The organism is Pseudomonas sp. GW822-FHT07A10, from assembly GCF_058798795.1.
This window is the reverse complement of the sequence record NZ_JBXAKV010000010.1, coordinates 226,324-275,834: the sequence shown is the minus strand read 5'-3', so window position 1 is coordinate 275,834 and position 49,511 is coordinate 226,324. Positions and strand designations below refer to the sequence as shown.

The 49,511-nt window shown below is 60.0% G+C and carries 43 protein-coding genes (1 of these 43 running past the window's edge); all 43 read right to left on the bottom strand.

All coding sequences use genetic code 11. The annotated features are described in order from the left end of the window. Positions 1-83: 83 nt before the first annotated feature. Complete coding sequence (locus AC1RL4_RS18765; RefSeq protein ID WP_028939993.1) at positions 84-1,451, bottom strand: flagellar hook-length control protein FliK; 1,368 nt, start codon at positions 1,449-1,451, stop codon at positions 84-86. A 138-nt stretch (positions 1,452-1,589) separates the two neighbouring features. After that, a complete protein-coding gene (locus tag AC1RL4_RS18760; RefSeq protein WP_019579577.1) occupies positions 1,590-1,937 on the bottom strand; it encodes an Hpt domain-containing protein in 348 nt (115 codons plus the stop codon). A gap of 32 nt (positions 1,938-1,969) precedes the next feature. Continuing rightward, the gene (locus AC1RL4_RS18755) at positions 1,970-3,673 is read right to left on the bottom strand and encodes an ATP-binding SpoIIE family protein phosphatase (protein ID WP_019579576.1); all 1,704 of its coding nucleotides are present in this window, start codon (positions 3,671-3,673) and stop codon (positions 1,970-1,972) included. A 5-nt stretch (positions 3,674-3,678) separates the two neighbouring features. Further along, positions 3,679-3,984 (bottom strand): STAS domain-containing protein, encoded by a 306-nt coding sequence (locus AC1RL4_RS18750; protein ID WP_019579575.1) that lies wholly within the window; start codon positions 3,982-3,984, stop codon positions 3,679-3,681. A gap of 118 nt (positions 3,985-4,102) precedes the next feature. Then, a complete protein-coding gene (gene fliJ, locus AC1RL4_RS18745; RefSeq protein ID WP_018925046.1) occupies positions 4,103-4,552 on the bottom strand; it encodes a flagellar export protein FliJ in 450 nt (149 codons plus the stop codon). 6 nt (positions 4,553-4,558) lie between these two features. Continuing rightward, positions 4,559-5,917 carry a flagellar protein export ATPase FliI gene (fliI, locus tag AC1RL4_RS18740; RefSeq protein ID WP_019579574.1) on the bottom strand — a complete coding sequence of 453 codons (1,359 nt, stop codon included), beginning with the start codon at positions 5,915-5,917 and terminating at the stop codon, positions 4,559-4,561. Beyond that, the gene (fliH, locus tag AC1RL4_RS18735) at positions 5,907-6,716 is read right to left on the bottom strand and encodes a flagellar assembly protein FliH (protein ID WP_019579573.1); all 810 of its coding nucleotides are present in this window, start codon (positions 6,714-6,716) and stop codon (positions 5,907-5,909) included. Before fliH ends, fliI begins: the two co-directional genes overlap by 11 nt. Before the next feature lie 7 nt (positions 6,717-6,723). Next, the gene (gene fliG / locus AC1RL4_RS18730) at positions 6,724-7,743 is read right to left on the bottom strand and encodes a flagellar motor switch protein FliG (RefSeq protein ID WP_003184041.1); all 1,020 of its coding nucleotides are present in this window, start codon (positions 7,741-7,743) and stop codon (positions 6,724-6,726) included. Then, positions 7,736-9,523, bottom strand: a complete 1,788-nt coding sequence (gene fliF, locus AC1RL4_RS18725) for a flagellar basal-body MS-ring/collar protein FliF (RefSeq protein ID WP_018925043.1) — start codon at positions 9,521-9,523, stop codon at positions 7,736-7,738. Before fliF ends, fliG begins: the two co-directional genes overlap by 8 nt. Before the next feature lie 15 nt (positions 9,524-9,538). Then, positions 9,539-9,868, bottom strand: coding sequence for a flagellar hook-basal body complex protein FliE (gene fliE / locus AC1RL4_RS18720; RefSeq protein WP_018925042.1), 330 nt, complete (start codon positions 9,866-9,868; stop codon positions 9,539-9,541). A 128-nt stretch (positions 9,869-9,996) separates the two neighbouring features. After that, the gene (locus tag AC1RL4_RS18715; protein WP_019579572.1) at positions 9,997-11,382 is read right to left on the bottom strand and encodes a sigma-54-dependent transcriptional regulator; all 1,386 of its coding nucleotides are present in this window, start codon (positions 11,380-11,382) and stop codon (positions 9,997-9,999) included. Positions 11,383-11,387: 5 nt separating this feature from the next. After that, on the bottom strand, positions 11,388-12,593 hold the full coding sequence (locus AC1RL4_RS18710; RefSeq protein WP_493119896.1) for a sensor histidine kinase: 1,206 nt from the start codon (positions 12,591-12,593) through the stop codon (positions 11,388-11,390). Between the two features lie 127 nt (positions 12,594-12,720). Then, complete coding sequence (locus tag AC1RL4_RS18705) at positions 12,721-14,196, bottom strand: sigma-54 dependent transcriptional regulator (RefSeq protein ID WP_007938611.1); 1,476 nt, start codon at positions 14,194-14,196, stop codon at positions 12,721-12,723. Positions 14,197-14,368: 172 nt separating this feature from the next. Continuing rightward, the gene (fliT, locus tag AC1RL4_RS18700) at positions 14,369-14,665 is read right to left on the bottom strand and encodes a flagellar protein FliT (protein WP_096479714.1); all 297 of its coding nucleotides are present in this window, start codon (positions 14,663-14,665) and stop codon (positions 14,369-14,371) included. Between the two features lie 10 nt (positions 14,666-14,675). Further along, positions 14,676-15,071 (bottom strand): flagellar export chaperone FliS, encoded by a 396-nt coding sequence (gene fliS, locus AC1RL4_RS18695; protein WP_028939990.1) that lies wholly within the window; start codon positions 15,069-15,071, stop codon positions 14,676-14,678. A gap of 126 nt (positions 15,072-15,197) precedes the next feature. Then, positions 15,198-16,628 (bottom strand): flagellar filament capping protein FliD, encoded by a 1,431-nt coding sequence (fliD, locus tag AC1RL4_RS18690; RefSeq protein ID WP_028939989.1) that lies wholly within the window; start codon positions 16,626-16,628, stop codon positions 15,198-15,200. A gap of 82 nt (positions 16,629-16,710) precedes the next feature. After that, positions 16,711-17,076, bottom strand: coding sequence for a flagellar protein FlaG (locus AC1RL4_RS18685; protein WP_028939988.1), 366 nt, complete (start codon positions 17,074-17,076; stop codon positions 16,711-16,713). A gap of 72 nt (positions 17,077-17,148) precedes the next feature. After that, positions 17,149-18,000 carry a flagellin domain-containing protein gene (locus tag AC1RL4_RS18680; RefSeq protein WP_028939987.1) on the bottom strand — a complete coding sequence of 284 codons (852 nt, stop codon included), beginning with the start codon at positions 17,998-18,000 and terminating at the stop codon, positions 17,149-17,151. Positions 18,001-18,253: 253 nt separating this feature from the next. Continuing rightward, a complete protein-coding gene (locus AC1RL4_RS18675) occupies positions 18,254-18,523 on the bottom strand; it encodes a hypothetical protein (protein ID WP_028939986.1) in 270 nt (89 codons plus the stop codon). Next, positions 18,520-19,812 (bottom strand): motility associated factor glycosyltransferase family protein, encoded by a 1,293-nt coding sequence (locus AC1RL4_RS18670; RefSeq protein ID WP_028939985.1) that lies wholly within the window; start codon positions 19,810-19,812, stop codon positions 18,520-18,522. Before AC1RL4_RS18670 ends, AC1RL4_RS18675 begins: the two co-directional genes overlap by 4 nt. An 83-nt stretch (positions 19,813-19,895) precedes the next feature. Further along, positions 19,896-20,822 carry a ketoacyl-ACP synthase III gene (locus AC1RL4_RS18665; protein WP_230174831.1) on the bottom strand — a complete coding sequence of 309 codons (927 nt, stop codon included), beginning with the start codon at positions 20,820-20,822 and terminating at the stop codon, positions 19,896-19,898. A gap of 229 nt (positions 20,823-21,051) precedes the next feature. Further along, a complete protein-coding gene (gene pseI / locus AC1RL4_RS18660; RefSeq protein WP_019579562.1) occupies positions 21,052-22,104 on the bottom strand; it encodes a pseudaminic acid synthase in 1,053 nt (350 codons plus the stop codon). Then, positions 22,101-23,603: a UDP-2,4-diacetamido-2,4,6-trideoxy-beta-L-altropyranose hydrolase gene (gene pseG / locus AC1RL4_RS18655; RefSeq protein ID WP_096479709.1), complete on the bottom strand. Its 1,503-nt coding sequence runs from the start codon at positions 23,601-23,603 to the stop codon at positions 22,101-22,103. Before pseG ends, pseI begins: the two co-directional genes overlap by 4 nt. Further along, positions 23,600-24,295, bottom strand: a complete 696-nt coding sequence (pseF, locus tag AC1RL4_RS18650) for a pseudaminic acid cytidylyltransferase (protein WP_028939982.1) — start codon at positions 24,293-24,295, stop codon at positions 23,600-23,602. The genes pseG and pseF overlap by 4 nt, the downstream gene beginning before the upstream one ends. A 6-nt stretch (positions 24,296-24,301) precedes the next feature. Continuing rightward, complete coding sequence (pseC, locus tag AC1RL4_RS18645; protein ID WP_493119884.1) at positions 24,302-25,465, bottom strand: UDP-4-amino-4,6-dideoxy-N-acetyl-beta-L-altrosamine transaminase; 1,164 nt, start codon at positions 25,463-25,465, stop codon at positions 24,302-24,304. Beyond that, complete coding sequence (gene pseB, locus AC1RL4_RS18640; protein WP_019579558.1) at positions 25,462-26,463, bottom strand: UDP-N-acetylglucosamine 4,6-dehydratase (inverting); 1,002 nt, start codon at positions 26,461-26,463, stop codon at positions 25,462-25,464. Before pseB ends, pseC begins: the two co-directional genes overlap by 4 nt. 30 nt (positions 26,464-26,493) lie before the next feature. Then, positions 26,494-29,427 carry a TIGR00180 family glycosyltransferase gene (locus AC1RL4_RS18635; protein ID WP_230174844.1) on the bottom strand — a complete coding sequence of 978 codons (2,934 nt, stop codon included), beginning with the start codon at positions 29,425-29,427 and terminating at the stop codon, positions 26,494-26,496. Between the two features lie 55 nt (positions 29,428-29,482). Beyond that, positions 29,483-30,220, bottom strand: coding sequence for a cephalosporin hydroxylase family protein (locus tag AC1RL4_RS18630; RefSeq protein WP_028939979.1), 738 nt, complete (start codon positions 30,218-30,220; stop codon positions 29,483-29,485). A gap of 16 nt (positions 30,221-30,236) precedes the next feature. Then, positions 30,237-31,307, bottom strand: coding sequence for a class I SAM-dependent methyltransferase (locus AC1RL4_RS18625; RefSeq protein ID WP_019579555.1), 1,071 nt, complete (start codon positions 31,305-31,307; stop codon positions 30,237-30,239). Further along, positions 31,297-32,154, bottom strand: coding sequence for an NAD-dependent epimerase/dehydratase family protein (locus tag AC1RL4_RS18620; RefSeq protein WP_230174846.1), 858 nt, complete (start codon positions 32,152-32,154; stop codon positions 31,297-31,299). The genes AC1RL4_RS18625 and AC1RL4_RS18620 overlap by 11 nt, the downstream gene beginning before the upstream one ends. Further along, on the bottom strand, positions 32,151-33,377 hold the full coding sequence (locus tag AC1RL4_RS18615; protein ID WP_230174848.1) for a class I SAM-dependent methyltransferase: 1,227 nt from the start codon (positions 33,375-33,377) through the stop codon (positions 32,151-32,153). The genes AC1RL4_RS18620 and AC1RL4_RS18615 overlap by 4 nt, the downstream gene beginning before the upstream one ends. Continuing rightward, positions 33,374-33,934, bottom strand: coding sequence for a dTDP-4-dehydrorhamnose 3,5-epimerase family protein (locus tag AC1RL4_RS18610; protein WP_019579552.1), 561 nt, complete (start codon positions 33,932-33,934; stop codon positions 33,374-33,376). Before AC1RL4_RS18610 ends, AC1RL4_RS18615 begins: the two co-directional genes overlap by 4 nt. Then, positions 33,931-35,013, bottom strand: a complete 1,083-nt coding sequence (gene rfbG / locus AC1RL4_RS18605; RefSeq protein WP_026331724.1) for a CDP-glucose 4,6-dehydratase — start codon at positions 35,011-35,013, stop codon at positions 33,931-33,933. The genes AC1RL4_RS18610 and rfbG overlap by 4 nt, the downstream gene beginning before the upstream one ends. Next, positions 34,995-35,768: a glucose-1-phosphate cytidylyltransferase gene (rfbF, locus tag AC1RL4_RS18600; RefSeq protein ID WP_019579550.1), complete on the bottom strand. Its 774-nt coding sequence runs from the start codon at positions 35,766-35,768 to the stop codon at positions 34,995-34,997. Before rfbF ends, rfbG begins: the two co-directional genes overlap by 19 nt. 261 nt (positions 35,769-36,029) lie before the next feature. Beyond that, positions 36,030-39,602: a glycosyltransferase gene (locus tag AC1RL4_RS18595; protein ID WP_230174850.1), complete on the bottom strand. Its 3,573-nt coding sequence runs from the start codon at positions 39,600-39,602 to the stop codon at positions 36,030-36,032. 95 nt (positions 39,603-39,697) lie between these two features. After that, positions 39,698-41,263 carry a flagellar hook-associated protein 3 gene (locus tag AC1RL4_RS18590; protein WP_028939974.1) on the bottom strand — a complete coding sequence of 522 codons (1,566 nt, stop codon included), beginning with the start codon at positions 41,261-41,263 and terminating at the stop codon, positions 39,698-39,700. A gap of 13 nt (positions 41,264-41,276) precedes the next feature. After that, a complete protein-coding gene (flgK, locus tag AC1RL4_RS18585; protein WP_028939973.1) occupies positions 41,277-43,337 on the bottom strand; it encodes a flagellar hook-associated protein FlgK in 2,061 nt (686 codons plus the stop codon). Between the two features lie 23 nt (positions 43,338-43,360). Further along, a complete protein-coding gene (gene flgJ, locus AC1RL4_RS18580) occupies positions 43,361-44,659 on the bottom strand; it encodes a flagellar assembly peptidoglycan hydrolase FlgJ (RefSeq protein ID WP_230174851.1) in 1,299 nt (432 codons plus the stop codon). A gap of 11 nt (positions 44,660-44,670) precedes the next feature. Further along, positions 44,671-45,759 (bottom strand): flagellar basal body P-ring protein FlgI, encoded by a 1,089-nt coding sequence (locus tag AC1RL4_RS18575; RefSeq protein WP_032831038.1) that lies wholly within the window; start codon positions 45,757-45,759, stop codon positions 44,671-44,673. A gap of 27 nt (positions 45,760-45,786) precedes the next feature. After that, positions 45,787-46,482: a flagellar basal body L-ring protein FlgH gene (gene flgH, locus AC1RL4_RS18570; protein WP_019579544.1), complete on the bottom strand. Its 696-nt coding sequence runs from the start codon at positions 46,480-46,482 to the stop codon at positions 45,787-45,789. 52 nt (positions 46,483-46,534) lie between these two features. Continuing rightward, on the bottom strand, positions 46,535-47,320 hold the full coding sequence (flgG, locus tag AC1RL4_RS18565; RefSeq protein ID WP_018929947.1) for a flagellar basal-body rod protein FlgG: 786 nt from the start codon (positions 47,318-47,320) through the stop codon (positions 46,535-46,537). Positions 47,321-47,365: 45 nt separating this feature from the next. Next, complete coding sequence (locus AC1RL4_RS18560; protein ID WP_019579543.1) at positions 47,366-48,106, bottom strand: flagellar basal body rod protein FlgF; 741 nt, start codon at positions 48,104-48,106, stop codon at positions 47,366-47,368. A 350-nt stretch (positions 48,107-48,456) separates the two neighbouring features. After that, a protein-coding gene (locus AC1RL4_RS18555) for a sigma-54-dependent phenylalanine hydroxylase transcriptional regulator PhhR (protein ID WP_019579542.1) crosses the window boundary here: on the bottom strand, positions 48,457-49,511 show its 3' portion. The gene runs 508 nt beyond the window's last position; 1,055 of the gene's 1,563 nt are visible here — the last part of the coding sequence; its start codon lies off the right edge, out of view; it ends in the stop codon at positions 48,457-48,459.

The window sequence follows — 49,511 nt, the reverse complement described above, 5'->3', positions numbered from 1 at the left end:
AAGAACGATAATGCGGTTTAACTGATAAACCGGGTTATCGTTCTTCGCGGGCAAGCCTCGCTCCTACTGGGTTTTGCGTTTGATCAGGCGTAATAATCGACGGCGCTGGTGCCGATCACGCTGGTGGTATTGGCGGCTACTTCAGCAACCGTCGCAGGAAGCTCTTCATCCATCGAATCGAGGCGGCCGCCACTGGCATTGGTGCGCCCGCCCTGCCCCTGTTGAGCCTGTTCCTGCCCCTGGCCCTGCCAGCCACGGGACTGATCGGAAACGTTGACGTCGACCTGGCCCATGCCCTGCTGCGCGAACATGTCCCGCAGGCGATGCATTTGCCCGTCGAGCGCTTCGCGAACGCTTGGGTGAGCGCTCATGAAGGTCACTTGGGTCTGCTGATCCGGAACCATGTTCACCCGAATATCGAGGCGTCCCAGTTCGGCCGGTTGCAACTGGATATCCGCCGCCTTGAGATTGGCGCTAGACAGGTACATGACCCGGTTGACCACCTCTTCAGTCCAACCGCTCTGATGCATGGCGATCGGTTGGTTCACCGGCAATGCATTGGCAGTCTTGGGTGTTGCCGCCTGGGTCAGAGCCGCCAGACGATTGGCGAAGTCATCGACACGGGTGTCGCTGCTGGCGGACTTGAGATCCTTGAGGCCGTCATCGATCAGGCCACTGAAAGCCTTCTCGCCACCCTGGCTGGTGCTGTCCTGATCGGCCTGCACATCGAGCATGCTTGCCATGCCCGCGGCAAAAGTCTGTGCCGAGGTCAGCTCGCCGTCGACGTGAGCCTGGGTCGGCGCCGCTTTTGGCTGAGCTTGGCTGGCGGCCGAAACGTGCCCGCTCTGCTCCATGGCCATGCGCACGGCCGGCAGCGCATCGAGAGGATCGGCTTCGGGATCGAAATCAGGATCGGTGGTCGCTACGGCCTGCGTCGCTGCCGTGGTAACGGCGGCCGCGACGGGTGTTTGAACGGTTGACTGCACAGCGGCGACAACCGGTGGGGTTTCCGACACAGGGGCTGGCAGCACCGGCTGCACCACTTGCATCAACGCCGGATCGAGGGCTGGATCGACAGGCGCTGTATCGACTACCGGCGTCGTCGACTCGGCGTTATCGGGCGCGTCATCGCTGGCCGTCTTGTCATCGCTCTGCGCCGGTTTATCGGCGGGCAAGGATTTGCCGCTATCGGCAACCGTCGGTTCCTGGGCGGCAGACGAGTCGTTGCCCACGTCCTTTTTGCCAGTGTTGTCCGAGGCTTTGTCACGTACGGGTTTAGCCGATCCGTCCGCCGTAGCCGAAGGCTTGTTCTGGGCTTGATTGGCGTAGACCTGAGCGAAGCTGGACGCCTTGTCACCGGGCTCAGCCATCGACGCCGGGGTATTGGCGGACGCGGCTTGAGTCTTGGCCGCAGCCGCGGCCTGAAGAAGAATATTTGGGGTAACGGGCATGGAACGGTCTCCGCTGCACTGGGATCGTAGGTACAGTTGAGTAAGTTGACTGCAAGGGTCGAGCCAGCTTTGTTCGCTGGCCGCCAAAAGCGCCGGATGGTTAAACTGTAATGCGATCCGTAGCGGCTGGTGGTTGTCTTATTCAGCCAGGGAACGTTGGCGCTCTGCCTCAAAAAGCGGTCGAACAATCGCGAATTCGCCGTCGATTTCTCCAACCAGCGCTTCAATGCCTTCGAGTTTTTTCTCTTTGGCTCGCTGCTCCAGTTCATGGCACAGCTCAGCCAGCCGAGTCGCGCCCATGTTGCTGCTGCTGCCCTTGAAACTGTGCGCCGTGGCGCCTAACCGATCGGCATCGTCAGCCTTGCGCAGCAAGCTCAATCGCTCTTCGGAATCACTGAGAAAGGTATCGAGCAATTCTGGATACCCGTCCTCCATAACTTCTTGCAACGCGCTCAGCACGTCGCGATCCAGATGTGTGTCGTCCACTTGTTCACTCCTTTGATCAAGAATGCCTGGGATCATGCCTGAGCTTCCCAGAAAAACTCCACGCGAGCACTGCGCCCATTATCGGACCAGCTCGCATGATGACTCAACTGTCGGATCAAACTGACGCCACGTCCCGACAAACGGATATCGTCGACGGGACGCTCCATCACCCGTACCACATCGAAGCCCTTGCCACTGTCTTCGACTCGAACAGTCAGGCAACCACCTTCGCCTTTTGGCGTCACCTGCAAATGTACCCGCACATAGCCGTCCTGCAATTCGTCCAGGCGCGCACTGCGCTGCTGATAATAACGCGCAAAACCCGAAGCATCGCGTTTGAGACTCGAATCCAGACCTAGCACGCCATGCTCCAGGGCATTGGAGTAAAGCTCTGCCAGCACGCTGTAGAGCGCACCACTCTGAGCGCGCAGACCATGCACCTCAAACAGCAATTGCAACAGATACGGCAGCGGGTTGAAGCGTTTGAGGGTGGCGGCGCGAAATTCGAAACTCACCGACCAGTCCAGCGGGCAGGACTGACCGCTGTCGGAATATACCGGTGCTGGCGGGCTCAGTTGCGCCGCATCCAACAGGCTGACCTCAACCATGCTCACGTCATCGCGAGCCTCGCCGCGAAAGTCCCGCAGGGCCTGCTCGATTTCTTCGAACAGCGCATCGGGCTGACGATTGGCTGCAAACACCTGCTCCAATCGCTCTACGCCAAATAACTGCTCATTGGCATCGCAGGTATCAATCACTCCGTCAGACAACAGGAACACCCGATCCCCGACGGCCATCGGGAACACCTCGGTGCGGTCATCGAAGGTTTGCGGGCTCAGCACACCCAACGGCAAGTGCCGTGCCGTGAGCGCTGTACGCTCGCCACTGGTGGCGTTGTGCAAATAGCCGTCCGGCATCCCGCCGTTCCAGACCTCCACCGACCCTCGCTGAAAGCTCAGGCGCAACAGGGTCGCGCAGCAGAACATGTCGACCGGCAGAATACGTTTGAGCTTGGCGTTCATCTCGCGCAGGGTTTCGGACAAACCATAACCCTTGGCGGTCATGCCATAGAAAACTTCGGCCAACGGCATGGCACCGACAGCGGCCGGCAAACCATGGCCGGTAAAATCACCGAGCAACACATGCATGTCGCCGGCCGGGGTAAACGCGGCCAGCAACAGATCACCATTGAACAGCGCATAGGGCGATTGCAGATAACGGATGTTCGGCGCATTCAGGCAACCGGAGTGGGCTACCTTGTCGAACACGGCTTTGGCCACGCGCTGTTCGTTGAGCAGGTAATCATGGTGCCTGGCGATCAGATCGCGCTGTTCCAGCACCGTGGCCTGCAAACGCCGCAAGCGGTCCATTGCCTTGATCTTGGCCGCGAGGATCACCTGGTTGTAAGGCTTCGCCAGAAAGTCGTCGCCCCCGGCCTCCAGACAACGCGCCAGGGCTTCGCTTTCGGTCAGCGACGTCAGAAAGATGATCGGCACCAGGGTTTCGCCGGCCAGCGCCTTGATCTGCTGCGCGGCCTCGAAGCCATCCATCACCGGCATCATGGCATCCATCAGCACCAGGTGCGGCCGCTGCGAGCGAAACGCCTCGACCGCCTCGGCGCCATTACTGGCGGTCAGTACTTCATGCCCCTGACGACGGACAATAGTCGACAGCAGCATACGATCGGCCGCACTGTCTTCGGCGATCAGAATCGTCAGCGGCTCGAGCGGCTGCATGACAGTCAACTGATGTCGAACAACTTGTCGAAGTTGGAGATGGCGAGGATTTTCTTCACATCGCTACTGCTGTTGACGACACGAATATCGGAGTTGTCGCCACCGGCGTGATCGCGCAGCAAAAGCAACATGCCAAGCGCCGAACTGTCGAGATACGTGGCTTCCTTCAGATCTACGACAATGGACTCGGGTTTCTTGTTGAGTCGCTCGTAGGACTCGCGAAACTCCTGATGCCGACCGAAATCGAATCGCCCCTTAACCGAAATCGTCAACTTTTGCCCATCCGGGGATACTTCTGTAACGACTGACATTTCACGGCTTCCTTGTCATTGGCGAACGTACGTGTAGAAGGTTTAGCACCTGATGGGGGCTGGAGCAAGGCTGAAAAAACTGTACGGTTTGTGAAATCGCCTTCGCGGCCTACTTGATTCAATACGAATCCTGACGCGGCAACCGCTGGGACAACTCATCCAGCAGCTTCTGCTCGCGCTTGTCTTCCAGTTGCCGTGCTTCATCCATGTAGCGCTGAACCAGTTTGCGCAAGCCTTCGACCCGGGCAAATGCCTGTTGCCAGGCTTCTCGGGCCTTGTTCAGGTTGTTTTGATGCCAGTTCAAGCTCTGGCGCTGCTGGTCGATGGCCGTGCCCAATTGCGCGAGAAAACCCTGATAGCCCAGCAACCACTGGCCCGAAACGCCGCCGCTGCCGCGCACGATCCATTGCTCCTGGTAGTCGAGACGGAAGGCTTCGAGGTCGGCGAGTTTGCTTTCCGCCAAACGAACCTGGCCCTGGAAGTGCCCCAGGCGCTGGACGGCGGTTTTCTCGGCCTTTTCAGCCATGTCCACCACAGGCGCCAGGCGTGCCGCGCGACTCGAGGCCATGACCGGTTAACCGCCTGGCGCTGGCGCGAAGACCGAAGCAAGATGGTTTTCGCTGGCGCCCATGCTGATGTTGTCGTTCAAGCCCTGGCGCAGGTACAGGGACATGGCCGGTTGCAGATTGATCGCGGTGTCGGTTTCCCGGTCACCGCCGGGCACGTAGGCGCCGACACTGATCAGGTCGCGGCTCTGCTGATAGCGCGACCAGTATTGCTTGAACATCTGCGCGTGGTTCAGGTGTTTGATACCGACCACCGACGGCATGACCCGACTGATGGACGCTTCGATGTCGATGGCCGGGTAATGCCCTTCCTCGGCCAGACGCCGGGACAGCACGATGTGCCCGTCAAGCACGCCCCGCGCCGAGTCGGCGATCGGGTCCTGCTGGTCATCGCCTTCAGACAATACCGTGTAGAACGCAGTGATCGAACCGCCGCCCTTTTCGGCGTTACCGGCCCGCTCCACCAGTTTCGGCAACTTGGCAAACACCGACGGCGGATAGCCCTTGGTCGCCGGCGGTTCGCCGATGGCCAGGGCGATTTCCCGCTGGGCCTGGGCGAAACGGGTCAGGGAATCCATCAGTAACAGGACGTTCTTGCCCTTGTCGCGAAAATACTCGGCGATCCGCGTGCAGTACATGGCCGCACGCAAACGCATCAGCGGCGCATCGTCCGCCGGCGACGCCACCACGACCGAACGCTTGAGCCCTTCTTCACCGAGGATGTGCTCGATGAACTCTTTAACTTCGCGACCCCGCTCACCGATCAGCCCGACCACGATAATGTCGGCCTCGGTGAAACGGGTCATCATGCCCAACAGCACACTCTTGCCGACGCCGGTACCGGCGAACAGCCCGAGGCGCTGACCGCGACCGACCGTCAACAAACCGTTGATGCAGCGAATGCCCACGTCCAGCGGTTGGCTGATCGGGTCACGCTTGAGCGGGTTGATGGTCGGACCGTCCATCGGCACCCAGTCTTCAGCCTTCATCCCGCCCTTGCCATCCAGCGCACGACCGGCGCCATCAAGCACCCGCCCGAGCATGCTCATGCCCATCGGCAAACGACCGGCGTCAGCCAAAGGAACCACGCGCGCGCCAGGGGCGATGCCCGCGACACTGCCCACCGGCATCAGAAAAACTTTGCTGCCAGAGAAGCCCATGACCTCGGCTTCGACTTGCACCGGGTGATAGCTGTCATCGTTGATGACCATGCAGCGGCTGCCCATGGCGGCGCGCAAGCCTTCGGCTTCGAGGGTCAGGCCGACCATACGCAGCAATCGACCTTCGAGGATCGGCGCGCCAGCCAGCTCCGTGGCCTCGGCGTAGCTGCCGAGGCGCTTGGCGAAGCTGGTGCGTTCAAGGCGCATCGGGTTCTTCCAGTTCTGGCTCGACCGGGGCGACCGCAGGCTTTTCGTCGATCGGCAATTCCAGGCTCAGGTCCGGCGCAGCCGGGTGCAGCGCCTGATCGTGAAGTTGGTCGAACAGCTTGGCCATGACCTGGGTTACACGGGTTTCGACGGTCGCATCGATACGACTGTGCTCGGTCTCGACCCGGCAACCGCCTGGCAACAAGGATTCGTCCTCGACGATGCGCCAGGTTTCTTCATGGCGCTCGCGCAGGGCTTTGACCTGTTCGAAATCCTGCGGGTTGACGTACAACCGCACATTGCCCACACCCAGTGGCAAGAGCTTGAGCGCTTCACGCATGACGTGTTCGATCTGCGTCGAGTCGATGGCCAGCTCGCGCTGAATCACCTGCTTGGTGATGTGCTGCACAAGGTCGACCAGCGACTTTTCGATCTGGGTGTCCTGCTCGGCAATGGGCTCGAACAGGTTGGCCATCAACTGTTCCAGACCAGCGATCTTGGCCGTCAGGGCCACTTCGGCTTCCTGACGGACCTTGAGCGTGGTGCTATGGAAACCTTCTTTCTCGCCAACCGCGAAGCCTTCGTTGTAGGCCTCCTGGCGAATGCTCTCGAGCTCTTCAAGAGTCAGTGGCTGGACTTCTTCCAGCGGCACTTCTTCCATTTCCGGCGGTTCGGGTTCCGGTTCCGGCTCGGGTTCCGGCACAAACGGGTCGAAGCTGGGCAGCGCCCAGACATCGAAACCTGCGACGTCCTTGCCACGGATCAGGTCAGTCTGGGACTCATCATGTTTGGACGACATAGTGACCTTAGATCATCTCTTCGCCGCCCTTCCCGCCGAGAACGATTTCTCCGGCTTCGGCCATACGGCGGGCAATGGTGAGGATTTCTTTCTGCGCCGTTTCCACGTCGCTGACACGCACCGGGCCTTTGGCCTCGAGGTCGTCGCGCAACAGTTCGGCCGCTCGTTTGGACATGTTCTTGAAGATCTTTTCCTTGACGCCTTCGTCCGAGCCCTTGAGGGCCAGCACCAGGACGTCCGAGGACACCTCGCGCAACAGCGCCTGAATACCGCGGTCGTCGACATCGGACAGGTTGTTGAACACGAACATGAGGTCTTCGATCTGACCGGACAGGTCTTCGTCGACTTCGCGGATCGAGTCCATCAGCTGACCTTCGATCGAGCTGTCGAGGAAGTTCATGATGTCTGCCGCGCGCTTGATGCCACCCAGGGTGGTGCGCGAGGCATTCGAGTTGCCGGAGAACTGCTTCTCGAGAATCTGGTTGAGCTCTTTCAGGGCCGCCGGCTGCACGGTGTTCAGCGAAGACACCCGCAGGATGATGTCCAGCCGCACCTTATGGTCGAAGTTGCCCAGCACTTCACCGGCCTGGTCCGGATCGAGGTACGCCACCACGATCGCCTGGATCTGCGGGTGCTCGTAACGGATCACGTCGGCGACAGCGCGCGGTTCCATCCACTTCAGGCTGTCGAGGCCACTGGTGTTGCCGCCCAGCAGGATCCGGTCGATCAGGCCGTTGGCCTTGTCTTCGCCCAGGGCCTGGGTGAGCATTTTGCGCACGTAGTCGTCGGAGCCGACGCCCAGGCTGGTCTGGTCGCCGACGATGTCGACGAACTCACTCATGACCTGTTCGACCTGCTCGCGGTGCACGTTACCCATCTGGGCCATGGCCACGCCCACACGCTGAACCTCTTTGGGCCCCATGTGGCGCAGCACTTGCGCGGCATCCGTAGAACCCAGGGACAGCAGCAGGATCGCGGCTTTATCAACCCGGGACAGTTTGGCGACAGCGGCTCGGTTATCACTCATCTGCGTTAATCCACTCTTTCACGACCTGGGCCACGCGACCCGGATCTTCTGCCACCAGACTCTTGATTGCGTTCAACTGTGCGTCATAGCCTTCGCTCGGGCTCGGCAGCAGGATGCTGGTCGGGCCACCGAGGCTGACGCGGTCGTTGGCCAGTTCGCCGTCCAGGCCGCCCATGCCACCGAGCTCCACGTCGCTGCCAAAGGCCGCGAGTTGCTTGCCTTTGCCGCCACCGGTGATGTTGTTGAGCACTGGACGCAATACACCGAACACCAACACCAGGATGAACAACACACCCAGCACTTGCTTGACGATGTCCCAGAACCACGGCTGGGAGTAGAACGGAATATCGGCGATCACTTCACCGCGCTCGGCGGAAAACGGCATGTTGATCACGCTGACGCTGTCGCCACGGCTGGCGTCGAAACCGACCGCGTCCTGCACCAGACGAGTGAAGCGCGCCAATTCATCGGCGCTCCACGGCGCACGGGTGGTTTCGCCATTGGCTGCGTTGACCTTGACCTGATCGTCCACCACCACCGACACCGACAGGCGATTCAAACGGCCCTGCTGTTGCTTGGTGTGGCTGATGGAACGGTCGAGTTCGAAGTTCTTGGTGGATTGTTGACGCTTGTCCGCCGGGTACGGCGCCAGCATTGGCTGGCCGGTGGCCGGGTCCATGATTTGCTGACCGTTGGCATCAAGCAGTGGCTGGCCTGGCTGCACCATGCCGGCCGACGCGGTGGCGCCACCAGTAGTTTGCGGCGCCGAGGCAGGCGACGGCGGCTGGTTGCTCAAGGCACCCGGCACACCTTGCGGGCCATTGCTGGCGGTACGTTGTTCGTTGACCGACTGCTCGCTGCGCAACGCCGGTTGATCCGGGTTGAACTGCTCGGAAGTCGATTCGACGGCACTGAAATCCACATCGGCCGAGACTTCGGCTTTATAGCGGTCGTTGCCCAGCACCGGTTGCAGAATGTTGTGCACGCGCTGAGTCAGCATGCTTTCCATGCGACGGCTGTAATCAAACTGCTTGCCGGCCATGGTCAGCTCGGAGTTTTCCGCCTGATCCGACAGCAGGTTGCCCTTCTGGTCGACTACGGTGATCTGCGATTTGCTCAGTTCAGGAACGCTGGTTGCCACCAGATTGATGATGGCGACGACCTGGCCTGGCTCCAGCGAGCGACCGGAATACAGTTCAACCAGAACAGAAGCGCTGGGCTTGCGCTCGTCACGCACGAACACCGAACTCTTCGGAATCGCCAGGTGCACGCGGGCACCCTTGACGTTGTTCAGGCTGGAAATGGTCCGCGCCAGTTCGCCTTCGAGGCCGCGACGATAACGGGTCGCCTCCATGAACTGACTGGTACCCAGCCCCTGTTCCTTGTCGAGGATCTCGAAACCGATGTTGCCGTCGCTGGGAGTGACACCAGCGGCCGCGAGCTTGAGCCGCGCACGGGACAGGTCATCGGCCTTGACCAGCAAGGCACCGGAATTCGGTTCGACGGTATAGGGAATGTCGGCGGCGGCCAGGGTTTCCATGACCTGTTTGGCGTCCATGCCGGCAAGGCTGCCGTATAGAGGCCGGTAGTCCGGCTGCTGGGACCACAACACCACGGCAAAACCAATCGCCACGCTCGCAGCCAGGCCGACCAACAGGCCCACCTGACGCAACATGGTCATCTCGGAGAGGTTTTCCAGGAAAGACAACCCGAACAGCGGCGGTTTGCCGTCTATTGGAGTGGCCTTGGCCGGAACATTATCGGCGATTGCTTCTGCCATGACTCAATCTCGTCCTTAAACCGGCATCTGCATGATGTCTTGGTAAGCCTGAACCAGCTTGTTACGCACTTGGGTCAGTGCCTGAAAAGACACACTGGCCTTCTGTGAGGAAATCATCACGTCCGTCAGGTCGACGCCGCTTTTACCGATCTCGAAGGCACTGGCCAACTGATTGGACGCCTGCTGGGTGTCGTTCACTTTATTGACGGCCTGACCGAGCATGTCGGCAAAGCTGCTGCCACCCACTTCAGGGACTGCGGCAGTCGATTTCGGCGCAGACATGGCATCCATTTGCATGGCGCGCATATCCAGCATCAACCGGTTGAATTCAATACCTTGGCTCATGGTCTGCTCTCTTTGGCTACTCGCAATTTTTTGACACTCACTCGGCGAGTAGTGAGGTGTTAGCAACAAGGGTGCCAGCTCCGTGGCCGCTCTAAACAAAAGCTCTCCTATGCTTTTTTTGCCGACCTTTACGTGGCGAACAAATACGCTTCCACGTCCATTCCGGCGTCGCGCATCTGTGCCAGTTTGTAGCGCAAGGTGCGCGGGCTGATGCCCAGTCGCTCGGCGGCTTCCTTGCGACGACCGCGCTCGGAGCGCAAGGTGTCGATGATCATCTGGAACTCACGGCGCCGCAGGTCATCGCCGAGGGCGCCCGCCGATTCGGCTTCGACTTCCACTGCTCGTGCAGGCGCCGGCGCCAATGCTGGTAATGGCGCACACGCCACAGGCCCAGCCAGGCAGAAATCCTGCGGCTGGATCAAACCGCCCTGTTGCAGGATCAACGCACGCTGGATTGCGTTATCCAGCTCACGCACATTGCCCGGCCACGGATAGCCGATCAGGCAGGCCTGCGCCTCAGGCGAAAGCTTTGCCGCGGCATGCTTCATTTTATTGACGTGTTTGGCCAGCAGGCGCTCGGCCAGCGGCAGGATGTCGGCGGTGCGCTCGCGCAGCGGACGCCAGGCCAACGGGAACACCGACAGGCGATAGTAAAGATCTTCGCGGAAACGCCCCGCCGCCACTTCACCGGCCAGGTCACGGTTAGTGGTAGCGACCACTCGAATATCCAGCGTGATCGGCTTGCGTGCGCCGACTCGCTCGACTTCGCGCTCCTGCAATACGCGCAGTAACTTGGCCTGCAGGCCGAGGGGCATTTCAGAAATTTCATCGAGCAGGATCGTCCCGCCATCAGCCTGCTCGAACTTGCCGGCCTGCGCCGCGATGGCGCCGGTGAACGAACCCTTCTCGTGACCGAACAAAGTGGCTTCAAGCATGTTGTCCGGGATCGCTGCGCAGTTGATCGCAATGAACGGCTGACTGGCGCGATGGGAGTGCTGATGGATGTAACGCGCCAGCACTTCCTTGCCGGTCCCGGACTCACCAGAGATCAACACCGTGGAATCACTGCGCGCCACCCGCGCGGCCAATTCCAGCAATTGCGCACTGGCCGGCTCGAACGCTACAGGCCCCTCGCTCTCGGTCGCGCCGAGATTGCCCAAGGCGTGACGCGCAACCAGATCAAGCAAGGCTTTGGGCTCGAACGGCTTGACCAGGTAATCCGCCGCGCCCTGACGCATGGCGTCGACCGCACGCTCGACCGCACCGTGAGCGGTCATCAACAACACCGGCAGTTGCGGCTGACGAGCCCGCAGCAATCCAAGCAGCTGATGACCGTCCATGCCCGGCATGTTGACGTCACTGACCACCAGGCCAAATGCCTCGGCGCCAACTGCAGCCAGCGCCTCTTCCGCCGAACCGACCGCCTTGTAATCATGCCCGGCAAGCAACAGCGTATCGGCCAGTGCTTCCCGTAGCGCGCGATCGTCCTCGACCAGTAAAACCTTGATGGTCATATCCTTCACTTCACTCCCTGAGCGCTGGGCTGCTCACCCGCAAAAAGCGGCAGGATCACCTGCGCGCAAGTGCCGCGACCCGGCCGCGAACGCAACTGCAATTCTCCCTGATGAGCACGGGCCACTGCCTTGACCACGGTCAGGCCCAGACCGGTACCGGTGGTTTTGGTGGTGAAAAACGGCTCACCCAAACGTGCCAACACCTTCGTGTCGATACCACTGCCGCTGTCGCTGACCGATACGCGCAAGTTGTTGTTGCGGGTATACAGGTGAACCTTCAAACGGACGTCGCCGGCGCTGGCCTGAATGGCGTTCTCGATCAGATTGAGGATTGCCCCGACCAGCGTGTCGCGATTGCACAGCAACTCACCGGCATGACTGTCGCATTGCCAGCGCACCGGCAGATCCTGAACATGAGTCAGCGCCGCCGCTTGCAGCGACTGCATCAGCATTTTTGGGGTGACGCGATCGGTCAACGGCAGCTCACCGCGAGCGAACACCAGCATGTCGCGCACCTGATGTTCCAGCTCATGCAGTCGCTCTTTCAGGCGGCCGGCAAAACGCTGCTGCGTGGCGACCGGCAGTTCCTGCTCAGTCAAATGACTGGCATAGAGCAACGCGGCGGACAACGGCGTACGAATCTGATGGGCCAACGATGCGACCATGCGACCGAGCGACGACAAGCGCTCATGGCGGGCGAGTTGATCTTGCAGATGACGGGTTTCAGTCAGGTCGTTGAGCAACACCAACTGACCGGGTTCGGCATCCAGCGAGCGGGTAGCGATCGACAGGCGCCGACCGTCCTTGAGGGAGATTTCGTGACCATCGTCTTCGCGCGGCGCAAAGCATCGCGCAATGACGTGGCGCCACAGCTCGCCTTCGAGGGGCAAGCCGAGCAACTCACACGCGGCGGGATTGGCTTCACGCACGATGCCTTGGGCGTCGATGACGATGACGCCGCCAGGCAATAGATCGAGGAGGTTTTGCAGCCGGTTGGCCAGACGCTCTTTTTCCGCCAGCTCCTGCATGCGCTGGGCGCTGACCACCGCCAGCTCACCCTTGAGCTCGGTAACCCGGGCTTCGAGCATGCTGTAGGAATCGGCCAATTGGCTCGACATCTGGTTGAACAGCGCAAACGCCTGCTCAAGGCCAAGCCGGCTTGCCTGCTCTACGGACGACGGTTGCCCCGAAACATCAGGGACAGGAGACATCTGGGCGGCTTGGGGCATTGTGCTCTCTCGCGTGGTGACCGTCAGTTAAACGGAACGTTGCGAGGGACGTAGCAATACCCGTGCCTAAAAAAAACTGCCTATAAATGAAGGGGTTGAAAAACAGGCGTCAATCATCCGCCTGTTCATCACCATCACGACGGCTCATGCCGTACTTGCGCATCTTCTCCACCAGGGTCGTGCGACGAATACGCAGCCGTTCGGCCGCCCGCGCCACAATGCCGTTGGCGTCATCCAGCGCCTGCTGAATCAACCCTTGCTCCAGACCGCCGAGGTAGTCTTTCAGGTCCAGGCCTTCCGGCGGCAGCAGCGCATTGGCGGTGAAGTCCGGGGTATGACCGTTAATGGCCACCCGCTCTTCGAGATCACTGCGCAGGCTGTCGACCATCTGCTCGTCTTCGTCATCGACGTAGCGGAATTTCTTCGGCAACTCGACCACGCCGATCACCCCGTACGGGTGCATGATCGCCATGCGCTCCACCAAGTTGGCCAGCTCGCGAACGTTGCCCGGCCAGCCGTGACGGCACAGCGACATGATCGCCGCCGAGTTGAACCGGATCGAGCCGCGCTTCTCGTGCTCCATGCGCGAGATCAACTCGTTCATCAGCAACGGGATGTCTTCGACGCGCTCGCGCAGTGGCGCCATCTCGATCGGGAACACGTTCAGGCGATAGTAGAGGTCTTCGCGGAACGTGCCGATCTCGATCATGCTTTCGAGATTCTTGTGGGTTGCCGCGATGATCCGCACATCGACGCTTTGGGTCTTGTTGCTGCCCACGCGCTCGAACGTGCGCTCCTGCAAGACGCGCAACAGCTTGACCTGCATCGGCAACGGCATGTCGCCGATTTCGTCGAGGAACAGCGTACCGCCGTTGGCCAGCTCGAAACGCCCGGCACGGCTGGTGATCGCCCCGGTGAAGGCACCCTTCTCGTGACCGAACAATTCGCTTTCCAGCAACTCGGCCGGAATCGCCCCGCAGTTGACCGGAACGAACGGCGCTTCACGACGCTTGGAGTGGTAGTGCAGATTGCGCGCGACCACTTCCTTGCCAGTGCCGGACTCACCGAGGATCAGCACGCTGGCGTCGGTATCGGCAACTTGCTGCATCATCTGACGGACGTGTTGAATCGCCCGGCTGGTGCCGACAAGGCTGCGGAAAAGATTCGGTTCACGGTGACGACCGCGCTCACGGGCCTGGTCATACATCTCGCGATAGACCTGGGCACGGTGCAGCGAATCGAGCAGCTTGCTGTAGCTGGGTGGCATTTCGAGCGTCGAAAGCACTCGGCGACGCTGGTCTTCCGGCAAGTCAATGGAAGAATTATCGCCCATTAACAAAACTGGAAGGAACTCATCCCAGGTTGAGAGTGTCTTTAACAGGCCCAAAAGTGCACCAGGAGCATTTACCGTCCCGATGAGGACACAGATTACTTCACGACTTGATGACAGAGAGCCGACCGCCTGCTGCCAGTCATGGCTGCCACAGGGTAAATTTTCTTCGCCGAGAAAATTTAAAATCACCGCCAAATCGCGGCGACGGACGCTATCGTCATCAATCAGCAGAATTTTGGTTTCACGCCACATGCAATAGCAACTTCCCTAGTCAACTCAATGCCCAAAATGAGGGGCAAGCTAGACGCTTGCAGACACGTTGTGCCTGTAGACGCCTGAAATCTGGAACCAGCCACTAGTTAAGTCAAAAAACCGTGCACAGTCAAATTTATGGCGCACTATGTTTGGATTAACTGAGGGTTAATTAACCAAACAGATGGTAAACCTTTGCCGCGTTCTGTGCTTGGTGGATCTGCGACATCTCGTCGACTATCGCTTGACGCTCCCCCGTCGCCGCTTCCAGGAGCTGTTTATACACCCCCAGCAACTCCTCCAGGTTTTCGCGCAACGCGGTCTCGTCCACCGAAGCTTCACTCAAGACGTCTTCCATGCAGGAACGGCAAGCCAGGTCCAATTCACCGATGGCTTCCCAGTTACGCTCGGCCAATGCCTCAACCAGGGCGTCCCGGGTTTGTTCGATTCGCTGCAATACAAGACTCATGGTGATCTCCTTAAAACTGGGGAGCAGGTGCGGCGATAGCATCCCAACCGTCTTTCACCGTGCGAAGCAAATCGGCGACTTCGTCGAGGATTTTTGGATCGGTCTTGATATTGGCTTCAGCCAGACGCTTCATCATGTAGGTGTAGAGGTTATCCAGCTCAGCCACCGACTCAGCCTGGTTTTCCAGGTCCAGACCCTCACGCAGACCACCGATGATGCCGATGGCCTTGCCGATTAGAACACCTTTGTTCGGAACGTCCTTACGCTCCATCGCCCCTTTGGCCTGGGCGATACGATCCAGACCGCCTTCCATCAGCATCTGCACCAGACGATGTGGGCTGGCTTCGGAAGTTTGCGCTTGAGCGCCAATCTTCTGGTATTGGCGAAGGGCTAACATTGGATTCATGTTGTACCTCATCAGAAATCTGTGGTTCGTATAACCAGTGTATCGACGACGCGTCAAAAAACTTTAGATTCAAAAGCAAAAAGCCCGGAGCGTGAAAACGCTGCCGGGCTTTTGGCACTTTAAGTGTTACGAGTTCTTCTGTTGCGCGGTTATGGCTTCGAACATCGACGTGATATTGCTGGCGGTGGCCTTCAACTTGCCGACCAGAGTATCCATGTCGTTGTACTTTTTAGTCAGTACCGCGGTCAGGGTTTCGATTCGACGATCCAGGGCTGCCTGATCATTGCTCAGACGCTTCTTGGTCACATCAAGTGCCTTGGAGCGTGCATCCAGAATCGAGTCGACGCTTTTACCATTGACCAGTTTCGACTCAGTGAATGGCTTGATCACATTATTCATGCGCTCAATCAGACCGTTGGTTCCGGTAAATAGCGTCTGAACCTCACCACCCAGCTTCTTGTCATTCATGGCCGCAGTGAATTTCGTAGAGTCGAAATCCAGCGCACCTGTCTTCTGGTTGGTGGTAATCCCCAACTGCGACAGCACAGTCAGCTTATCCCCGGCACCGGTCTGGGACAGCGGCCCGCGCAATGCATCGAGAATCGAACGTGGCAGCGGGTCACCGGTCAGTGCCGCGGGAACGGTCAGCTTGCCATCGTCATCCAGGGACGGTTTGGTCAAAGAGGTCACAGCGTTGGCGACGGCGTTGTACGCGTCGACGAACTTCTGGATCGAAGCTTTCAGACCGTCGTTGTTGGACGCGACGTTGACCGTCGATTTGCCGACCGTCAGCAGGTTCAGCGTCAACCCCGAAATCGACTTGTCGACCGTATTGGACGAACTGGTCAGCGACAGCCCGTCGACAGTGAATGCCGCATCCTGCGCCAGACTGCCGATAGCACCCGAAGAAGTGGCAGTTGGCGTGGCGGCCATCAGGGTCGTTCCATCGATTTCCAGACCGGCGATGCCGCTGGCCGAAATGTCGGAACCCGCACCCGTGGTCGTGGAACCCAGCACCAGTCGCGAGCCGAAGCTGTCGGTCACGATGTTGGCGCTCAAGCCACTGGACTGATATTGGGTGTTGATCGAGTCACGCACCGATTGCAGGGTCGCACCTGCCCCCACGGTGACCGGGTAGCTTTTGCCATTTTGAGTGATGGTCAGCGTACCCGACGGGATCGCACTGCTTGTGCCACCGGCAAACGCCGCACTGGCAACTTTCGACGAGGTCGCAAGCTTGGTGACCTCCACGACATAACTTCCTGAAACAGCCGCGTTGCTGGACGTGGCGGTCAGTACTTTGATATCGGAGGACGTTGCCGCGAAACCGGTGAACTGAGGACTTGTTGTGCTGCCCAGGTCTGAGAGGGTCTTCTGGAACGTCGCCAGCAGCGACTTCAAGGTACCAATCCCGGAGATACTCGCCGTATTGGTGGTGGTCCCACGGTCGATCTGACCTTGCTTGGCCGCTTTGTCGGCGTTCACCAAGGCCTTGACGATAGCACCGGTATCAAGGCCGGAGCCTAAACCCGTGCCCGGTAGAATTGGACTTGCCATGTGAAACTCCCTTCAGTGTGTCGCCGGCCTTTTGACCACTACAACGCCCAAAAGAACATAGCAACAAAATTCGTGCCAGTTGTCAGACTTTAGCGCTGAACAACAGGCTGCTTGCATCATTCAAACTGTTCGCCAGCTTAAGGACTTCTTCGTTGGGGATTTGACGAATCACCTCACCGGAGTCACTGGCAATCACTTTGACCACAACTTTGCCTGAAGGCTCATCAATCGAGAACTCCAGGTTACGCTTGACCGACTGAACGAACTTTTCGATTTCCTGAACAGCCATCTTCAGTTTTTCCTGCTCGGTCTGCCCGCTTTTACCTTCTTCCTTGACGGCAACCACTGGCGCAGTTTCCGCTCGAGGCTTTTCCGCAGGCTTATCGGCAACAGTCGTCGCCTGCTGGGCCGCAGGATAAGACAAGTTCAGCTTGACGCTCATATCCATGTCCATCACCTCTTAAAGTAAAAAAGCGAGAGAGCGCGACAAGCGCACTCCCCCGCCAAAACTCATCAGCGATTACTGAAGCAGTTTCAGTACAGCGGATGGCAGTTGGTTGGCCTGGGCCAGAATTGCGGTGGAAGCTTGTTGCAGAGTTTGTTGCTTGGTCAGCTGAGCAGTTTCGGCAGCGAAGTCGGTATCTTGTACGCGACCCAGTGCAGCACTGGCGTTTTCGTTGATGTTCTGCAGGTTGGAGATGGTGCTGGTCAGACGGTTTTGTGCAGCACCGAGGTCAGCACGGCTGGAGTTGATCGTGGCCAGAGCGGCGTCGATTTTGGTCAGCGCGTTGTTCATCGAAGCTTCAGCGGTAGCCGAGCTGTTACCAGTGATCTGAACGGTAGCGGAGTCAACGCTCAGGGTTACGGCGTCGAAACCGCTGGCCAGGGTCAGGGTGATCTGGTTGGTAGCGCCAGTATTGGAACCAACCTGGAAGGTCATGGTGCCAGCGGTGCCGTCGATCAGGTTCTTACCGTTCAGGTTGGTCGACTTGGCGATACGAGTCAGTTCGTCCGACATCGAAGCGAATTCTTTGTTCAGAGCAGTACGGTCAGCAGTGCCGTTCGAGTCGTTTCGCGATTGAACAGCCAGTTCACGCATACGCTGCAGAATGTTGGTCGATTCTTGCATCGCGCCTTCAGCGGTCTGAGCGATCGAGATACCGTCGTTGGCGTTTTTGATAGCCATGGTCTGACCACGGATCTGCGAAGTCATACGGGTAGCGATTTGCAGGCCGGCGGCGTCGTCTTTAGCGCTGTTGATTTTCAGGCCGGAAGACAGGCGAGTCATCGAAGTCGACAGAGAGTCGGAAGCGCGGTTCAGGTTTTTCTGAACGTTCAACGATGTAACGTTAGTGTTTACTGTTAAAGCCATGACGAATTCCTCGTTGGTTGGGTACTGCGGCTTCCGGCCCTGGCAACCGCCGGGTATGGCCTAGAGAACCTTCGTAATAGTTATCGTCGAGATTGCAACTTGCTTTAGGGGATTTTGAAAAAAATTTGCCATCACGTTGCCACCCCTCGTAAATCAAGGGGCTGGCAGTATTCAGGCAGCGAAAAAATGACGTCAGGGAAATGCCGGTGACGGACCGGCGAGAACTCGCCTGCACCGGCAGAAGAGAAATTGTTTAAATGGACAGACTGTCGCGCAGCAACCGGACCAGTTCATATTCCAGGTAGTCCGCCAGTGCCAGCCAGTTCTGCGCCTCCTGGCACTCGAACATCTGACCGAGCAACAACACCCACTGCTGCTGAGTAACCTGCGGCATTGGATCGAAGGACGCTTGCATCGCTGCGATCAATTCGATCATTACCAGCCCTGCCTCTACATCACGCCCCAGACGGAACAAGGCCGCACATTGCTGGGAGTCGACGACAAAGGATTCAACCCTGCTCATGACGCCAACTCCGGATGAAAAGCCGTTCCGGCAATCTTTGCCCCTGCCCGACTGCTGTTATAGAAGCGGACCTGAGGATGCCCGGCGATAAATCGCTCCAATTCACACAGATAGCTACGGAAATTGAGCTGGGTCTTGATGCGTTGACCATGACCATCGAGCACCCAGTGCTTGGCCGCTTTCAGTTGCGGCCCCAGGTCGCCATCGCTCCAGCCCGCGTGTGTCTTGTCGTTGGGGAAGGCAAAGTCGGCCCCGAACAGGGTGACCTGCGCCGCACCCATCTTCACCGCCAGGTCCACCGCCGGATGAATCACGCTGCCGCCGACATACAGTTCGCCCTTGGGGACTTGTCGACGCAGTTGCTGGTAGATCGGGCTAGCGGAATAACCGGCGTATCGTGGCCCTTGCCAGGCAGCCAGAACCTGAGGGTCGACCATGGGCATATACACCAGAGTAATGTCGACCGTATCTTCGGGCGGTAGATGCCGGGCCGAGATGCGTTGATCGATACTGACCACCACATCAGGGTGGATTCCGTGATTGAGCAACGGCCGATAGGCCGTATCGACACAGACAAACAACGGTCGCTCGGCCTGACCGAGAATTGTGCGCAAGGTTTCGAAATGCTGTTCAAGGCTTGGGCCCGTGGCAATGACGAATATCTCCTGTCCCTTGCACAAACCGAATAACTCGGCCACATCGTGATCGGCCTGCACCAGCCCCAGACTTGCCTGCAAACGCTCGACGATGTCCGGCGCCTGAGGGTCGAATTCACGGTTATTGAAAGTCAGGTGGGTTTCACTGATCAAACGATCACGGATCTTCGCATTGAAGTCATCGGCCAGTACCAGTTCAGCTGGCAAGGCAAAGAACGGCAGCTGGATTTCCGCTAAATCTCCGGCATACAACAGCTCGACTCGCGGATCGCTGAGCCACTGTTGCTGATCAAGCAGTTGCAGCACCAGTGCAAACACTGCGCCGTTGAGGATATGCACATACAAGCGCCCAAGCCCGGCTCTCTGCAACAACTCCATCTGCAGATCGCCAAGACCGGTGCCGTAGACATGCAGCACCGGGCTGTCGACGGGCAGGCTGTCGGCCTGAAGCCTGGCCTCGCGGGTACGGTCGTGGCGACTGGTCAGCTGAATGCCATTGATGCTCAACGTCGAACCCAGGCCCTCGACCAGATCGGCCTGCAACAGGCTTGCGTCTTCAACCAGCAAACGCTCAGACAGCGATGGCCAACGGCGCTGTATGACCTCGACGTTGCGCTCAAAGAACTCGCTCATGGAGCCTCGCTTTTCATTCGGGCAAAAAAATAGCGCTCAAGGTTACACCTTGAGCGCTTTTTTTGTGTCCGGCTTTTAGAAGATCAAGGGCGATAGATGATCGCCGAACCCCAAGACAAACCAACACCAAAACCGCTGAGTGCCACACGCCTCCACTTGGAATCGAGCACGTGCTTTTCCAGCAGCAATGGAATGCTCGACGACACGGTGTTCCCGGTCTCGACCATGTCCTTGAGGAACTTCTCGGGCTCGCCCTCGAAGCGTCGTGCCACGGCATCGACAATCGCCGCGCTGCCCTGGTGAATGCAGAAAGCATCGACATCGTCGGCCGTCAGGCCCGAGTCAGCGAGCAGTTCATGCAAATGCGCCGGTACTTTGAGCAGCGCAAAGTTGAAGACCTGACGGCCATTCATGAAGAACACGCCATCGGTGACCTTCAGGTGCGGCGCGCCGGAACCGTCGGTGCCGAACTTGGCTTTGCCCAACTGCCATGGAGCGTCTTCGCCCATCCAGGTGGCGGTGGCGGCATCGCCGAACAGCATGGTGGTGTTGCGGTCTTCCGGGTCGACGATCTTCGAATACGGATCGGCGGTCACCAGCAAGCCATTCTTCAGGCCTGCGGCTTCCATGAAGCCCTTGATGGCGTAGATGCCGTAGACGTAACCGGAGCAGCCCAGGGAAATATCGAACGCGGCCACGGTCGTTGGCAAGCCCAGCTTGTCCTGAACGATGGCGGCGGTGTGCGGCAGCCCTTCTTCGTCGCCGTTCTGGGTCACGACGATCAGCACGTCGATCGCTTCACGTTTCAATTCAGGATTGTTGGCGAACAGCGCGTTGACTGCTTCGACACACAGGTCCGAGGTTTCTTGCCCGGCGTCTTTGCGCGGCAGGAAGGCCGAACCGATTTTGCCCAGGATGAACTCTTCATCCTTCTCGAATTTTGCACCTTGTGCGTAATTGTCCACGCCGGCTACAGGAACGTAGCTCGCAATGCTCTTTATGCCAATCATTACGGCTTCCCAATAATAAACAGCCCAATACCACCGCTCGCAAGGAATCGAGGGGCGCCGACAAACAATGAATAACGTCGCCCTCAAGGAGGTGACAGCGGGAAGAGTAAAAGGCCATCACTGAGCCAAAAGCAGGCCAGGCGCCCTCTTCCCTATTTATACAATACAGTGAAGATGCGCGTAATGACTCGCAGGTCACGCTATTTTGCCGAATCAGCCCCACAAGCGGTTATTCGACCAACGACCAGTCCAGCGGCGTTCCGCGCTTGATGGCCTGGCGGGCACGGCGGCCCAGAAGGGTTTCAGCGTGTTTCGGGGCCAGCCCCAGGCCTGGACGGATGGCCCGCAGATTAGCGGCGGTGAAAGGCTCACCGGCGGTCATGTCCTGGGTGACATACAGCGACCGGCGGTACACCAGGGACTTGCGTTCGGCGTCAGTCACGCCGTAATGCACCTGGCCCATGGCCTGCCAGGCGCGCTCGGTTTCGACCACCAGGCTGGCGAGTTCGGCCGGTTCCAGGGAGAAACTGGCGTCCACGCCTCCGGCGGCACGGTCGAGGGTGAAGTGTTTTTCCACCACTGTCGCCCCCAGCGCTACGGCGGCGACAGACACCCCGACGCCCATCGAATGGTCGGACAAACCGACTTCACAGCCAAACAACTCACGCAGATGAGGAATCGTGCGCACGTTGCTGTTGGCAGGCGTCGCCGGGTAAGTGCTGGTGCACTTGAGCAACACCAGGTCCTTGCAACCGGCCTCTCGGGCGGCACGCACGGTTTCATCGAGCTCGGCGATGCTGGCCATGCCGGTGGAAATGATCAGCGGCTTGCCGGTGGCCGCAACCCGACGAATCAACGGCAGATCAGTGTTCTCGAAGCTGGCGATCTTGTAGGCCGGCACATCGAGGCTTTCGAGGAAGTCCACCGCGGTGTCATCGAACGGTGTGGAAAACGCCAGCATGCCCAGCTCTTTGGCCCGGGCGAAAATCGGCGCGTGCCATTCCCACGGCGTGTGGGCCTTTTCGTACAGCGCATACAGCGAAGAACCGGCCCACAAGCTGTTGGGGTCCTTGATGAAGAACTCGCCTTCGGACAAGTCCAGGGTCATGGTCTCGGCGGTGTAGGTTTGCAGCTTCAAGGCATGGGCGCCGGCCTTGGCCGCGGCTTCGACGATTTTTATCGCCATGTCCAGCGACTGGTTATGGTTGCCGCTCATCTCGGCAATGATGAACGGTGGCGCATCGGCACCGATCGAGCGATTACCGATCTTGAAACTGGTCATTGTTCTGGATCCTTCAATACGCGCGTGAACGCGCAAGCACTCTGAGTAAAACCACCCTCGCGGAAAACCTTCAGCGATGGCTGATTGGCCGGCAGCACCTGAGCGGTGATGGCCTCAAGTTGTGGCCAATGAGCCATGACGAACACTTCGCCCCGCGCCAGCAGCGCCCTGCCCCAGCCCAGGCCGAATCGGCCTTCGAACAAATAGATCGAGACTTCGGCCCGAGTACCGTCAAGGTCATAGCGCAGCATACCGACCGGGCCGTCATCCGCCTCGGCAATCAACAGCAGTCGCTGAGGGTTGTTCAGGCTCGCAGCCAGCCAGACTTGATGCCGTTGCCAATCGATGGCATGGGTATCCAGCGACCAGCGCCGAACCGCCTCGGCATTACGTCCCTCGAACAACAATTGCGCATCGTCCGCAGTGGCCCGACGCACCTGCAGTACCGCTCCCGCCAGCGCTGCCGCCACCCGTTGCGCGCCACGGCCATCGACCAACTGCCGTGAGCGGTCGGCCATACTTTGACGAAAACCTTGATTGCCTACGACAAAACCAATGGCTTGGCGCAATTGCTCGACGCTGACATGCTCGCGGTTGCCCAGGAACACATGAGCCCCCGAAGTCGCCATCACCTCACCGTTGGCCTGCTGATTATTCGAGACCGCAATGCAAATCGTCGGCAGCCCCATGGCCGCCCGCTCCCAACTGGTGCCGCCACCGGCACCGATAAACAGGTCGGCCTCGGTCATCAGCCGATAGAAGTCGCTGACAAAACTGTGCAGGCGCCAGTTCGGACGATAGGCCGCCAGCGCCTGCATCTGCTCCCAGGCCGGGTTATCGGCACCCGCCACGAAATCGACTTCCAGCTCATGGAGGTCCGCCAGCGCCAACATCGCGTGGTGGGTCTGCATGGCCGCGTCGAAGCCGCCGAAGTTCACCAGCACTCGCCTGGCCCGAGGCTTGATCTCGATCGCCGGACAGCAGAACTCATCGCGCAGCATCGCAAAACGTGGGCCGAGCAAGGTCTGGCAATCGGGTGTCAGCAGCGAGGCATACGCCTCTGGAGTGCCCGACAGATTTTGATTGAGCAGCAGATCGACGCGGTACTGCCGAGTGGCCAGGTCATCCACCGCGGCGATCCGTGGTGCCCAGCGACGGGCCGCAGTCTGCCAGAGATGATCGAGGCCATAGTGGTCGACGATGATCCAGTCGAACACAGGATGACTTTCCAAGGCTTGCGCCAGCGCGGCGATGTCCGCCTGCCACGGCAGCATCGACTCGATGGCCTGCTGAGGATCTTCATCGGGGTAGCGCGCCGACAGCGCGAAGGTCTCGAAGCCCTCGCTGGCCAGACTGTCCAGTCGATGTCCCGGCAGCAGACGACAGGCGAAGGCAACGTGCGTGCCCTGCTTGCGCAACACCCTGGCCAGGGTCAGACAACGGGCGATATGGCCGCTGCCAATGGTTGGCGACGCGTCAGCGCGGATCAGTATCCTCATTGCAACTCACCACCGGCTTTCAATGCGGCGTAAAGGTATTCGGCGCGTTTCCAGTCTTCAAGGGTGTCGATGTCCTGTACCAGGTAGCGCGGCAGAATCACCGGCAGGCTCGCTGGCGAGAACAGTGCATCACCACGCAACCAGGCCTCGCTACGCCCCCAGTAGAACTGGCCGGCGTCTTGAAAGGCTTCGGGCAAGTCCTGGGAGCGGGTGTCACGAAATTCCGGGTAAAGCGAGATCAAGGCGCCCTGCTCGTCGAGGGTCAAGGCACGCTGCACCGGAAAACCAAAACCGGCGACTGAAAACGCAAAAGATTTGTCCGGGTGCTGCACCAGCAATTCATGCCCCTGACGCAGATAGCGCGCTTGCAACAAAGGCGCCGTTGCGTAGACGCAGCAGGCATAGTCGAACGGCGGCAATTGATTCAGGGCATGCACGATCACCGCCGCAGTCCCGGTGAAATCGTCAGCCAGTGCCGCAGGCCGCATGAACGGCACCTGAGCGCCATTGGCTCGTGCGACTTCGGCGATTTCCTCATCGTCGGTACTGACGATCACCTGGTCGAACAGGCGCGACTCCAGCGCCGTGCGAATTGAACGGACGATCATCGGCACGCCGTCGAACGGCTTGAGGTTCTTGCGCGGGATTCGCTTGCTGCCACCACGGGCCGGAATGATCGCAACACAGCTCAAGAGTCACTACTCCTCAAGGATCAGCCGTCGTAATTGCTCGACCACATAGTCCTGTTGTTCATCGCTCAGCAGAGGAAACAGCGGCAGGCTGATGGCCTCGGCGTAATAACGTTCAGCCTGGGGGAAATCACCCTCGGCAAAACCCAGGTCGCGATAGTACGGCTGCAAGTGCAGCGGAATATAGTGCAGATTCACCCCGACACCGGCTGCTCGCAAGCCTTCGAACACCTGTCGATGACTGAGGTTGATCCGCTCCGTCTCTAAGCGCACCACGTACAGATGCCACGCCGATTCGGCTTCAGGCTGCGTGCTGGGCAAGGTCAGCGGCAAGTACGCCAGCAACCGGTCGTAACGCGCCGCCAGTTCACGGCGGCGTTCGATAAAGCCATCGAGCTTGTTCAGCTGTGACAGACCGAGGGCCGCTTGCAGGTCGGTGATCCGGTAATTGAAGCCCAGTTCCACTTGCTGGTAGTACCACGGGCCGTGGCTGGGTTCGGTCATCTGCCCGGGGTCACGGGTCATGCCGTGGCTGCGCAGACGCTGCAAGCGCTCGGCCAGTTCCGGGCGATTGGTCAGCACCATGCCGCCTTCGGCGCTGGTAATGATCTTCACCGGGTGGAAACTGAACACGGTCATTGCCGCGAATTCGCCGCATCCCACCGGGCGCCCGGCATAGGACGCGCCGACCGCGTGGGAAGCATCCTCGATCACCGTGAAACCGTAACGCTCGGCCAGTTCGGCGATCATGCGCATATCGCAGCTCTGCCCGGAGAACGCCACCGCCACCAGCACTTTCGGCAGCTTGCCGTCGCGCTCGGCGATTTCCAACTTCGACGCCAAGGTGTAGGCGTCGAGGTTCCAGGTCAGCGGATCGATGTCGATAAAATCTACGTCGGCGCCGCAGTAGCGACCGCAGTTGGCCGAGGCCAGAAAAGTGTTCGGCGTGGTCCATAACCGATCGCCCGGTCCAAGGCCGGCAGCGAGACAGGCAATGTGCAACGCCGCGGTGGCATTGCACACCGCCACCGCGAAATCGGCCTGGCAACGCTCGGCCATGGCCTGTTCGAAACGCTCGATGGTCGGCCCTTGAGTCAGCCAGTCGGACTGCAACACGGCGACCACCGCATCGATGTCTGCCTGATCGAGGCTTTGCCGACCGTAGGGAATCATGCCGACAACTCCGCGTGCAGGTCAGCGATCTGGCCGACCGACAGGAAATGCGGGTTGGTGTCGGAGCGGTACTCGAAGTCTTCGCCCACCGGCCGCCCCTGCTCGCCCAGTTTGTCCACGGCAAAATCCACGTCGACGCTGGTGAAACGGATCGACGGCTGAATGGTGTAGTGATCGTCGAACTCCAGGGTCATGCGCGCGTCGTCCAGCGGCACCATCAGTTCATGGAGTTTTTCCCCTGGACGAATGCCGACGTGTTTATGCGGCAGATGTTCAGCCATGCCCTGCGCCAGATCGACGATGCGAATCGACGGGATCTTCGGCACAAACACTTCACCGCCGTGCATGCGGGCGAAGCTGTCGAGCACAAACTTCACGCCGTGATCGAGGGTGATCCAGAACCGCGTCATGCGCTCATCGGTGATCGGCAGCTCTTTGGCGCCCTCGGCAATCAGTTTGCTGAAGAACGGCACCACCGACCCCCGCGAGCCGGCGACGTTGCCATAGCGCACCACGGCAAACCGGGTTTGTTGCTCGCCGGCAATGTTGTTGGCAGCCACGAACAATTTGTCCGACAGCAACTTGGTCGCGCCGTACAAATTGATCGGGCTGGCAGCTTTGTCGGTGGACAGCGCGACAACTTTTTTCACACCGTTGTCGATGGCCGCGGCGATGATGTTTTCCGCGCCGTTGACGTTGGTGCGGATGCATTCGGTGGGGTTGTATTCCGCCGCCGGCACTTGCTTCAGCGCCGCGGCGTGCACCACGTAATCGATACCGCGCATGGCCTGACGCAAACGGTCGGCGTCACGCACATCACCGATGAAGTAACGCATGCACGGTGCATTGAACGTCTGCTGCATCTCGTACTGTTTGAGCTCATCGCGGGAAAACACCACCACACGCTTGGGCTGGTATTGCTCCAGCAAGCGGCGGATGAAATTGCGCCCGAACGAACCGGTGCCGCCAGAGATGAAAATCGATTTACCGTTGAACATGCCTTGAGTCCTTTTACCTGTCAGCCAGGCTTATGCGAGCAACTGCGCCCAGTTCACGCTGGTCGGTTCGCTGAGAGAAAAGCCCTTGCCGGTCAAGGCCAGGTTCTGGTTGTAGGCTGGGTCCTGTTCGAAGCGGGCGGGCCACTTGTCACGCAGGGCCGCACGGGCCTGTGGTGCATCAGGCAATACGCCCGGGTGCAGCAGCTGCGCTTGTGGCGTCCAGACAGTCAGGTAACCGGCATCGGCGACTTTCAGGCACAGGTCGATATCAGCGAAGGCTTCGTCGAAATGCTCTTCGTCCAGCCCACCGATCGCCTCATACAGATCCTTGCGAATCATCAGGCACGCACCGGCCACCGCCGAATAGTTCTGCTCCACTTGATGGCCATTCAGGTAGCCCTTGGCGTCTTTACGCTCGCCGATAAACACCGAGCCGATATCGCCATTCAAACCCAGGACCAACCCGGCCTGGGTGGTGACACCACGCATGTCCATCAGTTTGGCTCCAACGATACCGACTTCCGGACGCTGAGCCTGGTTGACCAGACTCTCGAGCCAGTTGGCATTGACCACTTCGGCGTCGGCCGACAACAGCACCAGGTAATCACCCTTGGCTTCGGCGCACGCGAAGTTGTTCAGTGCTGGTGTCGTCAAGCGCTGACCACTGCGCAGGACACGGATACGATCGCCCTTACCTTCAAGGCTGCTCAACCAGGTTGCCAATTCTTCAGACTGGCTGTGGTTGTCGGCGATCAGCACTTCGTGGCGCTGATAGCGGGTGCGTTGCAGTACGCTGACCAAGGCTCGTTGCAGAGACTCAAGGTTGTCTTGGCTCTGGAGAATGATCGACACCAGCGGTCGCCCGGCGTGTTGATAGTCGATCTGGTACGTCAGCGGCAGTGCCGAACTGACCTGAGCACGATAGCCACGCGCCGCCAGAGAGCGGGTCAACACCTGACGTTCCTGAGCATTTTCCTCAGAGGCCGGCGCGTTGCAGATCAGCAAAGGTTCGGCCAGATGCGCCAGCCCTGCCAGGCCACCGTCCTCGATCAGGCGCAGCAACAGATCGAACTCCAGAGCCTTGGGGTACTCGCTCGAGAAACCTTTGGCCTGAACCAACACATCACGCTGAATCAACCAGTGCCGCGCCATCAGCGACGGTACGGATTGCAGCAGGTCGAGGTTGACCCCGGGGCGGAACACATCCGCCAGGGCGCCGTTGGCCTGACGCTGAATTTCGTCCATCGCCACCGCACGCACCCCCTCGGCGCCGGTCAGCTCAAGGCTGGCGCGCAGCAACCCGCTGGCGGTGAACTGGTCACCGGCCTCGGCCAGCAGCAGCCAGTCGGCGGTGGACTGAGCGACGATCTGGTTGATGCGCTCGACGTAATTGGTCGTGGTGACTTTGACGAAGTGCACCGTGTCACGCACGGTGGTGGTCGCCGGTAAATCACCGGTGGTAAACACCACCACATTGAACGCCTTGCAGTGGCCACCGACCAGACCGTCGAACGTCGCCTGCAACTTGACCATGTCGGCGTCCAGATCCAGCAGAAGAATACCGAACTGCGGGCCACCGCTGTGTTTGGCCAAATGCGCGGTAATCGATTTGAGTTGCGCGGCATCCGGATTGCGCACATCGAGCCAGCTCAGCAACCGCCCGGACGGCATGTTCTCGAACAGCCGGCGGTCTTGCTGCCCCGGCATAGCGTCCAGGCGCTCGACCCAGGCTTGCAGCTTGAGGCCTTCTTCCGGCTCTTCGCTGTCCTTCAACGACTCTGCCAGGCGCTTGACCACGGCCCGGTTGAACACGTTCAGGCTCAGGGCCTCCCACAACCGGCTACGTACGGTGCGGTCAGTGTCATTGGGGTGAATGCGCATCAGCTCATGCTGCTTGAGCAGGATGCCTTCCAGTTCCTGGAGTTGCACACGACCGGCGGGCATCGCGTGAAGCAGGAATTCGAACTCGGTCAGCAGGTCGAACACCGGTTTGTTGTAGAACGGTATTTCGACGAATTGTTCGGGGCCAAAACTACGAATCGGCTCCTCCCCCGCCTCGCGCCAGGCCGAGCGAATAATCATGGTGCCTTTGAGTGAGCGACCTTCGATCAGGCAATCGGCCATGGCAGCAAAGCTGTCCAGCGCGATCTGCTTGGCCTGGGTTGGTCCCTTGTCGCTGAGTGGCGTCGGAATCGAGGCCAGGAACTCGGCAAACTGCTCGCGCTCGGCAACACTTTTGGCGTCCTTGAAGGTCAGCACCGTCAATACGTTGGTGTTGTGGTCCGAGGCGCCATAATTCATTTCCCGCACGGCGAACGGAATCGGCAGGATCCGCGCCTTCGCGCAGGCCAGCAAATAGAAGGTGTGACCGATTTCCTGCCATTCGAAACCGGTGCCCGCGGGCAGCAGGCTGTACCACTGTTGCAGCAGATCGGTACGGGTAACGGCATAGAACGGCGGCAGGAAATTGTCCATGAACCGCACGACACGGTCTTCGGCCAGCTCTGAGTTGTAGTCCTCATGCACCTTGCGGTCGCGACGGAAGTAGTTCACTTCGGTGGCACGGGTCAGGTACATGATCCCGTAGCCATGGCACAGGCCGTAGTCGGGGTTGGCTTCGAGAAATTCCACCGACTCGGTCAGTGCGCGGTGCAGCAGGAAGTCGTCATCGGCAGCGAACACCATGTACGGCGTGGTGACCTGATTGACGCCATAGGTGAGTTTGTCCTGCAGCCCCTTGTAGGTGTATTGCGGCAAGTGGCGATAGTCGACCGACGGGAAATCCCGGGCCATGTTCTCGTCGCCCTCAGCGGACGAGTCCAGAACCAGAACCGTGCAGGGATAGTTTTTATAGTACTGCAAGGTACGCCGCAGAAACGCGTTCCGGTTGTGGGAAATCACCACCACCGTGAACCGCTCGCTCAGCGGCGCAACGTTGTTTTGAGCACTGTTTTGAACCTGCATCTTTCTATCCCCACAACCGGCCAATCGCCAAGAACCTGAAACTACTTTGGATTGATTAACGAACGCGACGCAGATAACCATCCGGCGCCACGGTGATCAGCAGTTTGTTTTGCATCTGCTGGTCGATCTCGAAGTCCTTGTTTTCTTCCAGATACTTCCACACCGCAGTTTTCGGGTTATCGCCCGGGCCCCATGGACGATCCGGGAAGAAATCGGCTGGCATGTCTTCGACCACGGTGTCCATGACCACGCAGTAGCTGTCCACCGACACCAGTGGTGCGTACAGGCGCAGTTCCTCCAGCACGTGATCGTGGGTGTGGTTGGAATCGAGCACCAGAATGACTTTCTTGCCTTCGGCAGCAGCGCGCACTTGGGCGGCGATGGCCGGGTCAATGCTCGAACCTTCGATCATCGAGATGCGCTTGCTCATCGGGTGACTCTCGATGGCTTCGCGGTTGTGCGGGCGAATGTCGAGGTCGATGCCCAGCACTTCACCGTGGCCTTGCAGCTCCAGCAAAGAGGCGTAGTAGATGATCGAACCGCCGTGGGCGATACCGCATTCGATGACCAGGTCCGGTTTGACCTGCCAGATGATTTCCTGCATCGCCATCATGTCTTGCGGCAGCTGGATGATCGGACGACCCATCCACGAGAAGTGGTAGCTGTACTTGTGTTTGGCCGATTCGTTGAAGAAATCCCGGGCCAGGCCGGTGAGTTTCTGGTCGTCACCCTGCTGGGCGATCTGTTCCCGGCATTCGGCTTCGAAAGCTTTATTGATGGTGTTGTCGGTCATTTTAGAATCTCAATAGTCACTGGAACGAAGCGCTGTCGACGGCGTGATAGACGTAGCGTCCACCAGTCATCCGCTTGATTTCTTCGAGGTAGTTGGAGTTCATCACAAACAGGTTGGCGCCTTCGGGCAAGGCATCCATGGCCTCTTGCGGCGAGGACACCCGCACGCCACTCAGGGGCAGATAACGTCCCTGTTTGGCCGGATTGATATCCACCACGCGATCCACCGCCACACCCGCGCGTTGCAGGAACAGCGAATAAATCACGCCTTTGGACGAGGCGCCCCAGATCGCCGAACCTTGCTCGGGCGCCGCTTGAATGATCTGCACCGCGCGCTCAAGGCTGCTGGTGAAACCGTCCGGCAATGCCAGACGCGGCACCGGTTGTTCCGGCGTCAGGCGCAGCGTGGCCAGGTCGGCGACGATGTACAGGTATTGGCCACCGAACAGGTGACCGGCCTCGTGTACGGTGCCGAACATCCGGCGCAGGTCATCGAGTCGGAAATAATTGACATGTTCGTAGAACAGGTCGAACCAGGCGCGGTGCTCGAGAATCCAGTCAAAGCACGGCACTTCGATGTAGATTTGCCCGCCCTGATTGGCCTCGGCCATCTCGGCAAGAAAACTCACCGGGTCCTGGATATGCTCCAGCACATGCCGCAACACGATAGCGTCCGCCGACAACCCCAGGCCGCGAGTGAACGGCGCCTTGATCACGTCGGCGTTGTCGCCTTCGTAGGCCGGGTCGATGCCGGTGATGGCGTAGCCCAGGCCTTTGAGCAGTTCAAGAAAGTAGCCTTTGCCGCAGCCGACTTCGATCAGCTCCTGCCCCTTGAAGTGGCGGGCAATGATCCCTTCGACATCGCTCAGGTGCTTCTGGAACTGGCCGGAATGCGCCTGCTCGTTCTGATAGTCGGCGTCGTAGCTGAGCTTGTCGGCGTCGAAGGCCTGATTGAAGATCAGCCCGCTCGTCTCGTCCTGCACCAACAACATGTCGGCGCTGGCCGATGCCCTGGCCGACTCCGGGTCGGTAAAAGTACGGTTCTGCAACACCGGCAGGTCGGCGACCCGATACAACTCATGCCTCATGCTCTGCTCCCAGTAGCTGTTGCAAACGGTCCGCCACGCCCCAGAACGCCATCGGTTCATGGGTCGGGTATGGGTAATGGCCCAGGTTCAAACGGATCGACGCGCCACGCTCACGCAACCGCTGTTCGACCAGCGCCCTGACCGATACCGGCTGGCCACTGGAACAATTGATCACGCCATCGAACTCACGCTGTTGCAGGATCGCAGCGAGGTAATGGGCGGCCGTGTCGATCGCCAGGTAATCGCGCAACTGCTCGCCGGCCGACATGTTGAAGCTGTCATCCCCGGCATCAATTGCCCGGTCCAGTGCCGCCAGTAAACTGTTGGGGTTTTGCCCGGCACCGTGCAGGTAGAACAGTCGCGCCCATTGCAGGGCGAAGGGCTGTTGGCGCTGCAGGTTTTCGAGGAACAGACGCAAGGTGTTCTTGGCCAACCCGTAAGGGTTACTCGGCCGCGCCTCGGTCTGCTCGCTGAGCGGCCCGCTCTGCAGGCCATATTCGAAACAGGTGCCGGTGACCAACACCTGCGACACGCCCGCCTCGACCGCGCCTTTGATGAACCGGTAATCGGCCATCAGGTTGTGTTCGAAGTGAAACAGCGCCTGATAATTCGGCAACCCCGGCCAGGCGAGATGCGCCAAGGCATCGACGCCATCGGTCAGCGCGGCGAAGTCCAGGTCGGCGGCATGAACATCCGCGGCCACGAATTCCACGGCGTTGATCCACGGTAATTGCGCGGCGGTCTCGGCGTTACGCGCCACGGCCCGCACCTCGCAGCCACGGGCGAGCAAAGCCGCGACCAGATGTCGGCCGACGAACCCGGTGGCACCGGTCACCAGCACCTTCACAGTACGGTCAACTCAGGCACGGCGATCACGAAACGGCCGTCCCACTGACGCACCTGCGCCAGTTGCTGACTGACTTCGTGCAGCAAATTCCACGGCAACACCAGGATGTAATCCGGTTTCTCCAGATCGATCTGCGCCGGCGAAACGATCGGAATGCGACTGCCCGGCAAGTACTTGCCCTGCTTGTGCGGATTGGCATCAGCCACCCAGGCCAGCAGGTCCGGTTTGACCCCGGCGTAGTTGAGCAAGGTATTGCCCTTGGCCGCCGCGCCATAACCGACCACACGCTTGCCGTCAGCCTTGGCCTGCAACAGGAAGCGCAGCAATTGGTGCTTGATGCCCTCGGCCGCTGGCGCCAGGGTCGCGTAGTACTCGGGGGTTTTCACTCCCGCTGCCAGTTCGGCCTGCAACTGCTGCTGAACGGCTGGCTGCACCTCACGGCGAACACCGTCGGCACGCTGGACGAACACCCGCAACGAACCGCCATGGGTCGACAACTGGCTGACGTCGAACATTTCCAGCCCATTGCGCTCGCACAAGGTCTGCACGGCGGTCAGGGACAGGTAGGAATAGTGCTCGTGATACAGCGTGTCGAATTGCTGCCCGGCCATCAGCGTCAGCAGCTGCGGAAACTCGAACGTCGCCACGCCGGTCGGCTTGAGCAAGGTGGCAAAACCACCGAGGAAATCATTGATGTCCGGGACGTGGGCCAACACGTTGTTGGCGGCCATCAGGTCGGCGGCCCAGCCTTCGTTTTTCAGCTGCGCGGCGGTGTCGCGACCGAAGAACAGTTCGCGAATCTCCAGGCCTTTTTCCCGCGCCGCTTGCGCGGTGCTGCGGGTTGGCTCAACACCCAGGCAAGGGATGCCGCGCCCGGCGACGTACTGCAACAGGTAACCGTCGTTGGCGGCGATTTCCACCACACGACTATCGGCAGTCAGGCCGAAGCGTTCGACCATCTCGGCGACATAGCGCTCGGCATGGGCCAGCCAGGTACTGGAGAACGAACTGAAATACGCATACTCGGCGTCGAACAGACTGTCGGCGCTGGTGTAATCCTCGGTCTGCACCAGCCAGCACTGCTGACACACCGCGACCTTCAAAGGCACCCATTGCTCGGTTTGTTCCAGGCGATCGGCGTGCACATAGGCGTTGGATGGCGGCGAGGTACCGAGATCGATCAGCGGCAAGGCCAGAGGAGTACCGCAACCACGGCAGTTCATAGACACACTCCAGCGAAGTGTTCATCGATCAAGGGATGGCTGGAATCCCTGACCGACAGATTATTGACAGGCAACGGCCAGGCAATCGCCAGCCGTGGATCGTTCACCGACAACCCGCCCTCGTGCGCAGGCGCGTAATCGGCGCTGTGCAGGTAGAGCAATTCGGCGTCATCGGTCAGGGTCTGGAAGCCATGGGCGAACCCGGCCGGGATCAGCAGGCTGCGACCGTCACCGGCCTTCAGGTGCTCGGCGTGCCAGTGCAGAAAGGTTTCGGAATCGGGGCGCAAGTCCACCGCCACATCCCAGACCTCGCCGCGCAGGCAGGTAATCAACTTGGCTTCCGGCGCATCGGCGTTTTGATAATGCAGACCGCGCACACTGCCCCGCTCACGGGTGCAGGAGTGGTTGATCTGGCGGATATGAAACGGCTGACCGAAAGCGCTCAGGCTGCCTTCGCAAAACAACCGGGCGAAATGCCCGCGATCATCTTCGAAGCGTTTGTGCTGCACGCTGAACAGACCGGCCAGCGGCAAGGCTTTCAACAGAAACTCGCTCACAACGCGCCTCGGTACAGGTTCAACTGGTTCAGGGTGACTTCACGCATGTCATCACCGTTCTGCCACGCCAGGTGCCAATCGAGGGTCTGGGTCAGGCACTGCTGCAACGACCAACGCGGTTGCCAGGCCAACCGTTGACGGGCGCGACTGCTGTCCAGGCGCAACAGGCCGGCTTCGTGCAAATCACTCGGCTCGATGCGCAATCCGCGTGCTTGCGGCCAGCGGCTGGCAAGCAACTCGACCACTTCGCCGACGCTGCACATGTCCGCTTCGCTCGGGCCAAAGTTCCACGCGCCGGCAAACGCCGGGCCTTGTTCGTAGAGACCAGCGGCCAATTGCAGGTAACCCGCCAAAGGCTCAAGAGCGTGCTGCCAGGGGCGCACGGCCTGCGGGTAGCGCAGGGTCACTGGCTGGTCGGCCGACCAGGCCTTGAGCACATCGGGAATCAGGCGTTCCGGCGCAAAGTCACCGCCGCCCAGCACATTGCCAGCACGGGCGGTGGCCAACGCCAAGCCATGCTCGGCGTACTTGTCAGCCGGGAAAAACGATGCGGCGTAAGACTGCGCCAACAATTCGCAGCAAGCCTTGCTGCTGCTGTAAGGATCGTGACCGCCCAAAGCTTCGTCCTCGCGGTACGGCCACAGCCATTCCTGGTTGGCGTAGACCTTGTCGGTCGTCACCAAAACACAGGCACGCACGCCGCCGACCTGGCGGATCGCTTCAAGCAGATTGAGCGTGCCCATGACGTTGCTGGAATAGGTTCCGAGCGGATCGCGATAGCCTTCGCGTACCAGCGGTTGGGCCGCCAGGTGCAGGACGATTTCCGGCTGGGTTTCGGCGATCAGTTCCAGCAAGGCGCCGAGGTCACGCAGGTCGCCGCGCTGATCATTGATGCCTTCGTGCACCCGCGCCAGTTCGAACAGGCTCGGTTCGGTGGACGGATCGAGCGAAAACCCGCTGACCTCGGCCCCGAGGCTTTGCAGCCACAACGTCAACCAGCTGCCCTTGAAACCGGTGTGGCCGGTCAGCAGGACACGCTTGCCACGCCAGAATTCCGGACTCAGGCCCATTGCTTCCATGGGGCCTCCCCGCTCTGCCACAGCGCTTCGAGGTGGTTTTTGTCGCGCAGGGTGTCCATCGGGTGCCAGAAGCCTTCGTGCTCGAACGCCTTCAACTGTTCGTCCTGGGCCAGCCGGGTCAACGGCTCGGCTTCCCAGGTGGTCTCGTCACCGCCGATGTACGACAGCACTTTCGGCGACAGCACGAAGAAGCCGCCATTGATCCAGCCGCCGTCGCCACGGGGCTTCTCGGTGAAACCGAGCACCTGATCGCCGTGACGTTCCAGGGCGCCGTAACGGCCTGGCGGTTGTACGGCGGTGACGGTCGCCAGACGACCGTGGGCGCTGTGGTAGTCCACCAGTTGACGGATATTGATATCGGAGACGCCGTCGCCATAGGTGAAGCAGAACGCCTCTTCATCCTTGAGGTAACGGCCGGCGCGCAGCAAGCGGCCACCGGTCATGGTTTCCTCGCCGGTGTCGATGAGGGTGACGCTCCACGGTTCGCTGTAGTTCTGGTGCACGTCCATGCGGTTGTTGCGCATGTCGAAGGTGACATCGGAGGTGTGCAGGAAGTAGTTGGCGAAGAAGTCCTTGATCGCATAGCCCTTGTAACCAAGGCAGATCACGAAGTCATGAATCCCGTGGGCGGAGTACTGCTTCATGATGTGCCAAAGAATTGGCTTGCCACCGATCTCGATCATTGGCTTGGGCTTTAGGTGCGACTCTTCGCTGATGCGCGTACCGAGACCACCTGCCAGAATTACTGCCTTCATCGCTGTCCTCTTGCTCTTCGCACGGCGCGGCAGCCCCCTCAGGGTCGGCGAACCGTCAGACGCACATCATTTACCCGCAGCCACTGGGCCGTTCACGCCTGATTGGGTGAAGGATTTATGGCGATATACGAGGTACTTGCAGGAAGTGAGCCAATTGCCCAGGACAAAAAAAATCGCGGCCTCCGGCGGTCCCCAAGGTGTGAATACATCCCTGAGCCGCCGAGGCCGCGATCTTTTGATGCTTGGAACGCAAGAACGGAATCAGTCCGGCAACCAGCCCCACAACCAGTGATTAAGATTGTCACCACGCAACATGAAATCCCGATGCACCGCCTCACGCAGTTCATCACCCATGCGGTAACTGGCATCCGGATCGGCCAGGTGCATGCGGATCGCCTGCAACCATTCGTCGGTGCTGTTGCTATAGACCTTGGTGCACGGCAAGTGCCCGCGATAGGCCTCGGTGTCGGTGCAGATCACTGGGTATCCGCAGGCACCGTATTCCAGCAAGCGCAGGTTGCTTTTGCAGTCGTTGAAGATATGGAACTCCAGTGGTGCCAGCGCCAGGTCGAGGTTCAGGCTCGCCAGTTTGAACGGGTAGCTCTGCAAGCCGATGGCGGAGTGAAACTCGTGAACATACGGGCGCAAGGCGTCGGGGCACATACCGAAGAACACCCACTCGACTTCGCCCGCCAGTTCGCGCACCACATCGGCAATAATCTCCAGGTCACCCGTGTGGCTGGTGCCGCCACCCCAGCCAACGCGCGGCTTGCTGGAGGTGCGACGGCGGCTGGTCAGCGTCGCCCATGGGTCCGGCGACAGCATGTTCGGCACCACGCGGATTTCGCTGTGCATGCTCGACAAGGCATCGGCCAGCGGTTGAGTGGTGACCACCACCCGGTCGCACAGGCCAATGCCTTCACGCAGCATCTGCTCGGTGTTGACCGGTTTGTTGCGGGCGTGGGTGTTTTTCTTCGGCGCACTGATGATGTAGTCGTCGAGTTCGAAAATCCGTAGCGCACTGGAATACTTTTTCATCCGCAGAATGTCGCCGGCAGCGCCTTCGCTGTAACGCCCTTGCAAGATGATCGTGTCCGGCGACAGGCGCTCGATTTCCACGGTCGACGGCGACTCGTAGGCCACCCGCGCAATCACGCGCCCGGCCGCTTCGAGCTCGGCCAGTGGTGCTGTCACTCGATAGTGGCCAACGGCAGTGCTGTTGACCGGCAGACCGAGTATCAACGGCAAAGCGCGAGTGCAGAACGGGTTCCAGTTATTGCGCAGCGACGGCTCCAGGCTGAAGCTGGAAATCCCAAGACTCAGCGCCGGGCTGTAGGCCGGATCCTTGGCGATCTTCGGCAACCATTTGCGATAGAAGGCTTCCTGCTCAAGCTCGCACAGCGCCAGCGTCGAAGGCTGTGCCGATGATACTTCTTGCGGCATCCACACCACACTGGCGTAAGGCGTCCAGACGACCAGGTAGCCGTCCTTGTTCGCCCGCAAACACAAGTCGACATCGCTAAGGCCTTGGGAATAGGTCACCTCATCGAACTGCTCGAGGTCATCGAACACTTGCTTGCGCACCATCAGGCAGTGACTGCTCACCGCGCTCCAGTTCTGGGTCACGTGCAAACGCTGCATGTAACCGCGAGAACCGGCTGCCTCACCATAAAATGGTGAACCGACCGGCCCCGCCAGCCCAAGAATCAACCCGGCGCTGACGATCGAACCCTCGGGGCTGAGAATGCGGGCACCGACCACACCCACTTCGGGACGCTGGGCGTGATTGAGCAATTCATCCAGCCAGTCACTGTCGCAGATCACGGTCTGCGCACTGAGGAGCAACAAGTACTCACCATGGGCCAGGCTCGCAGCGAAGTTGCGGATCGCCGCGTCGTTGGCGTCACCGGCGTAACGCAGCACCCGCAGCATCGCCGCGCCCAGTTGTGCCATGGCGGCCAGCCAATCGAGCATCGCCGGGTCATCAGTGCCGCTGTCGACAATCAGAATTTCGTATTGGGTGTAAGCCGTGCGCTCGATCAAGCCTTCAATGCAACGCTGCAACGCGTATAACGAATCGCCGGTCTGGATGATGATCGACACCAGCGGACGCGCTGCATGGAGATAGTCGATGCGGTTGATCAACGGCAATGCTTCCTGCCGGATCGCGTGCGCCACACCAATACGATCCAGGTGTGCGCTGACCATACCGGCGTTGCTCTCGATCACTTCGGGCAACGACAACCAGTCGGCGAAGGTCTGGCTCGACTCCACCTGAATCTCGGCAATGTGTTCGATGGTCTGCGGCCCGGCCTCTTCCACCAAACGCCACAACAGATCGTGCGGCGCCAGCTCACCGTGAGCCGGATCGAAACCGCCCAGCGCCATGAAGCGTTGACGCTCGAAGGCCAGGGTTCGGCCGACGTAGGGATAAGCACGCATCAGGTCGAGGTTGAAATCGGGTTTGAACACCGGGTCGGTCGACTCGCCATCGACCAACGCGCCCTCGTCACTGTAGGCACAAAGAATGCCCGGTGACCCCGCAATGCGTTCTGCCAAAATCAACAGAGCAGACTCGCGCAAGGTGTCGCCGGCCCGCAGCAGGCAGAACCAGTGAGCACCTTCCAGCTGCGGCACCACGGCGTTGAGCTGTCGCGCCCAATCGGCCTGGAATGGCAACTGCACCACGCGATCGTCGACGACAATGGATGCATCGGAGAGCACCAATACCGCTTGCGGCGTGTAAAGCTGACCACTGATGCTTTGCAATGTAGTGTTCAGCGCAGCGCTATCGACGCCGCTGTCGATCACGATCGGCACGATCTGCGGACGGAACGCCCAGCTATCGATGCGTTGTGGCAAGAGCCGCTGCTCGACATCGGACAACCTGCGGATCGCCAGCCATTCACGATAAAAATCGGCGTAGCTTTCGCTCTCCCCGCCCACCCGGCCATTCACCACCGTGTTGCGGTTGCCCAGGACACGCACCACACACAACTCTTCCCAGGCGTGGGGCTGCTCAGTGATTTTGTTCAGCTCGATATAGCGCACCCAACCCGACGCCGGAGCCGACTCACCGCTGCGCGCCGCGAGCATCTGCGAAAGCCAGCTCCACTCCATCGCCGCGGCCTTGATCATTTCCGGGGTTTTGCTCAAACGTTCCGGGTACAGGCGTTCGGCACTCAGCACCGTGCTCAGGGACACCAGGTTACCGCGACGCATCAGACATACGAACAAGGCGAAATCGAGCATCGCAACGAAACCGGCGCCTTCCTGAATCAGAGCCGGCAACAGCTCCAGTACATCGGCGCGACGCATCAGGGTCGAACTGAAGTTGCCGAGAAAATTTTTCGGCGTGCCTTCAAAGATCGCCAACATGTCATCGCCCTTGAGCAAGGCGTCGTTCGGCGAAAACCGGCAGTTGTCGACCCGTGGCGGCAGGATGAAATTGCCGGCATCGCTGAGCATTCGCAGGGCAAACACCACGTTCACGTCCGCGTGGTCAATCAGTACCTGCGCCTGCAGTGCAACGCTCGGTGAGAACAGACGGTCGTCATCGCACAGCACTTTGATCAATTCGCCACGGGCTTCTTCCACGCAGCGCAGCACATTTTTCTGCAACCCCAGACGTTGCGGATTACGCAGGTAGCGAATCGGGTGAACCGGTTCGACGAAAGCATCGACAATGCCGCGAATTTCATCATCGGGTGAATCGTCACAGATGACGATCTCGACGTGCTCATAGGTCTGGGCGAGCGCACTTTCCAATGCCTGACTGAAGAAGCGCGGGTTAAAGGCAGGGATGACAATGCTGACGAGGGGGCGTTGATTCACGGCGGGAAACTCTCGAGCGGCGGGCCTCTACCCTTTCAGGCAGAGACCCCGTAACCGCTTGGAAAAAGACGGTTGGCAGCTCGGCAGACGCCGGCTCAGACCTTGTTGAACAGGCCCAACTGAGCAATTTTGCTGAAGGCCAGTTGCGAGGCCTGCAACATGGTCTGCTGCAAGGTCAGACGGGTCATCACTTCAGCCGGATCGGAATCGCGGATCGACGACTGGGTCTGGGCATTGGCCAGTTTCAGGCTCTGGTTGGTATCGCTCTGGGTGTCCAGGGCAGCACCGCGCCCACCGACAGAGCTCAAGGCGCTGGACAGCTGATCCGTACCGCTGGCCAGGTTGGCAACACCAGAAGCCAGTGACGCTTGCAGTTTCTGTATGGCGATCGGGTTACCGTTGGTGGGTGTATTCAGTGCGGTTTTCAACTGGTTCACGGTGTCCAGAATGTTCTGGGTTTCGTGGGTGTTGACCGCAATGCTGAACTGATCGTTCGCAGCCGGAGTACCGCTGACAGTGAAGCTCACACCCGAGGCGGTGGCGACGCTACCGGCCATAGTCCCGGTCGATACCGGCTTGCTGCTTGCCGTCAATGGCGCTGCGTACAGTTCGAAGGCGGTGGCACTGGTGAACTTCAGGACCGCTGAGCCGCTAGGAAAACTGGCGTGGTAATTCACTGGGTTGGTGATATTGCTGGCGGTAATCTGCGCTGTCGAAGGGTTGCCAGGGCTGCCGGTTGCGCTGAAGGTATCCGGCTTGGCCGCCAGGGTGAAAGTGTGGCCAGGCAGCACAGTCGCCGCCGTATCACCAGCGCTCAGGTTGATGTTCAGGGTCAGCTCGACGCCACGGAAAGAGACGGCCTGGCCCGCCTTGCTGGCAGGATCGAATGCGCCGCCCTGGCTGGCTTCGGCGGTTACGTCGTTGCCGAGCGAGTCAGTGATTTTCAGCTGTGTGCCGCTGACGAAGTCCACGGTGTATGGCTCACCACTGCGGAACTTGGCGTTGTAGGTGACGTTCGACGACACCTGGCCGTTGGACAGGGTCACACGGCCGTCATCCACGACCGGCGCAGTCTGGGTGACCTCGCTGCGACTGGTGTTGATCGCCTGCTGGAATACGTCCCAACCGGTGCTGTTGGTGGCCATCGACATGGTGTCGCCGATTGCCAGGTCAAGCGTCACCTGGTCACCGTTGTAGCTGTAGGTGCCATCGTTGTTGCGGGTGAACGGCACAGTGTCGCCCTTGGAGCCGGCGAAGATGTATTTGCCATTCTCGTCCTTGCTGTTCATCAGGCTCAGCAGCTGCTCTTCGATCTGCCCCAACTCCGATGCGTTGGCCTGGCGGTCGGCGTCGGTGTAACCGGCGTTACCGGCACCCACCGCCAGTTCCCTGGCGCGCTGCAATACGTTGCCAATGCTGCTCATCACCGCTTCGGTGGTGCCCAGGGTCCCCTTGATGGTCGTGGCGTTAGCCTCGTACTGATCGAGCATCGAAGCCTGCTGACCCAATTGCAGCAGACGCGAAGCGCCGACCGGATCGTCCGCTGCGGTATTCACACGAACCAGGCTGCTGGCCTCTTCGCTGCTCTTGACCACGTTGGAAAAGTTCTTCTGATAGTTGGCAGCAGAGGACTCGTAAAACTGGGCGGTAGAAATGCGCATGAGCTACGACTCCTTAAAGACTGTTGATCAGTGTGCTGAAGATTTCCTGCGCAGCCTTGATGATCTGCGAAGAGGCGGTGTAGTACTGCTGATACTTGACCAGATTGCCGGTTTCCTCATCGAGGTCGACACCCGACAGCGAATCACGAGCACCCTTGGCATTGGCCAGGATGGCGGTGGTCGCGGCACTGTCGAGCTTGCCTTGCGCGGCCTTGGCGCCGACGCCTTCGACCAGTTTGCCGTAGGCGTCAGTCAGGGAAATGCCTTTGCTGGCGGAACCGGTATCCACGGTCTGCTTGGTCTGCAAGCCGGCCAGTACGGTGCCGTTGCGGTTGTCCAGCGTGCCCGGCTGGCTGAGCGATACGTTGATCGCGGTGCCGTTACCTGGCGAACCGGCCACGGTCATGTCAAACGACACAGTGCGCTGCACGATGGGCGGTCCCGGATCATTGATCGCGGCACCGGTGCCGTCGACCAGCGGAATGGTCAGGCTCAGCGTATTGTTCTGGCCCGGCACGATGGTGCCGCTGCTGAGCGCGTTGCCTTGGGCATCGAGCATTTGGTAAGTCTGAGTCGTACCACCGGCCGCACCGAACACGATCTTGACCGGCGTCGAAGTCTTCAGGCCGTTCTGGATTGTGGTGGTGGTCGCCGTGTCGTAGATATCGAACTTGGTGGTCAGGGTCGGTTGACCGCTGGCCGGAATCGTCAGTGTGCCGCTGCCGCCCGCTGCAATGGCCGCGCCCAACGGTGCCGCGATGGCCAGACGTTTGGAGTCGGTCATCTCGGTCTTGATGTTGGTCGCCGCGTTGCGGGTCGGGGTGATCTTGAACGTGTCGCCGGCGGCTGCTGTGCCACCGGAAAGTGTCATGGAGAAACCATCGATCACCGGCGGTGGCGTGGTCAGCGTGCTGAACGCGCCCATGGCGGTGCCTTCAGGCAGACGCTGCACGGTGTAGTTGGTGGCGCTGGTGAAGGTGACCTTGTAATCGTTGATGGTCAGCTTGCCGCTGTCCTCGATGCTCACATCGAAGTTGCCTGAGCCGGCGCTGTTGCCGACCGTGGCAACGCTGCGCTGAGCCATTTGCGCTGCGGTGTTGATGCTATTGAACAGGTTCGAGCCGAAGTCACCGTTCTTGTCGATGCCCTGGGCCTGGACGGTGTTCATCTGATCGGCAACGACCAGCGCCACACGCCCCAGTTCATTCATGGCCGGGTCCAGCACGGTGCTGCGATAACGCAGCAAGCCGCCCATCTCGCCACCGGTCATCACCGAGGTGATATCGATGGTGCTCGAACCTCGATTGAGCTGAATGGCCGAACGCGACGGATCGTCTTTACTCGGCACCACTTCCAGCTTGCTGGCAGTGCTGCCCATGACCAGCGGCTGACCGCTGCCCAGGTAAATGTCGAGGTTACCGTCACGCTCGATCACTTGCGCACCGGTGAAGGTGGACAACTGGCGCACGGTCTCGTTGCGCGCGTCGAGCAAGTCGTTGGGCTGGCCGCCGGCGTTGGAAACTTCGGAGATCTTCTGGTTCAACTGGGCCACGGTGGCCGCCAGTTTGTTGACCTGATCGGCCATGTCCGCCAGGTTGCCGTTGATGTCCGCGTTCTGCGCGGTCAACTGGCTGGAGATCGAGTTGAAACGGTTACTCAGGGCTTGCGCGTCGCTGAGCAGCAGTTGGCGGGAAGCATCGTCACCAGGTTTCGCGTTGACGTTCTGTACCGAGGCGAAGAACTTGGTCAGGGCGCCGTTGAGGCCGGTGCCGCTGTCCGACAGCAACTTATCGAGCGGGCTGATCTGTCCGGCATAGGCAGCCGAGTCGCTGTTGAGCGAGGTGGTGGTTTGCAGTTGCGCATCGAGGTAGCTGTTGTACACCCGACGCACATCGGCCAGGGTCGTACCCGTGCCGATGTAGACATTGCCGAACTGATTCGAGGCCTTGCTGCCCTGCACGGTTTGCTGACGCGAGTAGCCTGCGGTGTCGGCGTTGGCAATGTTGTTACCGGTCACCATCAACGCGCTTTGGCCTGCGGATAAACCCGACATCCCGATGTTGAGCAAACTCATGATTCAAACCTTATGCCTTGTGCCTATAAAGGCGTAGTGGAAGCGCCCGCTGCAGCGTAGTTTTGGTAACTCGTCATCTGCTTGGCTATCTGCGAAATCTTGCTTGCGTAATCCGGGTCGGTTGCATACCCGGCTTTTTGCAACTCGCGTACAAACTGTTCTGGGTTATCGGCCGACTTCAGCACATCTTGATAGCGATTGTTGCTTTGCAGCAGGGTCACAAGGTCATGGAAACTGTCCTTGTAAGAAGCGTAGGAACGGAACTCGGCCGTCTCCTTGACCATCTGGCCATTTCTGAATTCGCTGGTGATCGCCCGCGCCGAATCGCCCTTCCAGTTACCACTGGCCTTGATCCCGAACAGGTTGTGGCTACTGCTGCCATCCTGGGCGCGCATGACCGATTTGCCCCAACCGGTTTCCAGGGCGGCCTGAGCCACCAGGTAACGCGGATCGACACCGATACGGTCGGCGGCTTCTTTGGCCATTGGCAGCATGGTGTTGACGAATTCGTCGGCGGAACTGAAGGCTTTCTTCGCTGGCGCCAGGGGGATTTGAGCCATGGCACGACCATAAATCTGCAGGCGCCCGCTGGAGGTCGTATCCGTTTGCGAAGCCAGCCAATCGCCGTTGTACAGCGGGCCGGAACCGGTCGCGGTGCTCGGCGGCACCTGGATTTTGTTCTGCGTTGCGGTGGCGGTTGTCGCCGTGGTCGATGCCGATGGCACCAACCCGGCGAGCAAACGGTCGGCCAGTTTCGGTGGCAGCGCCAGACGCCGCTGATTGATCAGCGCCATGTCGTTGCGGTGTGCGCCCTCGCCCGCACCTGCCGGCGTCCTCACCGCGCGTGAAGCCCACAACGGGCGCTCGCCGTTGAGGCGCGACAGCGGCCCATTGGTGGCAACCGTACCGGCGGCAATCGGTGTTTCCACGGCGGCCTTCGCGGCGGCTTGCTTGGCGGCAGACGCTGCAGCAGCCTCACCCGGTGCCAACGGTTTGTTCTTCGACATCTGGCGCATCAGCACGTCAGCCAGACCAATACCGCCACCTTCGCGGGACAGGGAAACGGCCAACTGCTGGTCGTACATTTCCTGGTATTGCTTGGCTGCCGGCGTGTTGAGCGGATTATCCTTGCCCAGCGCTTCGGTGGCCGAGCGCATGGACTTGAGCATTTCACCGAGGAACAGCGACTCGAATTCCTGCGCCACTTTGCGCATGTTCGCATCGCTGTTCTTGTCGCCGACCTTGAGCTGGTTCAAACGATTCAGGTCCGAGTAAGAACCCGAATCGCTGCTGCTGACCAGACCGCTTTTGCGCATATCCATGATCGCCGTCCTCAGATCACGATCAGGTCGGCTTGCAACGCGCCGGCCTGTTTCAACGCTTCGAGGATCGCCATCAAGTCACCCGGCGCTGCGCCGACCTGGTTCACCGCACGAACGATCTCGTCGAGGGTGGTGCCAGGGCCGAACTTGAACATCGGCTTGGCTTCTTGCTGAGCGTTGACCCGCGAACGCGGCACGACCGCCGTCTGCCCGTTGGACAGAGGGCCGGGCTGGCTGACGATCGGGTCTTCGGTGATGGTCACGGTCAGGCTGCCGTGGGTCACGGCAGCCGGGGAAACCTTGACGTTCTGGCCGATCACGATGGTGCCGGTGCGCGAGTTGATGATGACTTTCGCCACCGCCTGACCCGGATCGACTTCGAGGTTTTCGAGGATCGACAAATAGTCGACCCGCTGGCTCGGATCGAGTGGCGCAGTCACGCGGATCGAGCCGCCATCGATGGCCTGAGCGACGCCAGGGCCAAGCATGTCGTTGATCTTGTCGACGATGCGCTTGGCCGTGGTGAAGTCCGAACGGTTGAGGTTCAGGGTCAGGCTGTTGCCCTGATTGAAGCCGCTCGGTACGGCACGCTCGACCGACGCACCGCCGGGGATGCGACCGGCCGACGGAACGTTGACGGTGATCTTCGAACCGTCACGACCTTCGGCATCGAAACCACCGACCACCAGATTGCCCTGAGCGACGGCGTAGACGTTGCCATCGATACCTTTGAGCGGCGTCAACAGCAAGGTGCCGCCGCGCAGGCTCTTGGAGTTACCGATGGACGCTACGGTGATATCTATCTGCTGACCTGGCTTGGCGAACGCTGGCAAATCGGCGCTGATCGACACGGCCGCGACGTTCTTCAATTGCACGTTGCCGGAACCTGGCGGCACCTTGATGCCGAACTGCGAGAGCATGTTGTTGAAGGTCTGCAGGGTGAACGGGGTCTGGGTCGTCTGGTCACCGGTGCCGTTAAGCCCGACCACCAGGCCATAGCCGATCAATTGGTTGGAACGCACACCGGAAATACTGGCGATGTCCTTCAACCGTTCGGCTTGAGCATCGAAGGCCGCCGTCAGCAACAGGACGCCCACCATAAGGCTTTTCAGATTCAACGTAGCCACCTAGAAAGGGAACAGCGGGCTGAGGAAGAAACGGTCGAACCAGCCTGGCTGACTCGCATCGGCAAACGCACCGGTGCCCGAATAGGTGATGCGTGCATCGGCGACGCGGGTCGACGACACGGTGTTATCGGTGGCGATGTCATCGGCACGAACGAGGCCGGCAATCCGTACCAATTCGTCACCGGTGTTGAGAGTCAGCCACTTCTCGCCGCGTACAGCGATGATGCCGTTGGGCAACACGTCGGCAACGGTCACAGTGATCGAGCCGGTCAGGCTGTTGCTCTGACCGGACTTGCTATCGCCCTTCGTTGAGCGGTCGGCGCTATAGCCGGCGTTCAGACTCAGGTCGTTGCCACCGACCGGATTATTGGTGGTCAGGCTGGAGCCGAACAGCGAGGTCAGGCCGATCTTGTTGTCGCTGTTCTTGTCCATCTGCGAGTTGGCGTTCTTGCTCGCCTGGGTGCGCTCGTTCAGGGTGATGGTGATGATGTCACCGACCCGGAACGCCTTGCGGTCGCTGTACAGGTTCTGTTCGAAACCGGCCTGGTAGATCGAGCCGTTATTGGCGGCAGCCGGCAGCGGCGTGCGCGGCAACACCGGGGCGTAGTAAGGGTCATTGGGCTTTGGCGTCGGACCGACGCACCCCGCCAGCGCGGCGACCCCACTCAGTGCCAGAACAGATACGAAGCGATTCATGACCCTACCTCACGGTGTTGCAGGCGACCTCATGGCCGCCTCATAGACTTGATTACAGATTCTGCGTTACGAACGAGAGCATCTGGTCGGCGGTGGAGATCACTTTGGAGTTCATCTCGTAGGCGCGCTGAGTGGTGATCATGTTGACCATCTCTTCAACGGTGCTGACGTTGGACGTTTCCAGAGTGTTCTGCAGCGTGGTGCCAAAACCGGCCAGGCCCGGGGTGCCGACTTGCGGCGCGCCACTGGCAGCGGTTTCCAGGAACAGGTTGTTACCCACCGCTTGCAGGCCGGCCGGGTTGATGAAGTCGGCGGTTTGCAGGTTGCCGATCACCTGGGAGGCGGGGTTGCCGGCAACGGTGATGGACACGGTGCCGTCACGACCAACGGTGAACGTCTGGGCGTTGTTCGGAATGACAATGGCCGGCTCCAGGGCAAAGCCGCTGGCGTTGACGATCTGGCCGTTGGAATCCAGGTGGAAGGTACCGTCACGGGTGTAGGACGTGGTGCCATCGGGCTGCAGGATCTGGAAGAAACCGCGACCGTCGATGGCCATGTCCAATGGCTGCTCGGTGGTTTGCAGGCTGCCGGCGGTGAAGTTTTTCTGGGTGCCGACGATGCGCACACCGGTACCCACTTGCAGACCCGACGGCAGTTCGCTGTCCTGGGTCGACTGGGCGCCTGGCTGGCGTTTGATCTGATACAGCAAGTCCTGGAACTCGGCGCGGTCACGTTTGAAACCCGTGGTCGATACGTTCGCCAGGTTGTTGGAAATGGTGGTGAGGTTGGTGTCCTGGGCGGACAGACCTGTTTTGGCAACCCATAGAGCCGGAAGCATTCGTTTCTCCTCGTGCGCCTGTTTTACGGCGCGACGTTCTGATAATTAGCTGATCTGCAAGACCCGAGCCATGGCCTGGTCATCGTCTTTGGCGGTGTTCATCATCTTGATGTGCAGCTCGAACTGCTTGGCCAGCGCCAGTACCGAAGTCATTTCTTCCACGGCATTGACGTTGCTCGACTCGAGAAACCCAGACACCAGTTTGACGCCGGCATCGGCTTGCGCCGGCTTGCCGTCCTTGGTGTGGATCGAACCGTCCAGGCCTTTGGTCATGTTCTTGAAGTCCGGGTTGACCAGTTTGATGCGGTCGACTTCGGCCATCACCCGCGGGCCTTCACCCATCGCACGGATGCTGACGGTGCCGTCTTCGCCAACTTCGATCTGCTGCTCGGGCGGCACGGCAATCGGCCCGCCATTGCCCATCACCGGCATGCCGTTGCCGGCGCGCAGTACGCCCAGCGCGTCAACGTTCAGGCTACCGGTGCGCACGTAGCTTTCACCGCCATCGGGGTTTTGCACGGCGATCCAGCCGTTGCCTTGCACCGCGACATCGAGGTCGCGACCGGTTTGCACCAGGGCGCCCGGGGAGAAGTCGGTAGCCGGACGTTCGCTCATGGCAAACGCACGCGCCGGAAAGCTGTCACCAAACACCGGCATCGAACGGGCCTGCTCCAGGTCCTTCTGAAAACCATTGGTAGAGATGTTCGCCAGGTTGTTGGCATGAGCCTTCTGCGCCAGTGCATTCTGGCTGGCGCCGGTCATTGCCACATAAAGGTACTTGTCCACACTCTTTCCTCTGCATGCCGGACGTTTGCCGCCCACCGCTGTACTGCTGAGCCATAAGCAATTTGCAGACCAACTTTTTTCTGGCGGCGCCGGGCCCGGCAAACAAAGGACTTGAGGGGTTTAGAGAGGAATGGGGGAATGAATCGAAGACGAAAAACCGGCGGTGTCATGCCGCTTACGGCAAGCATCGACCTTTGCAGTCAACACAGAACTCTGTGGCGAGGGGGCTTGCCCCCGTTCGGTTGCGAAGCGGCCGCAAAATCATCCGACGCGTTTTACCTGACACTATACGGTTGCTGCATTTGGGGCCGCTTCGCAACCCAACGGGGGCAAGCCCCCTCGCCACAGGTTTAAACACCCGGCTCTTTGCCCACCTCATACTCGCGTAACTTATTGGCAATGGTGGTATGGGAAACCCCCAGTCGCTTGCCCAGTTGCCGACTGCTCGGATACTCGGAATACAAGCGCTCCAGCACCGCTTTCTCGAAGCGCCCGACAATCTCGTCCAGCCCGCCCTCGAGGGAGAAATCGCCAAGCGGCTGACGCACGCCGTAGTCCGGCAGACGAATGTGCTCGGCTTTGACGGTGCCGCCCTCGCACAGGGAAACCGCCTGAAACAGCACGTTTTCCAACTGCCGCACGTTACCCGGCCAGTGATAGTGACTGAGCCGTTCCATCGCCGCCGGCGCCAGTTTCGGCAGTGGGCAACCGATCTGTCGACTGGCCTGATCGAGGAAGTGCTCCACCAGCGGCGCCAGTCCGTCGAGGCATTCGCGCAGCGGCGGGATGTGCAGCGAGAGCACGTTCAAGCGGTGGTACAAGTCCTGGCGAAACTCACCGCGAGCACACAGCTCGGACAAGTCCACCTGAGTCGCGCAGATCACCCGCACATCCAGATAGACCTCTTCATCGCTGCCAACACGACGGAAGCAACCGTCCTGCAGAAAGCGCAGCAATTTCACCTGCAAGCGCGGGCTCATTTCGCCGACGCCATCGAGAAACAACGTACCGCCCGCCGTCAGCTCCAGGAGCCCGAGCTTGCCTTCGGCCCGCGCCCCTTCGAAGGCGCCGGGGCCGTAGCCGAACAATTCAGTCTCGGCCATGGACTCAGGCAGGCCGGCGCAGTTGAGCGCCATCAGCGGTGATTGCCCACGCGGGCTCGCCAGGTGACAAGCCCGCGCCAACAACTCTTTGCCGGTGCCGGTTTCGCCTTCGATCAATAGCGGCGCATCCAGTGGTGCCATGCGCCGCGCTTCGCGAACCACCGCCGCCATCACTTTCGAACTTTGGAAAATGCTGTCGAAGCCGCGCAACTCCTGTTTGCGCACGTTATAGATGCGCTCGCCCACCCGGTCCGCCCGGTGCAGCGTCAACACCGCACCGGCCATGGCCTCGCTTTCGTCAT

Excerpts from the sequence above, each read along its gene's own strand:
- AC1RL4_RS18765 (WP_028939993.1), bottom strand. The coding sequence starts at position 1,451 with ATGCCCGTTACCCCAAATATTCTTCTTCAGGCCGCGGCTGCGGCCAAG.
- AC1RL4_RS18755 (WP_019579576.1), bottom strand. The coding sequence starts at position 3,673 with ATGCAGCCGCTCGAGCCGCTGACGATTCTGATCGCCGAAGACAGTGCG.
- AC1RL4_RS18750 (WP_019579575.1), bottom strand. The coding sequence starts at position 3,984 with ATGTCAGTCGTTACAGAAGTATCCCCGGATGGGCAAAAGTTGACGATT.
- fliJ (WP_018925046.1), bottom strand. The coding sequence starts at position 4,552 with ATGGCCTCGAGTCGCGCGGCACGCCTGGCGCCTGTGGTGGACATGGCT.
- fliI (WP_019579574.1), bottom strand. The coding sequence starts at position 5,917 with ATGCGCCTTGAACGCACCAGCTTCGCCAAGCGCCTCGGCAGCTACGCC.
- fliH (WP_019579573.1), bottom strand. The coding sequence starts at position 6,716 with ATGTCGTCCAAACATGATGAGTCCCAGACTGACCTGATCCGTGGCAAG.
- fliG (WP_003184041.1), bottom strand. The coding sequence starts at position 7,743 with ATGAGTGATAACCGAGCCGCTGTCGCCAAACTGTCCCGGGTTGATAAA.
- fliF (WP_018925043.1), bottom strand. The coding sequence starts at position 9,523 with ATGGCAGAAGCAATCGCCGATAATGTTCCGGCCAAGGCCACTCCAATA.
- fliE (WP_018925042.1), bottom strand. The coding sequence starts at position 9,868 with ATGAGCCAAGGTATTGAATTCAACCGGTTGATGCTGGATATGCGCGCC.
- AC1RL4_RS18715 (WP_019579572.1), bottom strand. The coding sequence starts at position 11,382 with ATGACCATCAAGGTTTTACTGGTCGAGGACGATCGCGCGCTACGGGAA.
- AC1RL4_RS18710 (WP_493119896.1), bottom strand. The coding sequence starts at position 12,593 with ATGTCTCCTGTCCCTGATGTTTCGGGGCAACCGTCGTCCGTAGAGCAG.
- AC1RL4_RS18705 (WP_007938611.1), bottom strand. The coding sequence starts at position 14,196 with ATGTGGCGTGAAACCAAAATTCTGCTGATTGATGACGATAGCGTCCGT.
- fliT (WP_096479714.1), bottom strand. The coding sequence starts at position 14,665 with ATGAGTCTTGTATTGCAGCGAATCGAACAAACCCGGGACGCCCTGGTT.
- fliS (WP_028939990.1), bottom strand. The coding sequence starts at position 15,071 with ATGAATCCAATGTTAGCCCTTCGCCAATACCAGAAGATTGGCGCTCAA.
- fliD (WP_028939989.1), bottom strand. The coding sequence starts at position 16,628 with ATGGCAAGTCCAATTCTACCGGGCACGGGTTTAGGCTCCGGCCTTGAT.
- AC1RL4_RS18685 (WP_028939988.1), bottom strand. The coding sequence starts at position 17,076 with ATGGATATGAGCGTCAAGCTGAACTTGTCTTATCCTGCGGCCCAGCAG.
- AC1RL4_RS18680 (WP_028939987.1), bottom strand. The coding sequence starts at position 18,000 with ATGGCTTTAACAGTAAACACTAACGTTACATCGTTGAACGTTCAGAAA.
- AC1RL4_RS18675 (WP_028939986.1), bottom strand. The coding sequence starts at position 18,523 with ATGAGCAGGGTTGAATCCTTTGTCGTCGACTCCCAGCAATGTGCGGCC.
- AC1RL4_RS18670 (WP_028939985.1), bottom strand. The coding sequence starts at position 19,812 with ATGAGCGAGTTCTTTGAGCGCAACGTCGAGGTCATACAGCGCCGTTGG.
- AC1RL4_RS18665 (WP_230174831.1), bottom strand. The coding sequence starts at position 20,822 with ATGATTGGCATAAAGAGCATTGCGAGCTACGTTCCTGTAGCCGGCGTG.
- pseI (WP_019579562.1), bottom strand. The coding sequence starts at position 22,104 with ATGACCAGTTTCAAGATCGGTAATCGCTCGATCGGTGCCGATGCGCCA.
- pseG (WP_096479709.1), bottom strand. The coding sequence starts at position 23,603 with ATGAGGATACTGATCCGCGCTGACGCGTCGCCAACCATTGGCAGCGGC.
- pseC (WP_493119884.1), bottom strand. The coding sequence starts at position 25,465 with ATGATTCCCTACGGTCGGCAAAGCCTCGATCAGGCAGACATCGATGCG.
- pseB (WP_019579558.1), bottom strand. The coding sequence starts at position 26,463 with ATGTTCAACGGTAAATCGATTTTCATCTCTGGCGGCACCGGTTCGTTC.
- AC1RL4_RS18635 (WP_230174844.1), bottom strand. The coding sequence starts at position 29,427 with ATGCAGGTTCAAAACAGTGCTCAAAACAACGTTGCGCCGCTGAGCGAG.
- AC1RL4_RS18630 (WP_028939979.1), bottom strand. The coding sequence starts at position 30,220 with ATGACCGACAACACCATCAATAAAGCTTTCGAAGCCGAATGCCGGGAA.
- AC1RL4_RS18625 (WP_019579555.1), bottom strand. The coding sequence starts at position 31,307 with ATGAGGCATGAGTTGTATCGGGTCGCCGACCTGCCGGTGTTGCAGAAC.
- AC1RL4_RS18615 (WP_230174848.1), bottom strand. The coding sequence starts at position 33,377 with ATGAACTGCCGTGGTTGCGGTACTCCTCTGGCCTTGCCGCTGATCGAT.
- rfbG (WP_026331724.1), bottom strand. The coding sequence starts at position 35,013 with ATGGAAGCAATGGGCCTGAGTCCGGAATTCTGGCGTGGCAAGCGTGTC.
- rfbF (WP_019579550.1), bottom strand. The coding sequence starts at position 35,768 with ATGAAGGCAGTAATTCTGGCAGGTGGTCTCGGTACGCGCATCAGCGAA.
- AC1RL4_RS18590 (WP_028939974.1), bottom strand. The coding sequence starts at position 41,263 with ATGCGCATTTCTACCGCCCAGTTTTACGAGTCCTCTGCTGCCAACTAT.
- flgK (WP_028939973.1), bottom strand. The coding sequence starts at position 43,337 with ATGAGTTTGCTCAACATCGGGATGTCGGGTTTATCCGCAGGCCAAAGC.
- flgJ (WP_230174851.1), bottom strand. The coding sequence starts at position 44,659 with ATGGATATGCGCAAAAGCGGTCTGGTCAGCAGCAGCGATTCGGGTTCT.
- AC1RL4_RS18575 (WP_032831038.1), bottom strand. The coding sequence starts at position 45,759 with ATGGTGGGCGTCCTGTTGCTGACGGCGGCCTTCGATGCTCAAGCCGAA.
- flgH (WP_019579544.1), bottom strand. The coding sequence starts at position 46,482 with ATGAATCGCTTCGTATCTGTTCTGGCACTGAGTGGGGTCGCCGCGCTG.
- flgG (WP_018929947.1), bottom strand. The coding sequence starts at position 47,320 with ATGCTTCCGGCTCTATGGGTTGCCAAAACAGGTCTGTCCGCCCAGGAC.